The following is a 57,671-nucleotide window of genomic DNA, read 5'->3' as shown; positions in this document are numbered from 1 at the left end:
CTGTTTAAGTAGTGTTGATTTACCAGCGCCCATCTTACCAAAAATAAAACCACTAAATGATGTTCGAGTACCTGTAGAGAAAAACGGGTCTAAAATAAATGCGCCACCTGTTGAGGTTTGTCCTAAGTAAATTCCTCTTGGGTCTTTTAAATCTTGATGATGAAAAGGAATACCAAAACCAATATTTTTTGAAGGTAATGGACGTCCACTTTTCACTCCCAAGTATTCTATTTGATCGTCGTAGCTTGCAAACAATGTTTGCCACTCTTCTTTTTGTTTAAAAACATACACTTGCGCTTTATAGTTCTGCCCCGCAATTTCTTTCTTAATATCCCCAATTCTTTTCTCTAATTGTTCTAGTACTGGATCGTAGATATATATTCTTAGTTTCACCAGTTTTACAATTTCGCCTTGCTGCGTAATAGAACGGGCGAAGTCAGTTAAATTTTGCAATTCCCAATGAGCATCGTCACGATCCGTAGAGCGACGCTCTGATGTCATACGGTCTTTTAATTCCGTAATGGAACGGTTAATATCTTTTACTACTTCTTCTTTATTTGCAGTCGCTATATCTACACTTGAAATCGTATCTTTATTGTTCATGAGTGCCGTTAGCCATAGCGGAGGAATGTCTTCAGCTAAAGAGTACACATGTAAACATGCAACATAGCAATCGCCTTGCGCTATGTACTTCTCATTAAATTTAATGCCACCTTGTGGCTGCACCCTCGAAATAAAATCTAAATCATATCCTTCAGTACGATATTTTTGCTGTTCTTTTTTCCCTAACTTCACCATTATTCATTTCCTCCTTTTACATTTCTGAATTCATGTTTTGTAACTTAAAGATTAGCTTCTCAACTTCTTTTGCTTTCATATTCTGCAAGTTAAATTGACGTCCACCATAGCGCTTCATGTCCTTCACATTCTTCACTAACTCTGTTTCACTTTTTGCATACACAACAATAAAGAACGCCAATTCCTTTAAATTCTTTTCTACCCACAGTACCCGATTTAAATTTTCAATTGCTAAACTGTAGCGCTGATACCATAAGTGTTCTTCGTTTCTCTCTGACACATCTTGACTCATTTTCCCTTGATATCGTAGCGCCATGCGCTTCCAGTACACCTGTTGTTCTGTTGTTTCTGTAGAGTACGTAAGAGACAAAATCTTGAATGGCTCATGATACACTCGACATAAACTTGTTAACTGATTCATAAATCGTTTTAAATCATCTTGGTTCATAGAAAGTAAGTCCGTTGTCTTTACCTTTAAATACACCTGCAAATTGTCTCTATGATCCACTAAGACCCCTGTTTTTTGTTCCAGTCGTTTATAAGGGGCAATATCAACAATTGATGCATCCGTATTTTTAAAAGAAGCAAAGATTGTTGAAATAAAACTTTGTTTTCCATTACTATTTTCTGACTCAATTTTTCTCTTTCGGTTTACTTTTTTAGATTCAACTGTCGCAACTTTCATTTTCATCTTTCCTTTCGTGAGATATAAAAAAAGAGAATGCTATATTTGCACTCTCCTTTCATTCCTATTTCTTTTTTGTTTCGCTGCTTATGGTATTTACTTCAATTGGATGATAGTTTTTATTGTCCATCTTTAACATATCCAAAATCACAAATATATTTCTGTTTGTAGGACTGTTATGTGGTTTAATGCATAAGAACAATCCCAACGCTCCAAACAGCACATAAAACATAATCCTTCCAAATCCTCCGACTGGAACAATCTTCGGCATATAACTTGCTAGAACTAACATTAAAACTATGATTGCTCCATCCATGATATAAAAGAAGGCTAACTTAATTTCTTGCTTTGTATTTTTAGGATTACGCATCATTTCCATAATTAATCATGCTCCTTCTTATCTTTCTGTTCCTTGCTCTTACAAAAATCTCTGTCTAGATATTCAGCGTTTGTTACCGTTACCCACACAGGCTCTTTTTTCTTTCTTCTTTTAAAAATCTGTTTAAAAAAAGTTGCGATTATGCTTAACACAATCGCAACTCCTAACATCAAGATAGCAAATATCCAATTATTCATTTTAAAATCCCTTTTGCTTTCTCTCTATTTTTTGATGACTTGTTATTCGAGTGCAGATGGAGAGAAAAATAAGTTAGAAAGGAAAAAATAACAATGTAATGATATAAATGATCTAATTCAAAACTTATTTGAAAAACCCGTATAGCAACGGCAGCAAACAATCCCGCTATTATTATTAAAATACTAGCCTGTGATTCTCGTTGCTTCATTTCAAAGTAAATTCTTCTTTGATTCGCAATATCAATTACTTTCACATTTAACCCTCCTAATCTCATTTTCTACGTAATTGATCTGTCCGATTATGTTTACTTCCTCTTTGTCTTAATCCTGACTTTGTTCTTTCTACTACATTTTCTTGTACATTCACATCTCGTTGTACCGTGGTTGCTCCTGCTCTTACATCCGCAGTTACTTCACTACTACCTCGAACATTATTTTCTACATTAACATCTCGTTGTACTGTCGTTGCTCCTGCTCTTACAGTATGATTTACTGCTTCACTTCCTCTTACATTGTTCTGTACATTCACATCACGCTGCACTGTTGCTGAGCCTACTCTTACAGTATGATCTACTGCTTCGCTTCCTCTTACATTGTTTTGCACATTTACATCTCGTTGTACCGTGGTTGCTCCCACTTTCACATCGGATGTTGCTTCATTGCTTCCTCTTACGTTGTTTTGCACGTTTACATCCCTTTTGTACTGTCGTTGCTCCCACTTTTACATCGGATGTTGCTTCATTACTTCCTCGTACATTATTTTGTACATTTACATCTCGCTGTACTGTCGTTGCTCCTACTTTTACATCGGATGTTGCTTCATTGCTCCCTCGCACATTGTTTTGCACGTTTACATCTCGCTGTACTGTCGTTGCTCCTACTTTTACATCGGATGTTGCTTCATTACTTCCTCGTACATTATTTTGTACGTTTACATCCCTTTGTACTGTCGTTGCTCCCACTTTTACATCGGATGTTGCTTCATTACTTCCTCGTACATTATTTTGTATGTTCACATCACGCTGTACTGTTTGTGTACCTGACTTCATATTTCCTTGCGATGCTTCAGCACTTCCCGTATTTCTTAATTTGTTTTGTATTTCAATTTCTCTTTCTGCTGTTTGTCTTTCGCCTTTTACATTGCCTTGTTGCCCTTCAGCACTTCCTGTATTTCTTAGTTTGTTTTGTATTTCAATTTCTCTTTCTGCTGTTTGTCTTGCGCCTTTTACATTGCCTTGCTGCCCTTCAGCACTTCCTGTATTTCTTAGTTTGTTTTGTATTTCAATTTCTCTTTCTGCTGTTTGTCTTTCACTTTTCACATTGCCTTGCTGCCCTTCAGCACTTCCTGTATTTCTTAGTTTGTTTTGTAATTCGATTTCTCTTTCTGCTGTTTGTCTTTCACTTTTCACATTGCCTTGCTGCCCTTCAGCACTTCCGGTATTTCTTAATTTGTTTTGTAATTCAATTTCTCGCTCTGCTGTTTGTCTTTCGCTTTTCACATTACCTTGCTGCCCTTCAGCACTTCCGGTATTTCTTAATTTGTTTTGTAATTCGATTTCTCTTTCTGCTGTTTGTCTTTCGCTTTTCACATTACCTTGCTGCCCTTCATTTGAAATAGAAGCTACATTTGAACGATTAGCCATCTTAGGGCTAGCAGATGGCTCTATACCTGCATTTGCATTATTTTGAATGCCTTTACCTATTGTATTAAGTGTTTGACGATCAGCGTTTTCTTGTGCCTTTTCTTTACCTTGCGCTTGACCACTTTTAAATTCACTTACAGTACCTTTCACACCGTCCGATACGCCTTTTGCAACGCCTGATACCTTTTCCTTCCCTTTATCAACAGCGCCACCAACAGTTTCAGCCACTTTATTTCCTGCATCGTTCATCATACCGCCCACTCCACGATTTGCAACGTAACTCATGGCAGCACCCGTATTTCTAGCAAATTTCTTCGCTTGCATACCGCCGCCTTTAGCATTATTCTTTTGTTCTCCATGTGAATCAGCACTCTCTTGATTCGAGTCCATTTCAGAGCGTTTAGGCGTATCCTCTCTCGTTTGTCCACTTCCACCACTCATTAGGTTCTTCGCACCGCTAAACATACGACCAGCGCCCTTTATAGCTCCCTTCGCTGCCATAGCTCCGCCAACCATACCCATTAAGTGATTCTTTCCTTCTTTTAATCCAACATCAACACCAAAGTATTTTAAAATAGATTCTGATCCTTTAATTAATGCGACAGTTAAACAAACCATTGCTACTATATATAAAAATGCATTGATGTTTTTCTCTGCTAAATAGTTAACGATAATTGTATAGAATCGTAAATTTAAACCTGTAAAGGCAAATACTAAGAATCCTTTAAAGATATCCTGCATGACCATTTTTGTTTTTTCACCCGTTTCAATATCCGTAACGAACACAATTGGGGCAATAATTTTCTTCATGGCAATTTCAAATATCGTCATCACAAATACAAATACCGTAAATAAATAAGCAACTCCCAGAGCTAATAACCCCCCAAATATAGTCCCGAAGTTCATTGGATAACGTATATATCCACCTGGAAATTTATCTTTAAATGGATTAAACACACTATTCTTTATTTCTTCTATTACTTCTTTATCCCCATCATTTGTAATTTTGTAGGATAAAAATTTCGTTTCTTCAGGAATTCCATCCTGTTTTGATAAATCTTCTATAGACTCCGGTGTCACTATATCCCCCAAATTTGCTTGAAGGAAGACTTCCTTTCCCATTCCATTTTTCGGTTTATTATCTGTAGATGAAATTGCTGGTGCATTTTCCTTTTTCCCTTGTATTGGATCGAATCCTGTTTTACTTAAATAAATCAGATCAGCTGTATTCTGCTTGACTAAATCCCAAGCTAATCCATCTTTTGTTTTACTAGTGTTTGTCGTTTCTGAAAAAAAATCAGTGGATATCTTTTGCATATCCGCCATCAACTCATTTAATCCACCTAGTAAGCCAATCATTACAATAATGTTAACTCCTACTGATTTAAAACGTGGGGGCTTATGCTGAATGATTGTTCTAATCCCTAGCCATACGACAACTAATACGAATAAGGCATAGAATAAACCCTTTATAATAGATGATGCAAAGTCATTTAATCCTGCATCTTTTAGCACATCGAAAAAAGAAAAAGTGTCAGGAATTAGTCCTTCTAGCGCTGATACAATATAAAGTAATGTCTTTATTATTCCTCCTTGAATTGTTTGCCAAATAGAACCTAAAAAATCAGCATATTGTATCCACTCATTTTTTAAAAAGGCAATTGCTTTTTCTGTATCCACATCTTTCAGACCAAGAAATTTGTACCAATCAAAAGCATACACAATCGGTGTGAACACGAAACTTACAAATAGCATCGCGACTGCAAAAACCCCTGTAACTAATGATTTCTTACTTCGTAACATCCATTCTTTTATTTTCATAGTAGCCATTTCTTTTCTACCTTTCTGCTTGATTTCAAATCAATTACTCTACCAACATGTCCAATAATTTTTCTAAATATCTCTTCACTTCATGATTTGAAGAATGTTCTATTAAAAATTTCACTTCTTCTGGCTTAGGACTAATAGTATCCGTTGCGTAATCTAATAACATTTGTACAAGTCGTTTCTGAATATCTTCTGTATCGTTTCTATTTCTTTTCTCTTTCATAAGACCAATGAGTGATTTTATAGCTTCATTAATGTCCGTTTGCTCTTTTTTCACTACAGGATTTGCTTGTTGTTTCTTGATATATTCTTTTTTTGCAACTGGATTTATAATGAAATCCAAGAAATTCAAATATAAGTCTGTTAAATCTAACCCTGTATGCAGCGACGGTATATCAATCCCATTCAAATCTTTTGATGTATCAAAATCCTTACCTAAGAACTGCCAACGATACGGCATGCTTGTTTCTCTTGTATTTAAAATCGGATACGCTCTAACTTTCTTTCTATTTAAATCCTGTCTATGTAATGCACGAAGTAATAAAGTTTCTCCTTCAATGAATTGTGCCAAGCGTTCGGGAGAAATAATACGCTGCTGATCCGCATTTTTTGTTATCTTATTATCTGTTTCTAGGTGACTTTCGTTTGAAGATTTACCAATAACTGTTTTATGCCCTGCTCGATGTGATATTTCTTCAATCGTGTCTTTATTGGTAGACATAATATAAATATGGTTTTGGCAGTTATCTTTAATCTCTGTCGCTTCTTTGTCGTACAGTTTTTCAATTTGCGAATACGACTGAAGCACCAAATTAAACAGCATATTCCGTCCTGCACAAACCGTTAATACCCCGCCCATATCATCAATAGGTGGCATATTACCAAACTCATCTAGTAAGAAATGGACACGCCTATAACACTTTTTACCCTTCGTATCATTACAATTCATAGATAACTCTGTATACAGCTGCTTAACAAAAATACTTGCAAGTGCGTGGTTCGACTTATCGTAGTCGGGAACGATCATAAATACAGCTGTAGGTTTATTGGAATACGATAACTTCGCTTTTGGCTGTAAAGGAAAAGTATTAGCTTTTAAAATCAGTGTGACTTGTCGCTGATACTCAGGTTTATGTCCGCATCCCTCTTTTTTCTGATAAACAACTCGACCCTTTTCATCTAGCAGTTTTTCAAAATGTAAGCTATAAAATAATCTGTACTTCTTGTTTGGATTTTCTGCATCTTGATAGCGAATGAGTAATAAATCTCCATCTTCTAGAGATTCATCGAAGTTCATGTTGCACATACCTAAGGCTTTCACCTTAATTTCATAGCTTCCAATCTCCGTTTTTTCTTGGTTATTCTTATGAAACGATACCGTTACACGTTTATTCAAAAATCGTTCATCCAACTGAAAAAATAGGTTTTTAGGAAAACCTACTTGTTTTAAATCCAAGCTTGATTTCGAAGTCATTTTCGCAAACATTTTATCCGCAAAAGTTTGTAGTCCTTGATTGGCTGTTGCTAGAATAGACCCCTTTGCTTTTTCTCCTGCAAAGCTAGTTGATCCATATTGCATCTTTGCGACATTACCTTGCGGTAAGTTCTTAAAATATTCATCTAATGCGCTCTTTTCGGTAAAATCATCAGGATTCTCTTTATAATAAAAAGTACCTAATTCATTTAACATTTGAGAGACATTGTGCATCGTAATCTTTTCAATACAGTCATTCTTCACACAATAGTCCACGATAGCGAGAATAATACCGTTAATTGCATTTTGTGCTGAAGTATTAAAGAATGCATTATCACCAGCATTCGGGTTGTTATAAAGAGAGAATGTTAAAGTATTTGCTCGTTTAGCCGCTTCTTGGTCATCGCCATTCACCCATGCGTCAATCACTAACTGTAAAGGGTTATACGACATTCCTTGCAAGGGATCTAAGATATTTAAAACTTGAACATCATATCCACGTTTTTCTAACGTTTCTTTAGATGCACTATATAGCTCTCCTTTGGGATCATTTACAATCAAGCTTGATTGATTTTTTGCTCTACTCAAATTATCAATCATTGGTACGACAATCGTTTCCCCTTTACCTGAGCGAGAAACCCCTAATATTGCTGTATTGACTGTATCTGTATCGACATAATATTTATCCTTATAATGCGATACAGGAACACCTCCATACCCCTCAAACGTTTTCGTAGTTTCAGGAATTTCTCTATACTGTTCTTGAATTTCTTCAATTGTAGTAAAACGGCTATCCCCCTTTTGACCATAAGCTACATTTTCGTCACTTCGATAATTAATCTTTGAATACACCAAAAAACCCATCACCGTAGAAGCTAATAAACCAAACAAGTATACATTTGTAGGCAGAACAGGAAGAAAAACATTTTTAAATGAAATACTTTTCTCCCAATCCGTACCAAATACATCAAAAATAGTTGGCTTTTCAACCGTTTTTGATAATTCATTTACAATGGCGTAGTACGTACCTGCTACAAAATTTAATCCACCTAAAGGAAAAAGCACCGCAAGTGAAGAAATTGCGAGTGCTTTTTTGTTTACCCTATTCTTTTCTTGTGGCAGGTCTTCACCATCAATTTTGTAATTATGATGAAGGTACTTATTCCGCTTGAATTTTAATAGTGCCATTTTCGCATTCCCTCCTTACTGACCACCTACTCAGAGTCCATTAGTCTAGCTAAAAATGTTCTCCGCTTTTTTGTAGACGTTTTTGTTTGTTGTTGCATTGCAGGTTGTTGTTGCTGCATTGTAGGTTGTACTGGTTGTTGATACATAACTATCGGCTGCTGTACAGGTTGCGAATACATCATCACTGGTTGTTGTGGTGGCTGTTGTTCTGGGTTAGCATGAGCTTTTAATAATTTTTCTTTTAAATCTTCTATGATATTCAATAGCTTCTGTTCCCTATCGTTACTTCTTACCTCTTTTGCTTCCTCTTTTCTTTGTTGTAAGTTTAGTGCTTCTATTTCAATTCTGTTCTTTTCTTCTTCTATTTTTAATTGACGTTCTTTCATTTCTTTATCATGCTCTGCTTGAATTTCTTCTTTCCATTCAGGGATTAACTGCTTAATTTTATCCTCTAAAACCGCAAACCCCACTTCTTGTTGTTCATTGGCAGCGTTCATAATTTGTTCTGTCATTTCTATAGAATCAGATACATACTCGTTCTTTTTATCAATCAGCTCTTTTTTCCCTTCCACTTTCAACTCATACACTTTCTCTAAAGTTGCTTTTCTCTTTTCAATTTCATTCTCTTTCTTTAATTCTTCTTCACAAGCACTTACTAACGTATTCTTACGCTCTTCTAATTCCGTTTGATATGCTGTTAATTCTGCTTCTTGCTGCAATTTAAAAGACTCTAATGCTAGTCGTTGTTTTTCAGTAAATACAGATAATTTTTTTTGCATTTCTTGCACTTCTTTATTCTCAAACTCATTTAACTCTGCTAATCTCGTTTGAAAACCTTGTTCAAAAATGTCTTGCATCCTTTCTTCAGCTTCTTTTTGATAATCACGCATCATGACTTCTTTATAAGTATTTTCAAGAGCCAAACGGATTTCATCTCTCAAATTATTTATTTCTTGGTAATATTTATCTTGAATCAGCAAAAAATCTTTTCCACTTAACACGTTTTTTGCATATTGTAATTTTTTCTTTTCAAGCCCTGTAGTTGCTTCCTCACTCATACCAAACCGACTTAATAAGTGCTTGATAGTAAATCGTGAATCATATCTTTCTTGCTTTGTCTCAACTTCACTAAGGTTTAGATATTCTCCATAATCAGGGAATGATACATCTTGGTTTTGAGCTTCAATTACAGGCTCTTGATTTGTTTTCTGAACGTCTGAAGCGTTACTAAATAGTTCTTCTTCTATACTTTGAACTGAATCAACTTCATTTGTAGGAAATGGTAGTTCTTCAGCCCCTTTTTCCAAGTTCACTCCTGTAGGTAATTGAACTTGTTCTTCTTCAATTGCGAATGGATCATCGTCTTCTTTTTGATCTAAAGCAGCAGCATGTTCTTGTAGTCCCTGAATATCTTCATCCTCAAAATGATGTGTTCCCTTACTATTCAATTCATGCATAGGCATTTCTTCAAAAGGATTTTCCTCAACACCTGCAAACTCTTTTTTCACTTCATTATCAACATGTGGTACTTCTTCCTTTTTCCCAAACAATTTAGCGAATAATCCACCTTTTTTCTTTTTAGGCGCTTCTTCCTCATGTTCTATAGCCGCTCCACCTTCTTCAGCTCTGTAACTTTCGAATATGCCTTGTTTAATTTCCATTCCTAAGTCAAAATCAGTTCCCTTTTCAAGATCGTTTGAAATGGCAGTAAGTAAAGAAAATTTACTTCCCACTTGTACAGGTAATTCAAATTCATACGCTTTTTCATTCTCCACATCTTGCAATAACAGTAGCACTTGATCAGATTGTTGATTTTGTTCAATATATCTTTGAATTAACTCTTCCGCTGCCTTTAATCCTAATTGCTTTCCGTTCCCTGCTTTATTCTTCTTTAAAAACCTCTTAAAAGTTTTAGATTGTTCTTTTTGTAAAAACTCTACAATATACACTCTCTTAACCTCATTTCATGTATAGGATTTTTTTAAAACAAAAGAGAAGCCCACAATTAGTAAGCCTCTCTTTCAATGTGTTTCTTAGAAACCAGCTGTAACGCCTTGAATTGTACTTCCTAAAGTACCTGCTCCCCATAAAAGAATGCCACCTACAACAATGTACATTAACCATTTTTTTGCTGTTCGGCTTGGTCCTTCGCCGAACATGAACATGAAAGCAATAATACATACGCAGAATATAATAACCGCTAAACCAATTCCTTGTAACTTTCCAGTCCAACTTGTTAAAGCAGAACTCACAGAGTCAAAGAAATCATTGTAGCCTATTGTTTGCAAAGAACTCTTTGCTGATTCTAGTAAATTTAATTTTGGTAAATTCATTATTAAGTACCTCTTTCTTAATTATTAGAGTGGTTTTGTCTTTTTTCTTCTTGTTTAACAACTGAATCTGCAATAATCTCCATTGAAGCATCTTCTAGCATTTTGTTTCGCCACTTAGGATTTTCTCCTTGTAACAGGGACAGGCAGTTGTTATTCACAATCTCTTGTGACCAACTTTCATAGGTCTTTCCCTCTTTCTTTAAAATAACTGTTACAGCGTCCTGATATGGTGCTTTTTCTACCTTATTTCTTCTTGGTGAAGTTGCCATATTGCTTAACTCCTTTACTTAATACTTTGTATTTTTGTGAGAGATAAAATGCTGAAATACATCCTCAACTTCAGGGATTCCGTCTGCACAAAGCGTTATGATCGCTATGAGTGCAATTACGCCACCCATAAGAATCATTAAGCGAAACACATTGTTTTCAAGCATTTCTTTAACACCTTCTCTCTAGCGCACTTGTGAAATTGCTGAACCGTGAAACTCCATTTTTACGTCAGGTAAGTCAAAAAGGATAATCTTTAAATTGGCTACAACCTGATAATCAACTACGTCACCAAAGTTCACTTTTTTGTTTAATTGGTCACTTTTAACGCTTAAAGCCCCTTGATACTGCTTTTCGCTATAATCTTTTAGATTGGCTGCGGCTTCTTTTGTTAATCCACCATGTCTCTCAATTTGATAGTTAACTTGCTGTTTATACGAGTTCACATCGCTTAATTGAATAGAAAAAAGGGCTACTGCCACCATCATCATGATTAACATTAGCCCTACAAACCATTTCACTATTAACATAATGGAACTATCTAGCATGATTCACACCTACTCATTTTCATTCCTCCTCTCTTATCATTTATGAGAGATTAATAGCTGATAAGTGATGTACTAACACCGCAGCCGCAAATCCTACTACTAATATGAAAGAACTCATAACAATTTTTGTCGGAAAGAAGTTAAATCTTCTTAACTTAAAAGCTATGATTTCATCTATCGCTCTTTGTAATTCCGCACTTGCCATTTGCCCTAACTCATTAATTACATTGGTATCACTAGAGTTTTGTTGGAAATCATATATCGTTTGCATGATATTAATCGACATATCGCTTCCACTGGAACGCATAGCATAATCCGTAAAAGGCTGAATATCATTGGGTTTATCCGTCATTTCCGACATTAACTTAGCTAATGAATTCTTATCTACTGGATTATCCATTCGGTTCAGTATCTTTCGAAAAACTTGATACAAGCTTGTTGTTCCACCCGATTCTTTCAAATAAGGAATCAGCAGCCTTGTAAACTTAGAGAAGTTCAAATGTCTTTCAAACTTAAAAGCGTTATACGTTTTGATCACATGCGTATACTTAGAACGATAGAAGAAGAACGGTAGCCCAAACGCTAACAGATAGCACCAACTTGTGAAAAACAAGCCTAGTAACAACCCGAAAAATCCCAGTAGGATTGTTTGGGTTAAGCGTTTCTTTTGAAACTTATTAATCATTTGTTGGGTATTTCCCATCTCTTCTAACATGCTGTATAAGTCCTCTTCAGCAAACAGTCGATTATAGCGGTTCTGTTTAATACTTTTAGCTGCTACTACTCTCATGTTTTGACCTCCATTATTGAGTCATCAAAAAGATATGTAGTAAAGGATTTAAAGAAGAAAAACATTAATGTCATATAAATACCACTTGTGATCCAGCCAATCGGATGCCCTGCGAATGCCGTTAAATACGTCTTAAATCCAAAAGAAAAAGAAATCGCAAGTACAAACACCACGATTACCCCACAAAGCATTTTCATATCTTTTAGATGCCCTTCTTTTTTACGCTCATAATCATCCTTTTTTTCCTTCGTCTCATTGTGATGCGTTTTGATATCTTTCAATGTTTCCAGATTCGTTCTCCCCTCTAACACGCACGTTTCAAGCTGTTCTAAATACTGGTCGAATGTAATATCTTCACGATATTTATTGGACATTTGTTTAAAAGCCTGAAGTACTTGTTCTTGATCCGCCCCCATTACGCTTGCTAATAATATTTTTAAGTCTTCTCTTAATTCTCCTTGCGAACGATCACTCGCTCTTCCTAACGAAGTTAATAACGTTTGGCTATCATTCGCCAAGAGTGAAGTCATATTATTAACAAACTTATTTCTTTCCCGAAATGAATCACGCTCATATGCCCTTTTAATGATTTTAGGCATTAGCACTTTCAATCCATATAACGCTCCAATGCATCCTAAAATTAGCGATACCCACCATATATAGAGCAAAAGAAAAGAAAACACCCCTGTAACTAATCCCGGAATAATTGCATATCGAAGATAATCCTTTTTATTTAAAGGCTTTCCATATGCGACCTTGAAAGCATTGATTTCTTCTGCATTCACAAATTTCTTTTTCTTGGTTTTCGCATTAAATGTAGAGATTTTCATACCCCATACCCCCTTTCGAGTAAATTTTATGCTCTATCTACTTATGACTAAGCCCTTTTTGACAGCTACTTCATCCGTATGCTTAGGAAGTTCATAGCTCAAATCTATTTCCGCTAGTTTGTCATAAAATTCTTCTGATAGTTTTCCCGTAGAGAAAGTAAATTTGCCGTGTCGGTATTTTTGTTCAAATACCATTTCGCATCCCTCAACTGAATACTCCACTATTTTTGCTAAATAGCGAATGACACGTTTAATTTGATTCCCATTTGTATCAGTTGTTTTCACTACTACACGCTTAATATGGAAGCCAAAATTGAAATAACGCATAATATCTTCTTCTAGTGATTTTTCATCTACCTGATATCCAATTTTGGACATATTCACTAGTCTTTTCGGTGATGTTTCTGCATCTACCGAGTGCAGCGAAGTCACTACATGGTGTCCTGATAATACCGCTTGAATCATTTCATATGTTTCTTTTCCACGAAGCTCAGAAATCATAATCCAACGTGGATTATTTCGTAAGGCAGCCACTATTTCGTCCGTTACAGTAACCCCGTTGCCCGTTAACCAACTAAACACATCTTTGTCAGGAAACAGGGACTTAACATGTGTTTCAGGTACGTCTTCGATCATGATTGCTTTATGCTCAAATTGAACGAAAGAAAATAAAAGTTTAAGCAATTCGGTTTTCCCTGTTCCCGTTTCACCCGAAATTAAGACATTATTTCGACTCTTCATTACTACTTTAAAAAAGTCATATATGAATTGAGGGGCAAACATTCCGAAATTCTTCTCATTGAGTACCAAATTAGGGCGAACGATCCTCAATGACATGGTGGAATTACCATTTGTATTCTGACTATGCACCGCATTGATACGAATTGAACCATATACACCATCAAAGATAGGGTTTTTAGGAGTAAACTCTTTCCCTACCGCATGAGCAAACTTCTGAATCAGTCGTGTTATATACCGCTCAGTAATTTGGTGCTCAGTGTCTTTATAAATCTCTTTATAATCACTTGATTCCACAATTAAATGACTACCGTTATAGGATATATCGGTAATATCAGGACGATCTTTAATTAATCTTTCTATAACACCTGTCCCAACAAGTTCAGACACGACATATTCAATCACATCATCCACTTTGTCTTCATCATAATCCATAAAATATGCTGGATACTCACTTTTAATTTTCCGCTTAATTTCTTGCCTTGCTTCTTCTTTTAATAGTGCATCAATAACTAACTCAGCATATCTATTTTTCAAGTCATTTCTTATCGTTTCTAACTTTTTAGGATTAAAATCAGTGAAATCTGTTTTATGACCATTTGTCTTTTTTGCACCAAACATTTTTATATCACTTAACATACGTTTCCCCTTTCTTTTAAGATGCAGCAATACTTACTTTATAAGTTGCTTGATACGTTTGATCTCCATCTCGTATAATGGCTCGAATTGCCTTAGTAGAGCCATTCTTATTATCTAAGTACTTAAATTCATATTTTGCATCGTTACCAATTTTCACAAGCTTATTTGATTCAATACGTTTTTTAAAATCTTTTTCAAAATCACTCTTTACAATAAACAGCTCCCCACTTTGAACACGAGAGCTATTATCTGCATTTGAAATTACACTCGCTCGAACTGTCTCTGTAACTCCTTGTGTGACTGAATCAGAAGCGAAATTCTCTCTATAGTAATAGCCACCTATAGAAACTAAGAAAATCCCTAAAACGATTATTATTAGGATGAATGGATGTTCTTTCAGTTCCTTCACTCCTTCCCAAACAAATAAGGAGAGAAAATTCTCTCTCCCCTTGTTGGATGTGATCTCATGCCTACATACTATTTAACAGAGGAAAGTTTTGTTTTAAACAAACCAATTACTGACTGTGTTAAGTCAGGAAAAGCAACAGATACAACCCCTACTAAAGCAGCTCCAACTATAACCGCCCCAATCATCCACCAACTACGATCCGTATTTTGATCTAACATGTTACAACATCCTCTCAATTTTTGTTTTTTTATATAAAAAAGAGACGTAATAAAAATCACGTCTCTCTTTCTATCTAATACAGTTTAATTCCTAATTTGATGGCTCTTTCTACCGTTAGGTACTTACTCAACATCAACATATTAATTGCCCCTAATGTAGTTGGCATCAAATCATTTATAACGTTATGGATTTTCTCTTTTATAAAGACAATCCACATATTAAAGCTAAATCCATCAAATTGACTCATATCAAAACTAAAGTCAAAGTGGAACATATCTTTTATTGAAAAGTTCCCTGAAAGTAAATCTCCGATGCCTGCTTGTGAAAAAGCGGAAAGGCTGCCTTGTAACGAATATCCAATTAAACGAATAACAATCCCCGTAATTACGAAGTATAGCGCCATGAAGATAATTTGTTTTTTGGCTGAACTGTATGTTAGGACATTCACTCAACTCTCAACTCCTTTCCTATCACTTTAACCAAGCAATATCATCATCTGACCAATCAGAAGGTTTACCGTTTGGGAAAGGATTTCTTGGATCGACAGGCTCTAGAAGGACTTCATCATCTTTTAATGTTTCAGAGCCAATCGTTCCGTACATATATGCAAACAGATTTAAAGAGTTGGCAATTTCAAAATTGATTTGATTTACTCCAATTGCTTCAATAGATTTTAAATAAACACTGTAATCACCTAATTCAGCCCAAATTGGAGCATATAATCTACGTTTCCCATCTTTCAATGCATTCTTGATACGGGAATCTTTATCTTTAACCTGCTGATCCGTAAATAAAGTACCTGTTTTCTGTTCCACATTGATATGTGGTAATTCAAAGGTAAAATGAGTATTCTTTTTATCTGAACTAACGCTTTTTTTCGTTTCGTCCAGTGGAACGATGACATTACCATCTTTCTTCACATAATTTAGATGCGAATCAATTAATCTCTTATCCACCAAAGCATTTGCCTTGATATCGTAAACGGCTGCCAACTCATTGTTATAACTAGCTTCAGTTTTCAATTCAAAACCATAGCCTGTTTTTTGCTTAGACAGTTGTTTTAACGGAATTGTAAGTGTTTCATAGAAAACCTTCATTTCTTTTCCGACTTCACGCTCCGTCATAATAACACCTTTGTATTTCAATTCAGTAGATTCTTTGGCATTCGCCTTTACTGTTTCTTCAGAAGAAGTATATCCATCTGTATCAATTTCAGGATTGCTAGATGTAATTTCACCTTTAACCATCCCCGAAATCTTTACAATATAATTGTTATGCTTATCTTTTTCCAGTCCATCTTTTGGCACAGTCCAGTCACCCATATGATCGGGTATATCTTTCAATAGAAATTCTTTTGAAATCAACGGCTGCTTAGAATCTTTTTTAAACAATTCAATCTTCACTTTTTTAGAAGAAACCTCAGGAATATTCATGCCATAGGGAAAAGTTTTTGTTATATCTAATTTGACCGGTAACCCTTTTTGAGCATTTGCAGTGTAAATCTGAATATGTTTCATATTTACATCTAAAAAAGGTAGTTGATAGTAAAATTTCAATTCAACATTTCCGCCCGCAACCGTTCCTTTTTTTGTTTCAACTGGAACTGGCATATAGCTTAATTTCTCTTTTTTAAAGGTATCTTTGGTTGAATACGAATACTCTTCTCCATCAAATTTCTTATCCGTTGTATGCTCTAAGACTTCATTATTAATCTTATCTACATGCCATACATCAACATTCCTTTTATATAACTTAGTAGAAACAGCATTAGATGTATTAACAACTTTATCTACAGTAACAGATAATGTATTGATCCATTCAACAGCATCGTTCTTGACCAACTTATTTAAAGTTTCAATCTTAGAAGGTACAACATCAATTTTTACCTTGTAGGTTCTTCCATAAAATGAACTACTCTTTAAGGCACTTGACTTTGCTTTAAATAGGACTGTATTTCCACTACTGTTATTATTGAAGAATTCACTAACATCTTTACCTTCTTCATCTTGAATACGAATGGATTCAATGTTCAATCCCTCAGGGATTGTATCCTTAATCTCGTAATTCCTATAATAATGCTCCTTGTATTCGTCATGAACTTGATGCACTAAGTGATAGGAAAACTTCTGTTTATAAGAATTCAAAACATTCTCCGTAAGCAATTTATCATCAGACGACACACTAATATACTTTTCAGGTTTCAAAATTTCAGTTCTTGCTAATTTCTTACCTGTAGTGAAGAAAACTTGAACGTCATTTAGTTCGTTAAAGTCAGGATTTATAGTAGGACTATCCCACTTTCCAATAAAAGCCCTCGTCCAATCAAATGTAATCTTCGAAGTATTACTAAAAGTAATTGTTAGATTAGTAAATTTGTCATGATTATATGGAAATTGAGAATATAATGGATTGTTAGTTGGTAAACCATCGGGAAAAACATTATTATTCGTAGAATCAAAGATTGAATGCCAACCATTGGTAAACTCGTGTTTTAGCCATCTATCATTGGTTGCATACAGTCCATCTAAAGCCTTAATTTGACCGTCACTAAGACGTATTCCTTGTCTTACATCAATATCAGCAAATGTAAGGTATCCATCTAACGACACCACATTTCCAGTTTCATTGTCCATAAACTGCCATGTTTGCGTAACTGATTTATAGTTTTGTGTTGCATGCCTTATACCTCTAGGTGAATAAGAAATATTCCCCTTCTGATTTGAGTAACTGTCCCAATCATCAACTGTAATCTTTAAATCTATCCATTTTCCATTAAATTTACCAACTTTTCGATACATAACACCTACTTGTCCTTTTTGGTTATCGTTTGTGGGTATAAATGATAAAAAATCTTGCCCCTCTGAAGGACTCCATTTCAATTCCCAATTTGCATTTCCAAAAGTCTCAACTGTAGTAACGTCTTTTATAAATTCAGGATAGAATTTATACTTAGCGTTAATTGTCGTATCATCCCCAACAACTGTTGCAATGTTAGAATCGATTAATGCCCCTGTATTTGTTACGTCATTAGGATATGCCGCCTTTACTCCTGTCTCTTTACTAAACAAAGTAATGAAACAGAGTAGAAATACAGCTAAAGCAAATCCTCTTTTAAACCTCATTGGCGCTCAATTCCTTTCTAATATTGATGTTTCAATATTAGAATGTGGGACTTCTCGCTCTTTCTTTCATATAAATCTCCTTTCAATTTTTATTCAAAATAAAAAGCCCATCTAATGATAGGCTTTTGCTTAATTACTTGTTTGCTCGTTCAATTGCTCCAATCTCTGCTTCACACTCATCTTCTGTCCAATCCTTTATTAACTCCCATGGATAATTAGCTTTAACTAAAATTCGCTTAAATGTCTCTTCCTTCGTTTGGTTCATGGCAGCGGGATCAGGTTCATTTATTTTCCCTTCGTCACTTACATTCATTTCTTCTTTAATCACATAAGATTTAAGTTTATTTATTTCTTGCTCAATAAACATAATTGCTGTTCCTATTTCTAGTGAGACTGTCTTATTAACATCTGTATCAAGGGGAAATCCATCTAGGAATGTTTCCAAATGTGAAATTCTTAGTTCATTATCCTTGATCGCTTGTTGACGTAATTGTTCCTTTTCTTCTGTCGTCATAGTATCTTCTCCCTTTTTAATAAAGTTCAAATTTAATAAATTTTGCAAAGTTTGTTTGCACTAAAAAAGAAAATTAACTCAAAAGAATGTGTATAACAAGATTCTCAATTCCTATCCAAACTAAAGTGACAAAAGATATAAAAACAAACCACAAAAGAAAATCTTTTACAGTTAATTTATAATCTTTCATTGCTACACCAATTTTTCTGTAAAACTAATAATAAAAGAAAGTATTAAATCAAAAACTACTAATAATACCATCATGACTGTTAGCATTGCAGGGAATATCAAGCGATTTTGACCAAGCATTTCACTTTCCTCCTAATAGTTTAGAATTATTGGCAATAAAAAAGAGCAGAACCATTAATATGATTCTGCTCTTACAGTTATTTGTATTTCTTAATTTGTCTTTTCGAATTTCTTTAGAGTCTTCTTGTTATTCTCATACTCTTTTTTCAAAAGATCTTCTTTATCACTAGAGCTTTCTAATTCTTTCTTGATTTCTTTCCATTTAGTATCATTTGGATGCGAAGAACCAATATACACAGAATTAAAGCCTTTTTCTGTAGTTGCAAGTATGTAATATTCATAATCATTTACAACCTGTAAAGGATCTCTACCATTTATTTTTTCTTTTACAGAAATTGATACAACTGAATACGAATCAACTTTATATTCCGTTGGCTCCACCTTATAAATAGCTTCACGATTTTGATACCCTTTAACTCTCCATTCGTTGTCAGCTGTAATAGTAACGAAATTGTCTTTACTATTTTTATAAGTATCACCCTTTTTATAGGGGACTGAAGAACTTCCACACCCTGCAAGCAGTACTGTTATAGATATAAATAAAGCCGATACAGCTGATAAAAACTTAAACCTTTTAAACATGGTCTCTACACTCCATTCCATTTATATTCATTACATTAATATATTAACATATGAACATTTGAGACCCCACTACTTTTATAGCGCTATACCACAACCTTACTGCAAATGAACGAGCCAATGATTACCTCTTAGCAAAGTAATGTTAAAAACTTTAAAGGTATGAATCACATTCATTTTCTTGCAGCAGACATCTATCTTTTGTCCGAGATCGTATTTTTCATCAAGCTCAAACAAATCTACATGCATGCTCTTTGTTCTCAATATCTTCTCGATCTTATGATTCATTTGCTTCCCCCCATGATACATTTTCATTTTTCAGGGAAGCTAGTACCTTTTGAGTGCTATAGCGATACAGCTCAGAAAAAACTACATCTGATTTGTTCATTGTAACTAAGTATTCTGTTAAACCTATTAAATGAACAAATCTCTTATTCGCACTAACTATTAAATTTATGCCTAGTGAACGGCTTCCAATTAATATCTTTACTGCATCCATTGTTCTTTTCTCTACACGTTCAAAGGAAGAAAGAACAAGAAATAGTGTCTTTCCATCTTCCTTATTTGAACTAAGTTGTTTACGTGCCTTTTTCAACGCTGCAAGACAGTCCGTTTCGCTTGTATAATCGTTGAAATCTAAATGATAAACAAGTCTATGATTATCTTGTAATGCGCTTATCAGCTCTATTTGAAATTCTAAACATACATCGCTTTCGCCTTCAATTAGGCAGCCTGTCGTATGCTTCGTTTTACTTGTAAGGATATTTGCTACCTTTCTGATATACCTTTCTTGGTATTCCATACTCATAATTTTTGACTCCTATTTGATCTGTTTAATTCTACAAGAAATATTTTATATTCTTGATTTTTCTAATTTAAACGGTCTATATTCGGTCGGATACAAATGCAAGAAAAGGAGTATCTCCATTTGTAACAGAAGCGTTTAGTCTCGTTACGCTTACTCGTTAAAGGCTTGCGTGTACAAGTGCATCGCTCTGGAATCCCTCCGTCATGGCGATATACCCAATCACTTTTAAGTGTATTGTACAGCCCTTTAAGTAGTCTGTAGTCCTTGCTACAGATAGACCAACATCGATTGCTATTTTCAAGCGGACTTATTGTCCCTAAGGGTTTCTCCGTGTCTTGCATCTCCTAGATTCACGAAATGGACTGGCATGCGATGATTTGCCCTTCCCCCAGCAACTATATGAAGTTTTCAAAGAACAGGATGGGGAACATACACAAGATTCATTACTTTGAGCTATGAACCCCAAGTGTGCTATGTTTCTTGCACAATTAAATCGATCAAATGTATTACTATTTCATTTTTTGCTTTGCTTTTCTCTCAAAAATAACCTGCATTAATTTGCTACACGGTTTATTCTTCTTTGCGATAACAATTCCATCGCTATTTCTTACACTTTTGATATACCTAAACATATTTGTTACAGGAACTTCTCTTCTACCTGCTTGATCGTACAGATTGCCATTATCGAGAACGATTAAATTCTTTCCATCAAAGGTACTAACTTTGTGCGCTCTGTTTAATAGAGTGCCAATATCCATTTCTTTGGTTACTTTCAGCCTGTGTGTACTTTTGCTAAACTCTTTTTCTCTCATGGTTCTTCTCTCCAATCTTATAAATTTAAATTTGTATCTAGACTTTCTCACGATCTAAATACCTGCTAACAAGTTTCTAACTCAATCCTATTCACATAAACAATCACAAATATTAAGGCGAGCATTATAAAATTTTCATATAGCCAATGGGTTTCTTACAGAATACAAAAAAGGCGTAAACTAATGTTTTAGTCTACGCCTTTTTCTTCTCATCCGAAGAACCACTTTTAAGAAGGATAACCGCACAAAACCAATAATATTAATAAAAATAACGCGTAAGTATACCCTTGCATACCTTGTATAAATACACGAAACAGTATAATATTATTGATGTTGCATCTCGTTATGCTTCATCAAGTGGGCAGCCTTTCTAAAACAGTCTCAGTGTTTTAAAAGGTCGAAAATATCTAGAGTTGGTAGCTCTTTTTATTTTCAGCCCATGTAACTATGTAATTGTTAGTAGTTCACAATTTAGATGTTAATAAACATCTTTCAAAACTAAGATTACAACGATTGTGTTTTATCGTCAATCCATAATTTCTCAAAAACTGCTATATCTAACCAAACTACATATCAAAAGTCTTCGGAAAACCCAGTGTTATCAACGGATTAGATAACTGGGGGTTTTTTTTTGATTTTTTAAAATCACAAATTTTGGAAACTGATAGAACATTAGTTCTAATTTTAGTGCTTATTTTTTGTTTTGTAAACATAAAAACGTAATAAACAATAATAAAAATATAATTCCGCATTCAGAATGATAGTTTGTGAATTTTTCACATATGTTTCTCTTGTATCGAATTTGATATTTGGGAAATTTCCCGTAAAACAACGAATGCGATTACCTCTATTGAGACAATCGCATTCTTAATATTTAAGAGTTAACCCATTCCGCCACCAGGGTCTCCCATTCTAGCATATAATTGTTCTGAATCTTTTTTGACTATATTGTTTGATTGTTCTTTATCACTAGTAGTAGCAAAAACAATTCCCACTACTAAAGCAATAGTTGTTATTGCAAATAGAATTTTTTTCATATCGCACCACCCTCACACATTGTACCATTTTTAGTGAATTTAACCAATATCTTTTTCGGGAACTTGCTATAGAACCTGTTACCCTCGCACTCAAATTGCACAATGGAATTTTCAATTAAAGTAACATCATTCTGCGCTATTCCTAAATAACAATATTGCATCGGAGTTAAAAATCCTTTGTTTTTTTCTAGTTCAATCAGAATTTCAATTGCTCTTTGACTGTTTCCCTTAACAATTTCACAAAAAGCTTCCTCAGCAGGATGATAGATTTTAATATTGTCTATCTCCTGTTGATTAACTAGCTTAATAAATGCATAGGTAGTCAAGACTGATTCTTTTCTTTTATTTGCTCTCTCTGATTGACATAAATCAAGCATATCTAAAGACTTTTTTATATACCAAGTTGCTCTTTCATAACTTTCAAACGTATATGATTCTGCAAGATACACCAAGGCTGAAGCTCTTAGAAGTGCAAAACAATCTTTATCATCTTCTAAATTCAAAATTTCATGACACAATTCTCTTGCCTTATCTACTTTATCTTGCATTAAATACGCATAAGCTAGCCCCTCTTTAATTCTTCCGCTATAAGCTGAACGAATAAATTCATCCGTAATCAGTTCAATATTAGGTTGCATTACTTCCGCATAATCAAAAAGAGAATTAAATTTTTCTAAATCATACATCGTATAGAAAGTTAATATCCCATATAAGACCTTAATTTCTTCCGTCTTAATAATTTTACGCTTTTTACGTTCCTCAAGTTCGTCTAATAACACTTTTCCTTGAAGAATACCACTACTACGCATCCATACTAGTTCATATGCAAAAGCCCATTCCCTATTCATTGCTAACGATGACTTTTTCTCACTATCAACGACTAATTTTAATAGTCTCAGATCACCTTTAGCATTGGCGTATTCCATCGCAATTCTTAAATTTATCTTGCTTGTGGTAACAGAACAAAAAGTATATAACATTTCTTGTCTTTTATTTATATCATCATACAAAATGTTGAGTAACTTAACTAAAGTCCAAAAACCAAATTGAGTTTTTCCTGTTAAATTTTTAGAAAGTGTACCGCCAGCAACCCCCATTTCCTTTGCAAGAGCACCCTGACTTCTTCTTTGGAAATCAATTGTATCTATAAGGCTGCCTAGAAATTTACTTAGTGTTTTTTCAGATTCCACATTTTCATTCTGCTTTAAATTCATACAAATTTCCCCTTAATTTAAGGATTCCCCCCCCACTAACATTCAATTAACTGAATGTTAGCATATAGTATCTTAGCATAATGATACTATAAATCTTGTCGTAAAATGTCGATAAATCGGACTTCTCAAATATGAAATAATGCATATCCAATACTTAAAGGAACATCCGTCAATTAACAACAAAAAGTCGATTCCCCTAATGTATAGGAAATCGACTTTTTCTACTTTTTTATTGAGTTTTTTTATCAAAGAATAAGTTTAAATCTGTTTTGTCAGTATCTTCAGCTAAAGCTGTATGTATATATTGATTTAATTCTTTTATTTTTTCTTTTTCAAAAAATGGAACACTTATATAATATGGTGTTCCTGATTTTTCTATGTTTAATATTGTTTGAATTCCACTACCAGCAATTCCAAAACCAATAATTAGCCAAATTAAACCAGCAAAAATACTGTCACCTATAGATGAAAATCCAAATAAAATGAAAAACAATCCAATTATTATTGCTTTAAGATTATATTTTGAAGATAATGTTGATCCAGAAATGTTTTTTAGAGGTATACTTTGTTCATCTTTCCCTGCTGGAATAAATCCTAGAATTGTGTTTGATAATTTGGTTTTCACGAATCTGTTATCAACTTCTACGGTTCCTTTTATCCAAAAAAACAATAGACTAGTTGAAAAAATTTTTTGCATGTTAAAACTCCTTTTTACTATAAATGTTATTTTAAGAAAAAAATCCTGTTGTTTTTAACAGAACCTTTTCTAAAATGGCAAAGAGTGACTCTTGCCTTATTATTCCTGTATATAATACCAAAAAAATGAAATAATGTATATGTATTAGTTTATTATTCAAATATACAAATTTATTTTTCATAAATCTATTCATCTTTTTATGCATTCCTATTATGACGCGGTTTTAGGTTTCCCGTTTGTTACTGGATTAACTGAAAAACTGTATAAAATCTCGTATGCTCTTAGCGTGGGGGGCCAAAATGCTGGCGGTACCCCTTTTATAAAGAAAAAAGCCCGATACGGGGCTATATGATTTTATTCATACCACAATTACGACATTCTCTTAAGAAGATGAAATCTTTAACGGAACTCTTGAACGCGGTATTGCCGCAATTATCACATCTACCACTGATTTTACCAGGATGCTCTTTGTATGTGTATATCTTACTTAGATCGTACTCTTGTTTAGGTTCCTTACTTTCCATTGGTTTCACCTGCATATCAATATAAATTAAAACAGCTTAACCATAATAACATGAAGTATTCACCTAGTGGATGCTTTTTATTTTGCAAAAAGAACCCGCTGAAGTTCGGGTTCTTTCAGAAGTGATGATGTATTCTCGGCTCGGGAACTGAGAAAATACAAAAATATAATATATCGAGTTTTAAAGAATTTCAATACTTATAGGGGTAGCGTCCTAAAAATGCGGATTTACAACGTTAAGTTGTTTACTGCTGCGAAAGAGAAGGAAAAGCCGTGGTGGAAGTTCTGGTAAGAATATGTAACAAACTACGCATAGGTAAAAGAGGAGTGAGATTTCACTCCTCTTTTTTTAATTGTGGATTTCAATAAGCATTAGATCGCTACTATGATTTTGCTTCTCTAAACTTATATCTATTTTAAGATTATTTTTATTTATATGATATGTATCTGTGCTTGTATTAGAAGCTATTATTTTATCAATCTCTGTACTCAAATCTAAGTTTGAATTTATCATGGTGATCCACTTTTTGCCTAACTCTATTAATGCCTTATTATCTTCAGATCTATCAATTACAAAATTAACAGTAAAGTTATTTTCATCATCGCCATTTACATAAAAATTCCCATCAAATTCAGGAATCCCCTCTAATGCAGGAGAGAATAAAACTATCTCTGAATGTGGAGCCCCTACCTGTATATACTTTAAATCCGCGTTATATTTTGCATTGATTTCAGTAACAAGATTTTGTGCTTCCTTAGATATAGATTTTTTTAGTACAGATGAACTATCCATCCAACCCTCGTGATAAGTAATATATTCATCGGCTAAATCTTGCGGTATAACAGTAGGCTTAGATTCAGGCTCTTTTTCTGTTTTTTCTGACTTAATAATTGCATTGTATAAGAATTGTGCATACTGCTCACGAGTTACAATATTTTTAGGTTCAAACATATTATCGCCCGTGCCAATAGTGATTTTATTTTCTTGCAATGCACTGATAGCATTTGTTGCCCAGTAATTTTTATCTACATCTTTGAAAGTAGTAGTAGATGTCGCTTTGAAGTTAAAAGCCTTTGTTAATACAGAAGCCAATTGTTCACGTGTTAAAAAATCATCTGGACCAAATTTCCCATCACCAAATCCGTTTATAATACCTGCCTTACTAAGACTTAAAATTTCTTTTTCAAACATATGTCCTTGGATATCGCTGAAGGGATTTGATGCATTAGGTTCATCTGCTGGCTTCAAGTAGTTATATATCAGTCTAGCTACTTGTCCTCGTGTAATATTATCACCAAAACCAAATATTCCATTTCCATAACCAGCTACAATATTTTTCTCTTTTAGATCCATAATTGCTTTATAAGACCAGTGATCTACAGGAACATCTTTAAATCCTACTGTTTCTGCTGCTTGCACATTTGTTAGAGGGGTTAGTGTTGTTGATGCGATAACTGTCCCTGCTAAGATTAGTTGTTTAAAGTTCATAATTAAATCCCCTTATCCGTAAAATAATGTGTTCACACAGAACACTATACACATTCCGTTTAATATTAACATATAGATATTTAAATTTAAATGTTTATTATAGAAATTTTTCCCAAGTAATTCATTTCAATTATTTGTTTTTTTGTCCAGCTCTTTGAAAAGGAGAATAAGTAAAAAAATATTGTGAAAAATCCTTATATCCTATTTGTTCAAATTTGTCCTAGCTGATGGTACAATCAAAATCACGGAGGGATATTATGGTAAATTTTTATGTAACACTGTTTCTTATATTCGGCACTGCAATATTCTTATTTTTCTTATCTGGTTCATCAAAAATTAAGGCTAAAAACCTATCATTGATAATGGTCTGTTTAGGGATAAATCTACTCACAAGTCCAATAGCTTTATTTATAGGTGTGATGGCAACAGACTCTCCATATAGTACTACGCTTGATTTTTTTGGAGGATTTCTCTTTATTCAGGGAATACCGCTCCTCCTCCTACTTGCAGCTTTTTTGAAGTTTGCACTAGCAAAGAAAACAAAACAAGTATAGAAGTACATAATGAATGAGTGGAAAAATGATTGGAATTTCGTGCTGAGGTTGCTGCAGCGAAAGAGAAGAAGAAGCCTTGGTGGAGGTTCTGGTAACAAAAAATAAAAATGTCTAATTATATAATGGAACGCCTAGAATCATAGAACAGAGAAAAGCCCGATTAAATTAACCGGGCTTTTTTGGATGACTTATTTCGTTATATCAATAGCCTTCATTAGTGGTACGGATATATTCCAGCCTGCTTGTGATGTATAAGAATAACTTCCTTCAATATTTCCTGTTACTGTAACTATATCTTTTTCAACAAACTCTGTTGGTTTATCGAAAGTTACATAAACGATATCATTGGTATTATATCCATATGACCTTTTTGTAACAGCTAATCTAATATCAGTTGAACCGCCGCCTTCTATGATCTGAACAATTTCACCAGTATATTTCACTAATTCGTCCTTGTGTCCGTTCGGATTTTTCTTTAATTCAGGATAAGAAAGATCTTTCGCTAGTTTCTTTTTTTCTTCAATTTTTGCTTTTTCGGCTTCTTCTGCTGATAGAGCATTTTCAATATTTACTTTTCCAGCATTAATTCCGCTAACTCTAAATCCATGTTCTATCTTTTTTAGTTCCCCATTAGATTTATAGTTTTTTTCGAAATTATCATAGTCTTTGAATGTATCTAATGCGGCTTTGTTTTCGTCATTAACAGTAACGGTTAGTTTAAAATCATAGTTTCCATTTTTAAGAACTTCACGACCTGACGTTTCGGATATATTGTCACCAAATTCAAAGTGAAAATTCCCATCATGAACAGTGCCTTCTTTTGGCGTTAATTCTGCATAGTCTTTTTCTGGCTCTTTGATAAGACCGTATGCTTTTGATCCTTCCGGCATATTTGTTTTTACATTTACCGTTAACATTTTAGTTTCCGGATTATAAGAGTATTCGCCTACTTCAAAATTAATTGCTTCTTTCTGTGCTTCTTTTTCGGCTTGTTCTTTTTCTAATCTTTGCTCATGTTCTGTCCAGGATTCCCTTTTTTTCTCTTCTGATTTTTCCCCGTTTCCACAGCCGCTAGCGAAGAGTGATGCAGCAAGAATAATTCCGCCGATTTTATAATGTCTTTTCAATGCACGATCCTCCAAGATGTTTTCTAATAAGTTTTTTGTCGTATTATATTATAGCATAAATGTAATATTGTTCAATTTTATTACTGAGATTGCAGTTTTTAGGCGATTAACTTTTCTTTTATGAGTAGTCTCGCAAAATGTCTTCTATCTTACCGCTAGAAAAATAAACCATAATTGTATCCTCCACAGAAAACACATATTCAGTAGGCTTTTTATAATCTGCTAGTTTCATTTCTTCCGTATAAAAATCGTTCGTTAAAAGTAATGGATCATGCTTTACACATAAACTGTACAACAAGAAAAAGCCAAAAGGCGTGTTGTTTGTAGGAAATGTAAATCTGATCAAATAGTCGGTAATAAGCGAGGTTATAATTTTATTCCTTGTGGTTGTTGCTCTTGTATCTTTATTTTTCTTTGCTGCTTCTCTTGATCATTCTCCAAATTCTCCGTTTCTTATATTGAGTGGCCCAGCTATACTTGTTGGCCATTTTATTATAGCTTTAGGATTATCTATAACGGCATTCAGTGGGTTTATTGGTAGAAAGAACACTGTCAATGGTTGCGTGAATTGCGGACATACATGGATGCCTAAAAAATAAAGCATTAAAAGCCAAAGAAACAGTCAATAAAAAACTGTCCCTTTGGCTTTCTTGTATTATCAAATCATTCCTAAGAATGTAGTAATCAACTAATAGCATTTTTCTTTTTTATATTAGTTATGATACTCCATCACCATCAATCTAAAATTTTAAAAAGGCCATTTTTTATTTTCCGGGTTCCAATTGATTCCCTCATCAATTTTTTCGAAAGGATTGTTCCCAACTATATTCATATATTCAATAGAGGCCAAATTAAATTTTTGAATAGCTTCTAATCTAGCTTTCTCATCTCTTTGATTTACCGCTTTATCAATTAACATACCTATATCTCTAAAATAATTACCCCATCTGATTAATCTTTTTCCATAATCATTGTCTTCTTTTGGGTTAATATATTTATCTAGTTTGATTTTCTGTAAGTTCTTAACATCTTTTGGTTCTCTCAAATCCAAATGCGGATATGGGGTTTTAACATTTAAGTTATGATATGAATACTCCATTAAGCCTACAGCTGCATTTAAAGCTATATTATCTCTAACAATATTATCTGCCCTATTCACGGCTCCTATAGCAGCTGTATGACTCCAAATTATTTTTCCATCTTTAGCAAAATCTTTAGCAATTTCCTCTAATGTTTCTCTTCTCATGTCTTTATAAATTTCGATTAATTTATCACTTTCTTTTTTTGCTTTTTCGTAATCTTCCTCACTTGGATTTTCGGTCGTTTCTAATACTGTATTAAATAAACTATCTAGCGTTGTTTGAAAATCTTGTACTTTCTTCCACTTACTATGTTTCAATGTACTTATTTTTTCATTGTATTTTTGATTTAATCTTTTTACTCGATTGGAACTAACCTTTTGTAAAGATGTGCTTCCAGCATATTCAGAACTTTGAGCAGACTCCAATAAAGGAATCAAACCATCACCATTTATATGGTTTAGCACAATCTTATCTATAATATCTTCAATAACTTTATATTCTGAGTTTCGATCATGAGATATTGAATTATCAAAATCATTTTGTTTTCCCTCTATTTGCTTAGCGATAATCTCATCATCATTTTCTGGATACCAAGAATCTTCTACTGATTCTTCCTCGTTTGCTTCTGGCTTCTCTGCATTCTTATCCCATTTTGTTTGTTTACTGTCCTCTTTCGTTAATTTTACAGGAATTTTACTTTCAATTTCTGCAATTATTTTCTCCTTATCGCCACTAAAAAAAATTACAGCTCCTATAATTACTACACTAAAAAATATAAATAAAAAAAACTTTTTCATATAGCACCTACCTTCACTTAATTATAATATATAAATTATAAGAAAAATATGCATTTTTAACCCATATAATATCCTAAACTGGTTAAATTGTAGTACCCATTAATTACTAGAAAATAGATTTTATAAACAGTTTCAAGAATCTAATTTTTTTTTAGTTTAAAGACATATAAAAAAGTGGCACCCTTATCTTTTAAGGATTGCCACTTTTTAAGTTAAGATAATTAGAAAATATTGATGGTAGAACTAGCTATATGTAATCAACTCTATTTAAAAATAAGGTTATTTATCTATCTTTACACATATTTCAGCTCTCTCTCCCTTAACCTTCTGTCCTCCATAAAGTTAAAAAAATTGCCATTATCCAATATAACCCCTCCTTTTTACTATATTGGTAAAAAATAACCAAAACGATAGATTAATATGTTATAATAAAAGAAATCTAAATCATTACCCCAAACAAAAGAGGATCTAAAACAGATCCTCTTTTTATTTGTATTAAATTGTTTCCCCGTGTGCGCCGTCATAATCACTATTCACTAACATTGATGGTGATGGATAATCTCCGTAAGCAAACGCTTTATCACTTGAATTCAATCCAACTGATAAAAAGCCAATTAATCCTAAACCTAATACAATTGCTACTATTTTCTTCATTACTTCAACGCCCCTTTTTCAATTTTCTTTTCTCTTGCTTGGTGATGTAAATAAAAATACTCGCTTGCTTTTACATGATTTTCTTGTTTATAAAAGCAAACTCCCAGCTTCTCTGTATATTCTTTTGTATACTCATAGAGTTCTTCTTTGTCGAAATATGAAATCCCTTCTAAAATCGTTTTTTCGATTCTTTCTGTAGAAATATTTAAGTTCATTTCATTAAGAATATTAAAATGATGTTTGTATAATTCATCATTATTTTGATTACAGATTTCCATTCCTTTTGTAACAAGTTCAGAAACCTTCTCTTCTTCTCCTAATTTATGATATTCACGCGCCAATAACAAAATCGCTTTGTAATGATTTGGCATGTTTTCTACAACTTCAGAAAGATGACGAATCGCTAACGAAGAAAGATTTTGGCTTGCATACAACCAACCAATGTTATTTCGAACCCGTAAAATCAATTCTGATGCTTCTTGTTTTTGAAGGATATCAATTGCAGATGTAAAATATTCTTCCGATTCTTCGTACTGCTCTAAATGTATACAAATGCCACCTAATAAATTTTTACACAGTCCCACATTAATTTCGCATCCTATTTGCTTTTTAAATAATTCTAATGCTTGGTTTCCGCGTTTAATAACTTCAAGTGGCTTATACGTATAATTATAAAATGCTGCTGTTCTATAATAAAATTCAGCAAGCTCAATTTCACTTGGAATAGACTCTATTAGCCTTTCTGCCTTTTCATAGTGTTCTCGAGCCTCCACGAAGCTTGAAATAGATGTGAGATGAATTCCTTTAAAAAAATGATAATAAAACATTAGAAAATTGTCCCTAGGCGTAAAAAGAGACTCTACCTCTTCGAAACCGTTTCTTGTAACCTCTAATCCATTTGTTAATACCTTGTACCGAAAGTCCAATAGAGAATAATACATTAATAGATTTTGATCATCTTTTATTTCATCTTTTCGTTCATTAATTTCTTTTTTCAAAGCTGCTGCTTCGTTAACTTTTTGGGAAATCATTAGATGATACCAGTCATTCAATAATTTAAACGTATTTTGGTTCGTAAAGATACTCGTGCTCAATTGATTCTCCTCCTTCTTCTTGACTCTCTATTGGTCTAAATATTACCATATTTCTGCAAACTAAATATTATTTCGCAGATTAAAGATTAAGTGAAAAATAAAAGTCAGAATATTCAGTCTTTCAAAATGATAAAAATAGGTAATAACATTTAATGCTAAGATAGAACTAATTTCTTAATTAACTTTTCATATTATTTCATAAAAAGAGGCATCCTAAGATGCCTCCCCCCGACTTAAACCACGCTCATGTAACATAAATTTATCCGTATTATCCCCTTGTAATACACGTAAATACATCCTATAAAACAGAGTCCTCTATATACACCAGATTGTTAGTTTACAAAATACAAGAGATTTGCGATCCGTATTAGATTGACGCCACATCTCCTCTAACCGTTGATATGTTACGTCTTTTAATAGAATCTGCTTTATAGAACGTATCCACTCTTTATATTTTACTACATGTAATATTTATTTGGTGTATTTTTCATAAATATGTATAATTACATACAGTTTATGCGAAAAAGAAAGTATACTTTAGTATTGTGTAATAAAGATAAAGCCCACCTACGGAAATAGGTGGGTTTTTAACACACATACAAAAAGGCACTCTTTCGAGTACCTTTTTTCTATTCTACTTTTAAATTAATTTCTTTACCTGTCATACCGCCACTAGCTTTTAAGAAAAGTCCTTCCGCATCTTTTGGTATATCAAAAACAATTTTACCTGTCTGTGTTAGACCAGGATTCAATTGTTTTAAGAAGAAGTCAGTTTTTCCACCGTTAGTTAAGTCAAAAGATGTTTGACCTTGTGTTGAATATGTAAATTCACGACCTTTATTATCTACCAATTTAAAGCTGTTAGCATCCACAGTAATAGCGTCTTTTTGATTATTAGTAAGTGTAACTTCTAAAATTTTAAAGACACCTTGCGCTTGTTCTTTTGTATATTCATTACCTACAGAATCTACTGTTTCCATAGACCCTACAGCGATTTTAACATCAGAAGATACACCTTCTTTTGATACTGCTTTCGTGTCTGTAGAAGTTTTTTCTGTTGAATCTCCGCCACCAGCAACCATAGCAATTATTCCGATTACAAATAAAACTATAATGCCTAAACATCCAAACTTAAATATTTTTCCCACGTTTGTTCCTCCAATTATGTAAAATGTAATATTGAGATATTAATAATAACAAATTGTACATCTATTTATTGTCATATTATGTCGAAAGGAAATAAAAATATAGTTTAGAAATTTCAGACTTAACTCCTGTCCTATGACCTATTTTTTCACATATCTCAGCAATACCTCTTATTATTCATTTTCATCAGAACTACAATAAGAAGAATTATCATAACTTGATGAGTTTTCATTTTTATAACTAAAAGAATTGCTATAACAGGAACTATTATGTGAACTATCAGAACTTGAACTATAAGAGGAGTAACTATAGCTAGTTGAGCTATCAGAGCTACAATTACTGTCATAGTCCATTACATCATCATCCAAGTCAGAATCTAAAACAGTACCTGTTTTCGCTTTTTTCCCCACGGCCTTAAATCTATAGGAGGATCTTCTTTTTCGTGATGTTATTTTTTCTCCCTTAGATAATTTCATTAGAGAATGTGAGTGGTTATTATCAGTCACTGCTATAACTCTAAATGCTCCTCCAAAAATTAAACGCATAATACATACTAAAAACCACATGCAAATTATAAATACTAAAACATATAGAGCAACGTTATAGATAATATTGTTTATTAAGTCTATTATTGTATCCTTGGAATTATTAAGCATAAAATTAATTACCACCTTTTCTATTTAGGTTTATATAAATCTAAATGGAATTACAAAATATCTTTCCAATTAAGCGAAAATATAAGTTAGACAAAAATTAACCGGTTCCCTATATGTTAAGGAACCGGTTATTAATATTACTTATTAATGAGAAAGACATCGCTCTTTAAATGTTTGCCATGAATGTATGAGACTGCTACATATCTACCTGGCTCGTAAGCGTCTGTAATTTGAGTATCAAATACTACTTTACCCGCAATAGCAATTTCTTTATGGAAATTAATTGTTTTATAACGAGATAGATCTCCATTATCTGATACACGGAAAATTTTAACTTGGTCTTCACCAGCTACTAATCCAGCATCATCTACAAGGATTGTGAAATAGTCTTTTGTTTTGTAAGAGAAACTTAAAAGTTTTTTGTACTCAGCAGGCATTTTTTCAATATATTCATTTAAGATATATGTATTATTAATACCCCAGCTGTCATATGGTGCTACTGCATGTTTTACTGTGTCTGCTGATGCAGTAGGTGTATTGATTGTATCAACTGCTGTTAATCCCCCTAAAGCTAATACTCCAACTAGAGCTAATTTGCCTAATTTCATTATTGTTCCCCCTGCATTACATATAATTATAAAACCATATATAATAATACATATAGTTGTAATATTTTTCAAATATTTTCTAAAAAAGTTATAATTTTAAAATAAAAGGCATTCAAATGAATGCCTTTTATTTTAAAATTATAAGATTGCTCGCACATTTACGACAAACAATCTTCTCTTCCTCAAAAATGAATAGATTTTCAGCATCACATTCTGGGCATACAACTGCAAATGGTGTTTGTATATTTTTATAGCAGAGAAAAGAAATGACTGCCAGGATTATAGCAGGAATAAAAAGCATCATAATTAAGAATAGACTCGCACAAACACCTGTAATTATGGAAAGTGGCTTCATTAGTTTTCTTCCTAATGAGTTTACTTGACTATCCTTTTTACGAAAAGCAGTTACAGTGTAAGTTTCTTTTTCTCTTACCGGATCAAATACTTTTACCGTATTATAATCTGATTCATTCATAGTGAAATAGGAAGTGTTTTGTCTAGGAAACTCTCGTTGTTTATAATAGTTGTTTGATTCTTCTATCCGTGGTTTATATGAAATTCCAGTGCCAGGCACATAAGTTGTAAATCTTAATTCATTTGGAACGGCTCTTACGTCCATGCCATTGTATGAAACATTTAGTCTTGTTCCAGGCGAAAATTGGATAATTCTACGAAACTTATAACCCATAATAATATATCCTCTCTGTATAATTAATAAACTTCTTTACTAATTATAACAAACATTTAATCAAAATATTAGTATATACGGTTGTAATAATTATCAAAAAGAGTGATAATGACTTTTTCCAAACTAAAATTTTATCCTGCTAATGCGTACTTCAAAATATACATTTGAAGTACGCATTAAACAATAACTTCGTTATAAGTAAGTAGTAATAAAAATCTAAAAGAAAAGCCCCTTATATACTATCTATTCATCGTTTCTTAATTGTTTTCTTAACTTTTTATTCCCCACATATAAATAAGCTTTTGTATCATACATCTCATGTTTAAAATATGAATAACTACCCTTAAAAACCGTTAGCTGACGTTTTTCAGTCTGTAACAGCACCCAATATTTACTTTCATCCAAAACAATACCCGATACATTTTTACCGCTAGGAAAATAAACCATAATTGTATCCCCTACAGAAAATACATATTCAGTAGGCTTTTTATAATCAGCTAATTTCATTTCCTCCGTATAGAAATCATTGGTTTCAAGTAACGGATCATGCTTCATATGTACAATATAAGATAGAGCACTCTTCATGATTGTATAATATTTCTCTTTTTCAGTTTTAACGTACAGATAATAGGCACCTTCAGATAATACAATCCCTTTTATCCCCTTACCATCTTTAAATACACAACCAATCTTTTCACCAATTTTAAATACAAATGAGGTTTTCTTGTCTCTTTCGCTAAACTTAGGAGATCTTTCTTCAACAGTTTGAAACTCTTCATGTCTTATATATTTTACTTCAGAAAAATTAACTGTCACTTGATAGGAACCGCTTGGGCCCTCCATATCAAGAACACAATAATACTCTTCTATTGATGTAATTTTCCCTTTTAATAAATCTTCATGATTAAGTAGCTTAATCTCAACATTAACTCCTCTCATAAATACATACGAGTGTCTATAACGTCCTCTACTATCACGATCTATAGAATAATTTTTACTCAAATAACACACCACCAATATTACAATTTTCTAGAAAACCAGTAACAATTTCACATACCATAATAAGAATAGAAACCTGTTAGTCTAAAAGTAAAAAATCACAAAGAAGAGGAATCTAAACTAGTGACATATAACGCTATAGCACAGTAACAAAAACATGTATCATAGATATAATATGTATTGGCAGAGTGGACAATTAAACTTAACCAGCTGGTAGCCCTTCTAATATGCTGTATAGTGTTTCTTCTTCCACCATAGCGCTACTAGTTTTTGCATGTTCTATTATGTTACTTATTTGAGGGAATATCCCCTGTAAGTAGTTTAAATAACTTTCTTTTCTTCTACCATTTTCTTTTAAAGCAAACGCAATTAAAATTCCAATTGTAGACAGTCCTGTTTTTGCACTTTTTCCTTTTCCCTTAACCACTTTATAGATTTTTGTACTCTTTCTTAGTACCGTATTTAAGGTGCTTCGTGGGATATGAAGTGCTTCACACAGTTCTGACTGTGTAAAGTATAACACAGGTTTATTATTTGAATTCATAGATAAAAAAGAAATGATATCGGCTTCCCATTCGTGCCAGTGGCTCCGAACTCGATCCTTACGTTGTTTTTTATGTTTCTTCCAAAATGCTGAAGGCGCACGAAATACTGAATCTCGGCCATCTAATTCATATATTCGCACCAAACGATTTATGTAATCTTTATGTGCTGCTCGATATTTTCCAGAGTACGCAGACATTACAATTCCTCTGACTTCACTATGTTCCAATGGCTGCTCTAGATTACTATTAAACTGATCCATCAGGTCAATTGTGTCTTTAATAGCGTACTGACTTTGAAAACATGCTAAAGAAAGGGTGAAAACCGCATTGTTTCGCCCTGCTTTCGTTTGTTTTGGAGATACATTTGTACAACTTATCACTCGTTTGAACCATAATTCATCCATTTGCTTCGGTTGCTCTACAGGAGCATTTTTAGCAAACGGACTTTCTATTATATTCTGGAATAGTTTATTTCCCTTGTTATCGTCTTGACGCTTGCTCCACTCTTGTAATTCCTTGAATGTATACACATTTTCCTCAAAGAACATTACAATATTTTGAACTGAAGGCATTCTGAAGAAACCAAAGTGATTGCATGTTAAATCCACGTTTGGTAAGCTCTCAGCGAACATTTCTCTTAAATTTTGAGAGACTCGTTTTGCTGATTTAATAGCTATATAATTATTATTATTTGTTACATATACAGCTTGATCTAACACATAATATACTTGATAACCTTTAGTTGTTTCAAGAATCATAGTAGGTACACCAAAACCTGCGTTTAGTGCCACATCATTAATTGCAGTCATAGGGAATGACTTTGAATCAATATCAATAACAAAACAGTTAATTTGCTGTAAATTCTTTTCTGTATGACCCACAACTGTACGAAGCCCCTTTTTGCTATACGTACCAAAATTATATACATTAGGTGTCCAGTGAGAAGCCTGTCCAATATGATCCAGTATAGCTTCTTCAGATGATAATACTATGCCACGAGTTCCAAACTTAGCGCTTAAATCTTCTTTCTTACGCGTAATAAAAATTGATCCTTTTTTATTCTTCTTCCCATTTAACACTTTACTTTCAAATTCCTCTTGATTTGCAATAGATACTAATCCAGCTTTCGAGTTTTTAGATTTATATTTTCGTAACCCTTTATGTAGTATTAATTCGATAGCTCTTTGCACTGTATTCATATTGAACCTCCTTTCCACTTATTTTTTACAACAAAAAAGGTGAGCAGTTGTATCACTGCTCACCTAGATAAACACACTTCCCTAAATTTCATATAAAGGCAGAAAAATCCATACTTACATATGCTTAAAAATGCACTTAAATAAGGGTTTCTATCTTTACAAATCCACTCTAATTAACTATACTAAAAAGAGATATTTTATATCTTAATAGCATAGTTAACTAGAACGGTTTGGGAAGTTTACTCACTGGTGATGTGCAGTGACGTAAATGGAATACAAGATGTAGTCAGCAAATTGTATTCACCAAGAAGTAGAAATGTAGTCAGCAGATCTACTTCCTCTATCTAGTTTGAGACCTGAGAAATCTCAAACTAGACAGCCGTTCTTTTTTTATTTGTGTTTTTATGTTTTATGTGTCGTATATATCCTACAAATTCTTACGAATTTTTTATGTATATTATCAAACTAAATCGTATTGTGTTGAGAAACTTGTTGTCTATAACGTTACAATAAGTTTTTTTGTTTGTAAACAGCAATTACTAAGCTTTTTATAATAATATCCCTATTTCCCTATTTCTATTTTTAAACAAAGGGAAATAGGGATATTTCTATTTTTATACTTTTCTATATTTCCCTATTTTTTTATTTTTTCTTGCCTGTATTTAATCGTTTGATTTCATTAGATTTTCTTATCTTTCCTTATTTATTAAATACAAAATATCCTTTAATGCCAACACTTAGGATGTTCTATAATAATTCTATTATTCTATTGCAACAACAAAATATCATTGATATAATTTAGTTAGACATATAGAAATATCCCTATTTCTAAAAATAACTATTTCTATATTTCCCTATTTTTGTTATTGATTTTATAGAAATAGGGAAATATAGAAATTTAAAAATTAAATGGAGTGGTATAAATGACAACTACAATTACTGTCGGTAATTACAAAGGTGGCGTTGGTAAAACAACGAATGCCGTACTAAATGCTTATGAGTTTGCAAAAAAAGGAAAGCGAACATTACTTGTTGACCTTGATCCACAAAGTAACGCAACAAAATCACTCATGTTAACAAAATCCATCTTAAATCCCGATGAAGTGGTAACAATTGAAAAAACTTTAATGAAAGGTATTCAAGAGGGCACTTTAGAAGGATTAGAAGTTGAAATCATGAAAAATTTATACTTAATTCCATCCTATGTAGATTTTCAGGACTTTGCAAAGTTTCTATATAAATATTGTTCTTCAGAAATAGAAGAGGATTATTACTTTAAAAACTTGCTTGAAAAAATTAAACATAAATATGATTACATATTTATTGATGTTCCACCAATGTCAATTGAAGTTACTAAGAATGCCGTAGTTGCTTCTGATTATGTACTTATAGCACTACAGACACAAGAACGTTCTCTTACAGGCGCTGAAAACTATGTTAATGAACTTGTAAAATTAAAAGAACAATATAATCTTGATATTGAAGTCGTAGGCATTCTTCCCGTATTGTTGAAAAATAACGGGAAAGTAGACCAATATATTATGGAAAATGCTCGTGAAGTTTTTGGCGAGGAGAATCTATTTAAAAATATAGTCCCACAAATGGAACGTATTAAAAGATTTGATGTTAACGGTATTACTGAGAGGGATCGTCATGATTTAAATGTAATTGAACTATATGAAAAAATTAGTGATGAATTACTGGAACGTATTGAATTATTTGAGAAATTAAAGGTTGGTGTATAACATGGCAGAACCAAAAAAAATAGGATTATTAAGTAGAAAGAATTTTACTCCTGAACAATCTTATCAATCACCAGAGGAAACACAAGAAATAGAAAAAACAAAGGTGAAAATACAAGAGCAAGAACAAAAAAAGACAAAAGAAAAAAAAGCTTTTAAGAACCAACAAGGAAGTATTAAAATTTCAAATCAATCCAAAGAAGAACTTGAAGCACTAATGAAAATTACTAATACTAAATATAATTATGAAATAATTGACCTACTTATTGATTGGTACGTTGAAAAAGAATTAACCCCTGCACAAAGAAAGAAATTTAAACTATTAACAGAAATTTAATTGTCGATATCCCTATTTAGAAATATCCACTTTTCTAAATAGGGATATTTTTTATTTCTTTCATCCTTTATTATCTTGCTAATGTTCAGTGACAATAAAGTTGTTTAATTTTAGTCTAAGAAATGTAATAACCACCTACTAAATTAAATTGTAGGTGGTTTTAAAGTTATTTAAAATTAAATTTAATTGTTGTAGCCTGTAATTTATAAAAATAATAAAGTTGGTTAATTCTTCTTCAACTAATGCCTCTTATTGAAAAAAGTAGCTTGCTCCATTTACTAAATTTTCATCCTATTTTACATAGCTTAATCTGCCTCAACATCTTTTTCACCTAAATTTTGAACAAATCTTAATAGATAACCATCAGGGTCCATAATTAAAAATTCTTTTTGTCCCTTTAATTTAGTATCAGCTCTATACCAATTCTCTTGAATATCAAATTTAATTGGATACTCGTTCTTTTTCAAACTATTATATAGTGGATCAATATCATTTATGATAATTTGAAAATTAATTCCTCTTCCGTAGGGATAAGATAACTCCCCAGTACTCCAATGACCATTTACTTCTTCAATCATAATCTGGCAGTCATTTAAAGACAGTAAAGCAAACTTATCCTCTGGTCTTTGATATTCAATTTTAAACAGGAGAATTTCCGAATAGAAATTTAAACTTTGCTCTATATCTGAAACTGATAGCTCTGGTATTAATGCATTGAGTTTGTGCAAAAATGCTTCCCCCTTTGTTTAAGTTATTGATTATTATAACACTTACTATAAATTCTTCTTCCATTAAACTACTTCGTTAATCCTAAAAGAAGTAAACAACTTAATTATTTTTTAAAGGACTTTATTATAAATTAAACAACTTTATTATCTCTACACAGCTAAAACACATTCTTCTACTTCACTTTCCTCTAGGATCTCTATTTCTAAGTAGGTGTACAATTCCATGCCTATCAGGCTAATATTTTGAAGTGCCCCCAAAGTGAAAATTTTAGTATGTAATAAAATTTCAAGTCAATGGATGTAGGCTGTACGCCTAAAATAATTAATGATATTGATAATAAACCAATTTCAAATATGCGAGAAGATGGAAGTCCTTTAGGATCTACCCATTATGGTGGCAAATGGGACATTGTTAATTTTTTTAAGAGTCCCAATGTGTTTATAAAAAAACCAATGAATCCTATTTAAATAGGATTCATTGGTTTTTTTGATATAAAGAAAAGACACCCGAGGGTGCCTTTTCCAATAGTTTTTTAGCAGAAGCAGCTACATCCAATAATGATTAATAGGATAAAAAGTACAACTAATAAAGCAAATCCTCCAGCAAACCCGCAGCCTTCGCCGCAACTACCATATCCCATAATAGTTCCTCCTTTTGATAAGAGGGGAAAACACAGGGTCACTCATATATTTTAATGGATTCAATTTACTGTATGTTTTTACGTAGTAATGGAGCAAGTCCTTTTAAAAATAAAGAAAAGACTCTTTAAGATACCTCTTCTTTTAAAAGTTTTTTGTATCATTAGCCTTTTTTACTGCATAATTTGTATTGATGTGTGTCTTATAGTTACGATTACTCCTGTAAGTGAGGTAGAATGCGGATTTAGTTCAAGTATAGCAACTAATCTTAATGCTCAATTGCTATCACATTACCATTAGTAGCTTGTTTCTCAATTACATTAAATGACGACTTAAGTGTTAGAACAACCTTAACACGTTTTTCCTTTAAAACCTCTTAAATGTGCCATTATTTTTATGATGTTAGAGAATAATGAAATTATATCGAAAACTCTCCTGAAAGGCTTTTCTTATTTTTTATAAATGTCTATTCTAATTGTATACATCAAAACGGATATAAACTTCATCTGATAATAAGTAGGCATTATATATTCGTTGTTTATATATTGATAGTTCAAATTGTTTTCTATTTAATTCACATGCCAGAATAATTATATCCTTAGAACCTCCATAGGATTTTAAACTGATAGCGATATGGTACTGTCACTAATTACACGTACTTATTACATCTCTTTCTTTTTAAAAAGGGGATATTTCCACTTTTCTAAATAGGGATATTTCTATTTTCCTTTCCCTCTATTCTTTTTTAAAATATACATGGCTACTTTACTTTCTTCTAGGACCTCCATTTCTTATTACATCTTGTTCATTTTAGAAAAAGGGATATTTCCACTTTTCTAAATAGGGATATTTCTATTTTCGTTTTCCCTCTATTCTTTTCTAAAATATCCATGACTACTTTGCTTTCTTCTAGGATCTCCATTTCTTATTACACCTGATTATTACATCTTGTTCATTTGTAAAAAAGGGATATTTCTATTTTTCTAAATAGGGATATTTCTATTTTTTCTTTCCCTGTATTCTTTTCTAAAATATCCATGACTACTTTGCTTTCTTCTAGGATCTCCATTTCTTATTACACCTGATTATTACATCTTGTTCATTTTAGAAAAAAGGGATATTTCTATTTTTCTAAATAGGGATATTTCTATTTTTTCTTTCCCTGTATTCTTTTCTAAAATATCCATGACTACTTTGCTTTCTTCTAGGATCTCCATTTCTTATTACACCTGACTATTACATCTTGTTCATTTTAGAAAAAGGGATATTTCTATTCAAATCTTTAAAAAGGGTTCAATTTTTTTTTGATTTTCTTCGACATGGTATTACAACAAATGGACATGTAGTTTGTTATTAGCGTCCTACTATTATTTGGTTTAACAGCTTATTATAGTATTAAATCCGTGATAAGTGATGCTACTGTTGGTAAAGTAATTGAGGAATTTAAAGGGGCAGGATTAGAAGCAGAAGGTCTACTGATTTACCGTAAAAAGAATTTGAAAATACTAGAAAAGATGCAAAACGTATTCTAGTACCTTCTTGAGGAAAAGATAGTGACAGCAGCTTATTCACATTTAAAAACAAAGAAGATCTTGAGCAAACTAAAAAGTACTATGATGATTTAGGAAATGGAAATCAAATGCTATTCTCTCCTACATACGCAAAAGGTAATTTCTTTTTACAAATAAATGGGGATATGGAAGATGCCGAATTTAATAAATATAAAGAAGTTATGGATAAAACTATTAAGTAGATTAATGAATGCGTTTTCAATTTAAGGAAAGTGTGATAAAATTATGATTGGATGGGAGTCCAATACATATTAATATTATTAAAATTAAGATGGTTCAAGTCGGAGGAAGGCACATTAAGGTGTCTTTTCTTTTTATTATAAGAACTTTCTCAAGAATGAAGTCATATAATTTAAGAATTTCCCTGAATTAAGAACAAATTGTTATTACTCCTGAGCCAATTAATAGAGCTGCTGCAGTGGCTGGCATTGTAACAGGAATCTAAATACCCTCTACAAATAGTAAGTATTGACCATCTTATTACTTTAAAAAATATAAGTTACGTTCTTAAAGTTATCAAAAACTGTTTCTATCTTAAGGAAACTCAGCATTCACTTTCTTAAAGATTATAACTCTATTCAAAACTTATTATTATACTTGCAAATATCTTTCCCCATTCCTAGGTTTACAAGTTCCCTTAATATTAGAGAATATCGATAACAAAACAACAGTATCACTGAAATATTGATACTTATAAGATATTTAACCAATAACCTACAATCATTTTTAGAAATAGGGAATTTTCCCTATTTCTAAAAATGGATATTTCCCTATTCATTTAAAAATACTTTTCTAAATTTAAAATATAGAACCTATAATTGTGAAACACTACATTCCACTAATTATGTAACAATTAAATTTTTGTTCTACATACAAAAAAATCAAAAAGAATACGTAGAGTAAACTAAAAAAATTACTATTCTAACGTTTACCACTACTACTGAAGATTAAGAAAAAGAATTGAAATTCTTTTTGATACCACAATTCACTATATATTTTTAACCATGAAAATACATTTCATATCTGTTTATCATAGCTTTCTTTATTTTTTACTATACATCGTTTTTGGAACTTCAATAAAGAACAGAAATCTTATCTAAATTATAAAAAAATCAAGCATATTAAACTTCGTTTATCTAAATAAAGTCTTTATTGCAATAAATAAAACAAGCCAAAAACTTAACGATATTGCACTACCGTAATACAAACCTTTAGCAAAGTTCAATTTTCCCATCATGTTAATTACCTCTTATAATATATTTGTTTATAGAATATATGAACTTTGTTAATTCTTAATGGATTTCTTGTGAACTTGATAAGAATACAAAAGGGGATACTAAAATCTCAACTAATTAAGAACTAAATCTTGCAGGGTTTTTGAGCCTCTCTTTATATGTCCAATCGTCACGTGAAATGTTTTTACAGCTAACAGCAACTTGATCATCACACCATATTAAATCTCCAAATTGGAACCTGGCTTGCAATTGTACATTGTTCTGATACAAAAATACATCTCCATCCTTATATTTACCGTTTACGTATCCCATCAAAACCTCGTAGAGCTTCATTGTTATCCCCCCTTACTTTAAATTTAATTCGTAGATAATTTATTGTTCTTTCTACGGATATTCTCTACACTCATCATGATTACCTTCCATAATAAAATTTACAAGTTTGTATAATAACTTTGTTTTTAGAAATAGGGAAATATCTATTTATAGAAAAATGGATATTTCCCTATTTCTAAAACTTAATTCGTACATATTCCCTTCTATATAGTCGCTAACTATTAGGTTTTTATAAACATATAATTAATTAAAAGTTTTTATCTATTAAAACGTAACTCCAAACTCAGAACTAATTCTAAAAATATAAAATTCAGATATACGAAATCACCTAAAAAAGTATTATCCTACATCAATTTTGAATAAAAATTTATTACCTTGATTGAAAAAACGACCTTTATTTTTAATTCTAACGGCATATATAAACCCATTTAATAGAATGACATTAAAGATATGGGTATCGCTAAATATAGACTGCTAGGCACCTTATATTTAATCCTTTGAAATATTGACATTTACTTATTTAAAAACCATCAAAATAAAAAAATTCTACTCTGAATAAAACTTAATATTTTGTCAATAATATAGACAACCCATTTCTTAACCATATTCCACAACTGGAGTAGTTAGCTTTTGCTATCTACTCTTTTATTTGTGAACTTTTTAAATTAGCCTTTATATACTGTACTTATTTGATTGGTATAGATGTAGCAGATCGATTGAATAATAAAAAGATATTACCTAATAACTTTCGGTATCATCTATACCTTACATTGGAAAAATCGCCCTACCTTAATAAAATGTAAGTACGAGAATAATTATTTTTCACTAAAAGAATGAAATCTTTATTTCTCAACATCCAACACATAGAACTTAACTTCTAAAAATGATAACATGAAGGTAACTTTCAGTTGTAATTCTCAATATGTCATTCTTTTTACGTTTAAAAGGTCCTGAACCCCAATCCAGGACCTTTTAAACTATTTTCTGCTATATACGTCTCGATATCTTATTACTAATTTAGAGGTGTTTATTCAAAATCATCTTCTAAGGTATATCTCATCCTGTAAACCATAACTGCTATATAAGAGCCCTAACTCCAATACCCATATGTAGATATCTCTGGATTATTTATTTAAAAAATGAACTAAATCAATTTCATACCCTTAAAAAGTGACCGTTAAATAATAACAGTACCTACTACATCTTCTCTCTTAAGCCCTAATACTAAGTTTAGAAAATATAAATACTTGTAGATTTCTAAATAAATTAAGAAAAACATGGTAAATACAAAATGAACAAACAATTCATTTGAATAGTACCACAGTCTCACATATAGTTCCTATATTATTAGAAACAGAGCTATCTTTACGGCTTAACTAATAAAATGACAGGTGCAAAGAACATGACAAGCCATTACAATAAAACAAAAATATTTAATGTGTCTATTAAGAATACAGAATACTCGTGACAAAAAATACAAATAAGTTATATAAAATATGCGATAATATTGGTACTTTTAAATCTCTAGTCTTTTCATAACTCCATGCATATAGACACCCATTTATAAAGTAAGGGAAGAAAAACCAATCAAAATGAACAGCTGCAAAAATAGCATTGGCAATAATAATTGCTACTGTCCGATTAATTCGTTCGAATAATACCCCTAATCCTATAGGTAGAACCTTTCTGAAGATCCATTCTTCAATAATAGGAGCTATCAAAATTGGTACAACTAAATAGAAAAAATTCAGTTCAATTTTTATATTTACTTGCTCTGTACTACTTGTATCACCTCCCAAATAACCTTTTAGGAAAGAAAAAAAGAAACTGGATACAATTGCGAATCCAGTCGCCATTAACACCCATTTTCCTTTTTCTAATAATCCCTTTATGTTCAATTCTCTCCCTCCTTAGTCACTACTGTCCTTCTTTATTGTTTGTCTTTATATAAAGCAAATTCCTAATTTAAGGGTGTAAGGTACCCTACCTATCATATTAACCATAAAATAAAATGTACGAACAAAAGACTCAGAAAAACGCATAATTGCACTCGAGCATGATGTATTTTTTCCCATGATAAAATACGACATAACAAGAACACATAGGTATTGGCGTATAGGCACATGATTCCTAGAGCAACTAGAGATTCTAAGTAAGTGGGTTTAGGTGTCATAAAGCCTTTTAGAAAAACTATAAAAAAAAACAAGAAAATACAAAACTGACTCTATTTTTAACAATTATTAAAAATATTCTAAGTGAACGTCTTTCATATTTCGGTATTCTAATACTGTACCTCTTTGATTCTATAGTCTAAACATCTTGTAAACTTTACAATAGTAGCTTTCCATCTTTAAATTTAAGATTTTATTCTGTAAAGAATTATTTTAACTTGTTTTAGTAAATTCAAATACAATCTTCCCACTGGAATCTAACTTCAGATATGCATCAAATTCTTTCCCTGATTTACCCTTCATTCCTTTAATCAATCCTGTTTTCTTACCTGCTAGTAATTTCTTAACGTTTGCTTCGCTTATTTTCTTTGTTAAAAATTCGCTTGGAAGAGAGAATTTGCAACCTTCCTTATAACCCGTACAACCGTAAAACGTCTTGCGATTCGCTATGTCTTTACCACATTTCGGACATTTCCCTACGGAATCCTTTGTTTTCATTTCTTGCACTTTACTATCTATCTGAAGCTCACTAATTGAATTCGTGGCGTTAACAATCAGCTTCCTGGTAAATTCCCCTGTCTTCGCTACAAACACCTCTTTAGAACCTTGTTTCTTCCCGATTTTACGCAAATATCCTTCCCATTGCGCTGTCATTTCGGGCTTCGCTAATAACGTGCCGCCCACGGCTTCGCAAAGAATTTCACCTTTCGGTGTAACAGTCACTTTATTCTTTTTCACTTCTATATATTCTTGTTTTTTGAGCGTTTCAATGATACCAGCTCGTGTTGCTTCCGTACCAAGTCCCTCTACTTCTTTTAGGATACTTTTACTTTCTTCATCTTCTACTGAAGCACCGCATGTTTTCATTAATGTAATGAGTTGCCCCTCTGTATAGGGATTAGGTGGTGTTGTGATCCCCTCTTTCGTTTGTATCTTCCCTTGTACAAGTTCGCCTTTTTGTACAACAGGAAGGAGGTATTCCCTGTCTTCGCTCTCTTCTTCGCTTGGTTGATCTGCTTTGTAAAGTTCTTTCCATCCTAACGCTTTTTCCGCTTTTCCTTTTGTCGTAAGCTCTAATCCATTCATATCTGTTGTAATAATCGTTTCTTCATATTCGTAAGGTGCATAGAACATGCCTAACACACTTTTTAACACTTCCATATACAAGTTGCGCTGCTTGTCCGTTAATTGATCCACCTTTTGTTTCGAAGGAACATTTTTAGTCGCTATAACGGCATAGTGCTCCTGTACTTTTTGATTATCAACGTAGCGTTTATTTGGTTCTAGCGTTGGAGCTTGAAAAGATACTCCTACAAGAGATTGATATCCCTCTAGGTTTTGGACTAAATAAGCAAATTCGTTTTCTGTAATGTAATTACAATCTGTTCGTGGATATGTTACGAGTTTTGCTTCGTATAACTCTTGAACAATTTTCAGCGTATCAGCAGGTGAATACTTATACTTTTTATTCGCTAAAGCCTGTAGGGAAGAAAGAGAGAACAACTTTGGCGCTTCTTGTTTCTTCGGTTTTACTTCCACGGATTTTACTGCGCCTTGCTGATTGCCTCCTTCAGACAGCTGATGTTTCTTCAGTAGCAATGCCACTTCATTTTTCGTTTGGAATCGCTCTTTGTATCTTCCTTTATATGTTCCATTCATCCCTTTAAATTGACCTTCCAGTTCAAAGAAAGGGGATGGTTTAAAGTGTTTGATGTCCTGCTGCCGTTGATTAATAAGACATAAAACAGGTGTCTGAACACGACCTACACTATAAACGCCTTGTACACCTTTTTGACGTAATAAAAGCGTATATAATCGGCTTGCATTCATACCAATTGCCCAATCACTAATTTGACGAGCCTGTGCTTCAGCAAACATGCTCTCAAACTCAGAACCTTCCTTCAGGTTCTGGAATCCCTTTTTAATTTCATCTACTTCTAAGCTGTTGATCCATAAGCGCTTTATCTTTTTACTTGTGCATCCTGCTTCCTGAATGATTAAACGTGCGATTGCTTCTCCCTCTCTATCAATATCTGTTGCGATTGTAATACAATCTGCTTCCTTCATTAATTTTTTTACAACGTTGAACTGCTTTCTTTTATCCGCTGACACTTTATATCCGTAGCGCTCCGGTAAAATTGGCAATTGTGACATATCCCATTTTTCCCACTCTGTTTTATAATCTTGTGGTGATTTTAATTCCACTAAATGCCCGTATCCCCATGTAATATTCGCTCCATTTGGCATTAAGGAACAAGGCGCAATGGAAAAGTATCCATCTTTCTTCTCTACTTTCGGGAACGCTTCCGTGTATGCTTTTGCTTGCGATGGTTTCTCTGCAATAATTAATGTATTCACGTGTATTACTTCCTCTCATTTACAAATTTTACAATATTAAAAGGAGTAACACAGCGCTATACTCCCTACTATCATATAAAAGAAAAGCAACATATCGCTATGTCGCCCTTTTTAATAATTCTCATTCCAATTATTTCTAAAAAAAAGTAGCCTCCGTGCAGAAAGAATAAGGATTAATTAAAATTAATAATTTTAATATAAAAATAACTTATTTTAAATTTCTCATTTAAAATAAATAAAAATGACATATCACTTTATGTCATTACTTCTTATCTCTCGCGTCCCATTTGGCGCATATAGGCTAGTCTTCTTGCTCGTTTCTTCTGTTCATCTCGACTTTCTTCCTGATCCCGACCCTCTGTTTTCTTTTGAATCTTTATCTCATCTTGTTTTCCTATTGTTTCTTGAACCCCTGCACTATCTTTTATTGCTACTTTCTCTCGAATCTTTACATGATTTTGTTCCACTTTTGTTTCTTTAATCTCTACTTTATCTTGTACTTTTATTTTCTCTTGGATTTCTTTTTTATCTTTTTCTTTTGATTTTTCTAGTTCTTTCACTAATCCAAGTTCTTTATTAAAGTTCAACAGAGTAGAATTTTTAAATTTCCCTACCTTATGAGCGATTCCTTTCTTTTCTTTACGGATATAATCCTTTAAATATGAAACAAATTCACTTTTAATCGTGTCATAATTATCTTTGATATAATCATATTGTTCTCTATCTAAATCTGTCCGATTCTTTATGTAAGAACTCTCAGGAAGTATCAACGCATGAGAATAATCAATCCCCGCATTAGCGGATTTACTAGAGGGCGCATGAAATCCATTAGGATGATTCAAATTTGATCTCAATGGTAATAAAAAGTTATTGTCTTTTACCTTAATTGACACATATACATAAGGTCTTTTCACTTGTTTTGGAACGTTATTTTCGTCCAACATATTTTTGAAATGACTATTTTCTTCAAAATATTTTCTATTTAAATGAATAACATCTATTTTTTTAGTCATTTTGTTTTCCCCTCCAATAAAAAAAAGACAACCATATTGGTTGTCTTTTAAATTTAATGCATTAAATTTGATCATCGTTCTTTTAATTTATATCGTTGCGGAGGTGAACGAGTAAAAACTCCGCTGAATATGTCCCTGTTCTTTTCATTTATGTTATTGCGGAGATGAATCAGAAAAGAACTCCGCTCAATTACAATACCTATTATATACTAAAATTTCTTGGTTATCAATATTTTTTTTGGTAACTTTTTCTTTTTATACATATCATTTTTGTCTTCTTATCTACAACACATACGTAGCTTTTCTCTCTATTTAGCCCTTGAATAGAGTTTGAAAAATTCCCCATACACTATCGATTTGTATAGAAATATGATTTTTCCTATACATCAAACTCTTTTACTTTTATATTTATTCCTACAAAATTAATAACAGTTTTATGAATAAATCCTTTAGGTTTTTCAAAAAATAAACTCATATATCATATAGAATTAAAAAGCTAAAAGCTTATTATTCCATATGAGGCAAGCTCATAAACAATTACAAGCGTACTAATTATTAAAATTAGCTTTTCTGCTAGTCCACCGTAACTATAGTAAATAATATAAAACCCACTCTGAAATTTTTTATTCGAAATTGGTAATAACCACTTGATTCCCTTTTTAGAAAAACTATCTTCTACTAAATGTAGAAAATAACCAGCTAATATGCACATACCATTAGTAAATGATAACGGTGTCATCCCTACTGCAAATAAAATAGGAATCAGCACAAGCACTAAACCCAGTAGTGAATGAGTGATTCCCCTATGTCCAAATACTGTATTCATTAGGTCTGATACCCCTCGTGTTCTTCGACCAATCCATGAGTGCTGTTCATCTATATCTGGCAATAAAGCTCCAAAACTAATTGCTATAACATTTCCGACGGTGAGATTTCCTGACGATGCTAAAACAGGCAAAGCAACCGCTAGGCTCGTTGTAAGGTGCGTTTTATACTTCATGTACTATGTCCCCCAATATAATTTTCTAATCATCTATTCACCCGATCCATAAAACCATTAATCAACGGGTATAATTTTTTCTATCCATGAAGACACAACATTAACAATTTCTAATAAAGATAAATCCCAAAAACTAGGGAGACCATATAAATAAAATTTAAATAGCATTATAAACCAACTTATAAGTACGATTATTTTCCGTTATATCGTTTCAGCTATAATAAATAACATTAAATCTACTTTGTTTTGATAACTTATATTTGTATATATCAGTTTGCGCTTGGGGGAATTCCCAAACACTCAATCCCATTATTTGTTATATAGTTTTTTTCTTTTCATTAAGTAGTTTGATTTTTTCATGCTTCATTTTTATGTCATTTTTTATTAGCTCGATTTCCTTATTATTATTATTTACTGTTGCTGTATTTGAGTTAATCATATTTTGTGTTTTAGCTTTTTCTGCTTCTGTTTGATACTCCATCTCTTTTTTCAATTTATCATTTTTAATTTCTAGCTGCTTATTAGCACTATTTTTATCTCTAATTTTTTGTTCTAAATCTTTAATTTCTTTTTCACTATCTTTTTGTAAAAGTGTAAGATACTCTTTCTCATAAAAATCTTTTGACTCTTCTTTTAATGAATTATTTTTCAATTTATCTTTTTCCACAATGTACGTTTTAAAACTGCTATCCTTAATGTCCTCAGCATCTGTTTGTAATTCTGGATGGATATATTCAGGTTTAACCATTGAAGATACAACACCAAAATCTTCCGGTATGTTCTTACTAATGACAATAATATAGTCATCACTTGCACGATAAACTTTTGTTTTCACATCATCTTGTTTCTGCTTAATGTACTTATTTTCTATTTTATATTTCATGTTACTTAAAATTTGTGTATCATTTTCTGACTTTAATTGATAATCAATTCGTAGGGTTTGATTTGCTGGATTGTATTCTTTCTTGGCAACAGAAATTTTAACTGTAGGTGATAACGTTTGATAATCGCCTAATTTTAACTCTGGAAATTTATATGTAGCACCACTAAATACCGGTGAAATACAAAGTATAAAAAACATCGTTATAAAACTTCCAAGCGTTAGCAGGTAAGCCTTTCTTTTAGCATTTGCAGCCTTTCTTTGTCCCTTTTTTTTGTTAAATTTCAAATGCATAATGCTTCTCCCTTCATATTCACTATACTCACCTGTTCATGAATATTTTCAAGTTTGTAATTTGTATACTTCACTTTCCCATTAACATTGGGTTCATATTCACGTACAATTAACCAATCCACCTTATCTCCAGAATTATAATCAAACCACCGACAGGGAATTTCAACATACTTATCTTTCCTTATCCCTTTCTTTTTTCGTAATCTCAAAATTAAATATACACCTTCATTTACATAATCATGATTTGCTTTTAACTCACTCAAGCGCATGATAAATAATCCCTTTCTATTTGATGATAAAATCAACAAATCTACACTTTTTATAAAATTCATAAATAAGCCCCTGATAACAATTTGTTTACAGGGGCTTATTTTTCTATTTACCTTTTTGTTGGATATGTAATATAGTCTACAACCTTAATTTCATTCCCTTGCTTCTCTAGGGTTATTTTTATTAAATTTTTAATCGTGGTTTGTTTATTTTCTAATCCTTCAATCGTATACTCAACATCAATTAAAACACTACATTTCTTAGAAATATCTTCACTTGAGCCAATAAAAAATTCAGCATTATTTACAGTTGATTTAAAATTTGGATCTCCTATATCTTCCGTATCCGGTGCTACCATGTCCACTACCTTTTTATCTGTGATTTTCAATAAATTGTTTCTTCTCTCACCTTTATTCTTCACCGAATAATTTAAATAAGCATGAACAAATTGATTTGATATATCTTTATATTGATTTTGTAAATCTATTACTGGATTAACCCCAGATTTATCTTGCACATTAGTATCTTCATTATTAGACTTCGTACTAGCTTGATCTAGTTTTGATTTTAGTTCGCTAATAGTTTTATCTTTTTTATCAAATGTAATTTTATTCTCTCTATCTTTCTTATCAAATTCTTTCTTTGTGTTATATGTAAGTACACCACTATATATAATAGATACACTTAATGCACCAATTAAAATTTTCGTTAAATTATTCACAATCATTCCTCCATCTTTATTCTTTTATTTCACTCTTCGAATTCCTGCATAGTGTTGCTGCCAATACGATGACGTAAATTGATGATAGCCAATGCCGCTACCGTTTGAATCATACATTGTATTAGCATCAATATATATTCCTACGTGACTCACATGATTCGGTCCACCATATGTCCCTCTAAAGAAAACTAAATCGCCTGGTTGTGCATCTTTTGGATCAATCTCTACAGTGAACTCATATTGTTCTGCTGCTGAACCAGGTATTTTAATTCCTGCTGCCCTATATGCCCAAAAAGTTAACCCACTACAATCAAATCCTTGAGAAGCACTCTTCCCTCCCCATACGTAAGGATTACCATTGTACTTTAACACTTCATTCATCATTGTTTTAAAGGTATCAGAACCACCTGGAATTTGACCCGGGATCCCACCAGTCCCACCAGTTCCATCAAAACTTAAATATTGTTTAACTTTTTCTGCATAAAAAAAGTTACCACCATTTACATAGCGATAACCACCATTGTAAGCAACTGCAACAGGATCACTATATCCAATTGTTTGACCATTTTTATTACCACCAGCAGGTGCAACCACCGTTTTAGAATAATAGTCCGCGGTTTCTAAGGAATGTGTTTTATGATTTGCAGCTAACCATTTTATATAATAACGCCCAAAGTTATATCCTTGAACAATTGCTGATAAATCAGTAATCCCTAATTCTTTCGCATCAGTAAATACACCCTTCAAATGCATGACGCCATAATAAATAGAATCTTTAGGATTAGAAATGGTATTCATATTCCAACCTTGTGATTCAGAAGATTGCATAATATCAGGTAGTTTTTCTGAAATACCATTGCTCTCTACCATGATAATTCCTAATACATATGGCACAAATTCTGGGACACCTTGCGCTGCACATTCCTTTTCAACCATATCTTTCCATCTCATTACTTCTGGTGGTAAATTTTTTATTTGTCCAATACCAACCATTCCACCACCTGAACCACTCTTTGAATCGCCATCGGCTAACATTCCAGTAAGAATAACTAAAAAAAAGATGGCTACTACAAGAATTAGAATTCCTGTAGAACCACTTAATAGAGCAGTAAACTTCTTTATTTTTTTATATTTTTCTAAAACCGCTTGCTGAGTATTTGCCATCTTACTGTCCACCTTTAAAACGTTCTAATTGTTTTTCATCAGGATCAAACATGACATTATACGCTTCTGTAGAACTAACTTGTACAATTGCTTCACCACGCTTTAATTCAGGTAATATACGAAATTCCGATTCTGTTAAACTTTCTCCTAAAACACTTTTCAATGTATCCAAGACCGAGTTATCCATATTCAAAAATATTTTATATTGTGTTAATTCAAAAATGGCTTTCATCGTAGATACGTCAACTGTACTTCCTGGTGGTGGTAACATTTCTTGCGGTGATTGTGTCGCAAAAAATATACCTGCAAAGAATTTTCGCATCTCACGTTCAAACTCTAGGACATAACGGTTAGCAAATTCATTTTGCGAATTGATAACGTTATGACACTCATCAAGAAAGACCATAAAATATTTAACATCTTCAATTGAAAGATTTTTTTCTTCTCGTAAATACTTCATTTTACGACCATTTTTAAGTGCATGACTCCAAATCAAGGTTAATGCAGTGAATAATTGACAGTTGAAAACTGATTTATCGTACTTTGAAATCCCATCAATATCAAAGAAAACAATTTGTTCATCTTCAAAGTTTTTAAGAGTTGTATGACCATTAAACATATCACCATATACTGTTATCATATCTTCTACTTGTAATTTTATTGCTTCTAAATCACGGTGACGTTGTGGTGTTGCCCCTGTTTCCAATTTTAAATCGTTTAAGTACCTATAGAAATCTTCTAAAATTGGATAATTTTCAGGTGGAAAACCTGTTACTTTATACACTTGATTACTTCCCTTTTGAGGAACTAATCCCCACTCAATATAAAAAGCATACAAATGTTTACGAAACTCTTGAATCACAGTATCATCAAATTCTGAATTCAAGAATCGAATCATATTTGTAACTTTAGAGATATGCTGAATAAAAGAACCCTTTTCGTCTACCGCACCTGTATTTGTAATTTTAGTTGCAAATACTTCTAACGGGTTAATCATCCCTGTTTCTACTTCTTCTGAATCTTGTACCCCACTTAAATCTATAATCTTACCACCTTGCTGCTGCACAATTGTGTAATAATCCCTTGCTTTATCAAAGCCACGGATGAAACAATCTTTTGCAACTAATCCTTCCTCTATCTGTTTCAGCAATGTTGATTTACCAGCACCCATCTTACCAAAAATAAAACCACTAAATGATGTCCGAGTACCTGTAGATAAAAATGGATCTAAAATAAATGCGCCACCTGTTGAAGTTTGTCCTAGATAAATCCCTCTTGGGTCTTTTAAATCTTGATGATGAAACGGTATACCGTAACCAATATTCCTAGATGGCAGTGGTCGTCCGCTTTTTACTCCTAAGTATTCTACTTGATCATCATAGCTTGCAAACAAAGATTGCCATTCTTCTTTTTGTTTAAAAATAAATACCTGAGCTTTATAATCTTGTCCCGCAATTTCTTTCTTAATATCGCCAATTCTTTTCTCTAGTTGTTCTAACACTGGATCATATATGAATATACGCAAATGTATGAGCTTAACAATTTCCCCTTGCTGCGTAATTGAACGTGCAAAATCAGTTAGATTTTGGAGCTCCCAATGTGCATCATCGCGGTCAGTAGACCGACGTTCTGATGTCATACGATCTTTCAACTCACCAATGGATCGATTTATATCTTTAACAACCTCTTCTTTATTAGCAGTTGCTATATCTATACTTGAAATGGTATCTTTGTTATTCATAAGAGTTGTCAACCATAATGGAGGCACTTCTTCCGCAAGGGAATACACATGTAGACAAGCAACATAGCAATCTCCCTTAGCAATATATCGTTCATTAAATTTAATTCCACCCTGCGGTTGCACTCTTTGAGTAAATTCCAAATCATAACCTTCAGTAAGATATTTTTGTTGCTCTTTCCTTCCTAATTTAACCATCCTCATTCACTTCCTACTACATTTCTGAATTCATGTTTTGTAATTTAAAGATTAACTTTTCAACTTCTTTTGCCTTCATATTCTGCAAATCAAATTGACGCCCACCATAGCGCTTCATATCTTTCACATTCTTCACTAACTCTTTTTCATTTTTTGCATACACAACAATAAAAAATGCTAATTCTTTTAAATTTTTTTCTACCCATAGCACACGATTAAGGTTTTCAACAGCTAAACTATAGCGTTGGTACCATAAAGCTTCTTCCTCTTTACCTACTCCTTCACGATTCATTCTGTTTTGGAACCGTATAGCCATTCGTTTCCAAAAAACTTGTTGTACTGATGTTTCTGTAGAGTACGTTAAAGATAAAATTTTAAATGGCTCATGATACACACGACATAAACTTGTTAACTGGTTCATAAAACGCTTTAAATCATCTTGGTTCATAGAAAGTAAATCTGTTGTTTTTACCTTTAAATAAACCTGTAAATTATCTCTACGATCAACCAGAGTCCCTGTTTTTTTATCAATGCTTTTATACGGCGCTATGTCTACCATTAGGGCATCAGTTTTTTTAAATGATGCAAAAATAGTTGAAATAAATCCTTGTTTCTCAGATGCCTGCTCTTTGTTATTTTTCTTTATTTTTTTCACATCAGCTGTTGCAACCCTCATGTTCATCATCCCTTTCACTAAAATTAAAAAAGAGAGTGCTCTTTAAGCACTCTCTTTCAACTTCCTATTTTTCATAGATTCACTGTTGATTGTATTTACTTCAATCGGATGATAATTTTTATTATCCATTTTCAACATGTCCAAAATAACTTTTAAATTTCGATTAGTCGGACTATTATAGGGTTTAATACATAAAAACAAACCAAATAATCCAAATAACACATAGAACATTAATCTACCAAATCCACCGATTGGAACAACATTTGGCATATATCCTGCTAAAATTAGCATTACGGCTATAATGCCCCCATCAATTATATAGAAAAATGCTAGTTTTATTTCTTGTTTAATATTTTTGGGATTCCGGATCATTTCCACTACTATCATTCTCCTTTCTATTATCTAATCATAGGTTTAATTACCTTTTATAAACCTATGAACACCTATGTGTATAAAATTCAATTACAATTTTTCTTTTCCTTGCGTATTTCTCTCTCTAAAAAATCCTTATCTATATACTCAGCACTTGTTACTGTTACCCAAATAGGTTTCTTTTTTCTTCTTTTTAACAATTTAAAAATATGTTTTACAAAAGTTGTAATCATGCTTAACACAATCGCGACTCCTAACATGCAGATAGCAAATAGCCAATTATTCATTTCAGTATTCCTTCTGCTTTCTTTTAACTTCAGAACACTCTCTTGAGAGTTCATTATTTGAATACATACTTAAAGAAATATAAATTAGAAAAACAAAAGTAACAATGTAATGATATAAATGATTTAATTCAAAACTTATTTGAAAAGTTAAGATTCCCATTGAAATAACAAATCCCATTAACATCATAAGAAAGCTACATCTCAATTCTCGATTTTTCATTTCAAGGTATATTCTTTTTCTATCCGCAACATCAATTATTCTCACTTTAGAAGCCTCCTCATTTTACCTTCCTCGTAAGCCATTTGTACGATTATCGGTACTACCACGTTTTTTAAATCTTGATACACTTCCTTCCCTAACGTTATCTTGAACATTTACATCTCTTTGTACTGTGGTTGCTCCTGCTCTAACATCCGCTGTTACTTCACTACTACCTCGAACATTATTTTGAACATTTACATCTCTTTGTACTGTGGTTGCTCCCGCTCTAACATCCGCTGTTACTTCACTACTACCTCGAACATTATTTTGAATATTTACATCTCTTTGTACTGTGGTTGCTCCCGCTCTAACATCCGCTGTTACTTCACTACTACCTCGGACATTATTTTGAACATTTACATCTCTTTGTACTGTGGTTGCTCCCGCTCTAACATCCGCTGTTACTTCTCCACTACCTCGGACGTTATTTTGAACATTTACATCTCTTTGTACTGTGGTTGCTCC

Annotated in this window: 61 protein-coding genes and 4 pseudogenes (1 of these 65 running past the window's edge); 6 read left to right on the top strand and 59 right to left on the bottom strand. The window is 32.5% G+C overall.

Features of this window, described 5'->3' with window-relative positions:
* The 31 genes from OXT04_RS24360 to OXT04_RS24215 form a co-directional block, all read right to left on the bottom strand.
* Positions 1-798 carry the start of a VirB4 family type IV secretion system protein gene (locus OXT04_RS24360; protein WP_267418177.1) on the bottom strand. It extends 1,137 nt beyond the left edge of the window, so 798 of the gene's 1,935 nt are visible here — the first part of the coding sequence; it begins with the start codon at positions 796-798; the stop codon falls past the left edge of the window.
* Between the two features lie 16 nt (positions 799-814).
* Positions 815-1,483 carry a hypothetical protein gene (locus tag OXT04_RS24355; RefSeq protein WP_085782960.1) on the bottom strand — a complete coding sequence of 223 codons (669 nt, stop codon included), beginning with the start codon at positions 1,481-1,483 and terminating at the stop codon, positions 815-817.
* 64 nt (positions 1,484-1,547) lie between these two features.
* Positions 1,548-1,862, bottom strand: a complete 315-nt coding sequence (locus OXT04_RS24350) for a DUF5592 family protein (protein WP_085782959.1) — start codon at positions 1,860-1,862, stop codon at positions 1,548-1,550.
* A 2-nt stretch (positions 1,863-1,864) separates the two neighbouring features.
* Entirely contained in the window at positions 1,865-2,059 is a 195-nt protein-coding gene (locus OXT04_RS24345) for a hypothetical protein (RefSeq protein WP_267418176.1), read from the bottom strand.
* Positions 2,056-2,334, bottom strand: coding sequence for a hypothetical protein (locus tag OXT04_RS24340; protein WP_085782958.1), 279 nt, complete (start codon positions 2,332-2,334; stop codon positions 2,056-2,058). The genes OXT04_RS24345 and OXT04_RS24340 overlap by 4 nt, the downstream gene beginning before the upstream one ends.
* Complete coding sequence (locus tag OXT04_RS29975) at positions 2,331-2,744, bottom strand: hypothetical protein (RefSeq protein ID WP_374693288.1); 414 nt, start codon at positions 2,742-2,744, stop codon at positions 2,331-2,333. The genes OXT04_RS24340 and OXT04_RS29975 overlap by 4 nt, the downstream gene beginning before the upstream one ends.
* Positions 2,716-5,532, bottom strand: a complete 2,817-nt coding sequence (locus tag OXT04_RS24335) for a pLS20_p028 family conjugation system transmembrane protein (protein ID WP_374693287.1) — start codon at positions 5,530-5,532, stop codon at positions 2,716-2,718. The genes OXT04_RS29975 and OXT04_RS24335 overlap by 29 nt, the downstream gene beginning before the upstream one ends.
* 34 nt (positions 5,533-5,566) lie before the next feature.
* Positions 5,567-8,191 (bottom strand): VirD4-like conjugal transfer protein, CD1115 family, encoded by a 2,625-nt coding sequence (locus OXT04_RS24330; RefSeq protein ID WP_267418175.1) that lies wholly within the window; start codon positions 8,189-8,191, stop codon positions 5,567-5,569.
* Between the two features lie 26 nt (positions 8,192-8,217).
* Positions 8,218-10,140, bottom strand: coding sequence for a coiled-coil domain-containing protein (locus tag OXT04_RS24325; RefSeq protein ID WP_267418174.1), 1,923 nt, complete (start codon positions 10,138-10,140; stop codon positions 8,218-8,220).
* Positions 10,141-10,224: 84 nt separating this feature from the next.
* Complete coding sequence (locus tag OXT04_RS24320; RefSeq protein WP_085782954.1) at positions 10,225-10,524, bottom strand: TrbC/VirB2 family protein; 300 nt, start codon at positions 10,522-10,524, stop codon at positions 10,225-10,227.
* Positions 10,525-10,541: 17 nt separating this feature from the next.
* On the bottom strand, positions 10,542-10,793 hold the full coding sequence (locus OXT04_RS24315; RefSeq protein WP_085782953.1) for a hypothetical protein: 252 nt from the start codon (positions 10,791-10,793) through the stop codon (positions 10,542-10,544).
* Positions 10,794-10,811: 18 nt separating this feature from the next.
* Positions 10,812-10,958, bottom strand: a complete 147-nt coding sequence (locus OXT04_RS24310) for a hypothetical protein (RefSeq protein WP_000892403.1) — start codon at positions 10,956-10,958, stop codon at positions 10,812-10,814.
* 18 nt (positions 10,959-10,976) lie between these two features.
* On the bottom strand, positions 10,977-11,339 hold the full coding sequence (locus OXT04_RS24305) for a hypothetical protein (RefSeq protein ID WP_000887444.1): 363 nt from the start codon (positions 11,337-11,339) through the stop codon (positions 10,977-10,979).
* A 40-nt stretch (positions 11,340-11,379) separates the two neighbouring features.
* Positions 11,380-12,129 carry a hypothetical protein gene (locus OXT04_RS24300; protein ID WP_098943643.1) on the bottom strand — a complete coding sequence of 250 codons (750 nt, stop codon included), beginning with the start codon at positions 12,127-12,129 and terminating at the stop codon, positions 11,380-11,382.
* Entirely contained in the window at positions 12,126-12,959 is an 834-nt protein-coding gene (locus OXT04_RS24295) for a hypothetical protein (protein ID WP_098292685.1), read from the bottom strand. The genes OXT04_RS24300 and OXT04_RS24295 overlap by 4 nt, the downstream gene beginning before the upstream one ends.
* Positions 12,960-12,992: 33 nt before the next feature.
* Positions 12,993-14,318 (bottom strand): ATPase, T2SS/T4P/T4SS family, encoded by a 1,326-nt coding sequence (locus OXT04_RS24290; RefSeq protein WP_098943711.1) that lies wholly within the window; start codon positions 14,316-14,318, stop codon positions 12,993-12,995.
* Between the two features lie 34 nt (positions 14,319-14,352).
* Entirely contained in the window at positions 14,353-14,736 is a 384-nt protein-coding gene (locus OXT04_RS24285; RefSeq protein WP_267418224.1) for a hypothetical protein, read from the bottom strand.
* A gap of 77 nt (positions 14,737-14,813) precedes the next feature.
* Entirely contained in the window at positions 14,814-14,963 is a 150-nt protein-coding gene (locus tag OXT04_RS24280; RefSeq protein WP_000886822.1) for a hypothetical protein, read from the bottom strand.
* A 74-nt stretch (positions 14,964-15,037) separates the two neighbouring features.
* The gene (locus OXT04_RS24275) at positions 15,038-15,412 is read right to left on the bottom strand and encodes a hypothetical protein (RefSeq protein WP_267418173.1); all 375 of its coding nucleotides are present in this window, start codon (positions 15,410-15,412) and stop codon (positions 15,038-15,040) included.
* 22 nt (positions 15,413-15,434) lie between these two features.
* Entirely contained in the window at positions 15,435-18,086 is a 2,652-nt protein-coding gene (locus OXT04_RS24270; RefSeq protein WP_267418172.1) for a hypothetical protein, read from the bottom strand.
* A gap of 133 nt (positions 18,087-18,219) precedes the next feature.
* Positions 18,220-18,600, bottom strand: coding sequence for a hypothetical protein (locus OXT04_RS24265; RefSeq protein ID WP_098943635.1), 381 nt, complete (start codon positions 18,598-18,600; stop codon positions 18,220-18,222).
* 192 nt (positions 18,601-18,792) lie between these two features.
* A complete protein-coding gene (locus tag OXT04_RS24260; protein WP_098317672.1) occupies positions 18,793-18,909 on the bottom strand; it encodes a histidine kinase in 117 nt (38 codons plus the stop codon).
* A 90-nt stretch (positions 18,910-18,999) separates the two neighbouring features.
* A complete protein-coding gene (locus OXT04_RS24255; RefSeq protein ID WP_016085065.1) occupies positions 19,000-19,491 on the bottom strand; it encodes a DUF5512 family protein in 492 nt (163 codons plus the stop codon).
* Positions 19,492-19,587: 96 nt separating this feature from the next.
* Complete coding sequence (locus OXT04_RS24250) at positions 19,588-19,776, bottom strand: hypothetical protein (protein ID WP_080024632.1); 189 nt, start codon at positions 19,774-19,776, stop codon at positions 19,588-19,590.
* Positions 19,766-20,296, bottom strand: coding sequence for a hypothetical protein (locus tag OXT04_RS24245; protein WP_098943633.1), 531 nt, complete (start codon positions 20,294-20,296; stop codon positions 19,766-19,768). Before OXT04_RS24245 ends, OXT04_RS24250 begins: the two co-directional genes overlap by 11 nt.
* Before the next feature lie 509 nt (positions 20,297-20,805).
* Complete coding sequence (locus OXT04_RS24240) at positions 20,806-21,108, bottom strand: hypothetical protein (protein ID WP_098943631.1); 303 nt, start codon at positions 21,106-21,108, stop codon at positions 20,806-20,808.
* Positions 21,109-21,989: 881 nt separating this feature from the next.
* The gene (locus OXT04_RS24235) at positions 21,990-22,145 is read right to left on the bottom strand and encodes a hypothetical protein (RefSeq protein ID WP_267418155.1); all 156 of its coding nucleotides are present in this window, start codon (positions 22,143-22,145) and stop codon (positions 21,990-21,992) included.
* The gene (locus OXT04_RS24230; RefSeq protein ID WP_267418153.1) at positions 22,142-23,359 is read right to left on the bottom strand and encodes an AimR family lysis-lysogeny pheromone receptor; all 1,218 of its coding nucleotides are present in this window, start codon (positions 23,357-23,359) and stop codon (positions 22,142-22,144) included. Before OXT04_RS24230 ends, OXT04_RS24235 begins: the two co-directional genes overlap by 4 nt.
* Positions 23,360-23,588: 229 nt before the next feature.
* The gene (locus tag OXT04_RS24225) at positions 23,589-24,056 is read right to left on the bottom strand and encodes a hypothetical protein (RefSeq protein ID WP_048565354.1); all 468 of its coding nucleotides are present in this window, start codon (positions 24,054-24,056) and stop codon (positions 23,589-23,591) included.
* A 344-nt stretch (positions 24,057-24,400) separates the two neighbouring features.
* On the bottom strand, positions 24,401-24,580 hold the full coding sequence (locus OXT04_RS24220; RefSeq protein ID WP_096001550.1) for a DUF8096 family protein: 180 nt from the start codon (positions 24,578-24,580) through the stop codon (positions 24,401-24,403).
* Between the two features lie 348 nt (positions 24,581-24,928).
* Positions 24,929-26,068, bottom strand: coding sequence for an S-layer homology domain-containing protein (locus OXT04_RS24215; RefSeq protein WP_267418149.1), 1,140 nt, complete (start codon positions 26,066-26,068; stop codon positions 24,929-24,931).
* A 257-nt stretch (positions 26,069-26,325) separates the two neighbouring features.
* On the opposite strand from OXT04_RS24215, the gene OXT04_RS24210 reads away from it, so the two are divergent.
* A complete protein-coding gene (locus OXT04_RS24210; protein WP_000247078.1) occupies positions 26,326-26,622 on the top strand; it encodes a hypothetical protein in 297 nt (98 codons plus the stop codon).
* 188 nt (positions 26,623-26,810) lie between these two features.
* Here OXT04_RS24210 and OXT04_RS24205 read toward each other — a convergent pair whose 3' ends face one another.
* Positions 26,811-27,749, bottom strand: coding sequence for a hypothetical protein (locus tag OXT04_RS24205; RefSeq protein WP_098648330.1), 939 nt, complete (start codon positions 27,747-27,749; stop codon positions 26,811-26,813).
* Between the two features lie 346 nt (positions 27,750-28,095).
* Here OXT04_RS24205 and OXT04_RS29970 point away from each other — a divergent pair.
* Positions 28,096-28,348, top strand: a pseudogene (locus OXT04_RS29970) (hypothetical protein).
* A gap of 149 nt (positions 28,349-28,497) precedes the next feature.
* On the opposite strand, the gene OXT04_RS24200 reads toward OXT04_RS29970, so the two are convergent.
* The 9 genes from OXT04_RS24200 to repS all read right to left on the bottom strand — a co-directional run bounded on the left by OXT04_RS24200 (position 28,498) and on the right by repS (position 37,217).
* Entirely contained in the window at positions 28,498-29,628 is a 1,131-nt protein-coding gene (locus tag OXT04_RS24200) for a hypothetical protein (RefSeq protein WP_000713108.1), read from the bottom strand.
* Positions 29,629-30,123: 495 nt separating this feature from the next.
* Positions 30,124-30,282: a Phr family secreted Rap phosphatase inhibitor gene (locus OXT04_RS24195; protein ID WP_000724587.1), complete on the bottom strand. Its 159-nt coding sequence runs from the start codon at positions 30,280-30,282 to the stop codon at positions 30,124-30,126.
* Entirely contained in the window at positions 30,282-31,376 is a 1,095-nt protein-coding gene (locus tag OXT04_RS24190; protein ID WP_000107769.1) for a response regulator aspartate phosphatase, read from the bottom strand. The genes OXT04_RS24195 and OXT04_RS24190 overlap by 1 nt, the downstream gene beginning before the upstream one ends.
* A gap of 629 nt (positions 31,377-32,005) precedes the next feature.
* Positions 32,006-32,524 (bottom strand): DUF4352 domain-containing protein, encoded by a 519-nt coding sequence (locus OXT04_RS24185; protein ID WP_000516010.1) that lies wholly within the window; start codon positions 32,522-32,524, stop codon positions 32,006-32,008.
* A gap of 171 nt (positions 32,525-32,695) precedes the next feature.
* On the bottom strand, positions 32,696-33,178 hold the full coding sequence (locus OXT04_RS24180; RefSeq protein WP_096001552.1) for a hypothetical protein: 483 nt from the start codon (positions 33,176-33,178) through the stop codon (positions 32,696-32,698).
* Between the two features lie 137 nt (positions 33,179-33,315).
* Positions 33,316-33,786, bottom strand: a complete 471-nt coding sequence (locus OXT04_RS24175) for a DUF5065 family protein (protein WP_048565359.1) — start codon at positions 33,784-33,786, stop codon at positions 33,316-33,318.
* A gap of 127 nt (positions 33,787-33,913) precedes the next feature.
* Positions 33,914-34,474: a hypothetical protein gene (locus OXT04_RS24170; protein WP_267418131.1), complete on the bottom strand. Its 561-nt coding sequence runs from the start codon at positions 34,472-34,474 to the stop codon at positions 33,914-33,916.
* Between the two features lie 243 nt (positions 34,475-34,717).
* Complete coding sequence (locus tag OXT04_RS24165; protein WP_000042403.1) at positions 34,718-35,476, bottom strand: hypothetical protein; 759 nt, start codon at positions 35,474-35,476, stop codon at positions 34,718-34,720.
* A gap of 199 nt (positions 35,477-35,675) precedes the next feature.
* On the bottom strand, positions 35,676-37,217 hold the full coding sequence (repS, locus tag OXT04_RS24160; protein WP_267418127.1) for a replication initiation protein RepS: 1,542 nt from the start codon (positions 37,215-37,217) through the stop codon (positions 35,676-35,678).
* A 923-nt stretch (positions 37,218-38,140) separates the two neighbouring features.
* On the opposite strand from repS, the gene OXT04_RS24155 reads away from it, so the two are divergent.
* Positions 38,141-38,962 (top strand): ParA family protein, encoded by an 822-nt coding sequence (locus tag OXT04_RS24155; RefSeq protein ID WP_000213995.1) that lies wholly within the window; start codon positions 38,141-38,143, stop codon positions 38,960-38,962.
* A gap of 1 nt (position 38,963) precedes the next feature.
* Positions 38,964-39,296 carry a hypothetical protein gene (locus OXT04_RS24150; protein ID WP_000830096.1) on the top strand — a complete coding sequence of 111 codons (333 nt, stop codon included), beginning with the start codon at positions 38,964-38,966 and terminating at the stop codon, positions 39,294-39,296.
* Between the two features lie 305 nt (positions 39,297-39,601).
* Here OXT04_RS24150 and OXT04_RS24145 read toward each other — a convergent pair whose 3' ends face one another.
* Together OXT04_RS24145 and OXT04_RS24140 are read right to left on the bottom strand one after the other, a co-directional pair.
* Positions 39,602-40,024 carry a bleomycin resistance protein gene (locus OXT04_RS24145; RefSeq protein WP_063259545.1) on the bottom strand — a complete coding sequence of 141 codons (423 nt, stop codon included), beginning with the start codon at positions 40,022-40,024 and terminating at the stop codon, positions 39,602-39,604.
* Positions 40,025-40,557: 533 nt separating this feature from the next.
* Positions 40,558-40,665 carry a YjcZ family sporulation protein gene (locus OXT04_RS24140; RefSeq protein ID WP_267418117.1) on the bottom strand — a complete coding sequence of 36 codons (108 nt, stop codon included), beginning with the start codon at positions 40,663-40,665 and terminating at the stop codon, positions 40,558-40,560.
* A gap of 160 nt (positions 40,666-40,825) precedes the next feature.
* Between OXT04_RS24140 and OXT04_RS24135 the strand changes: the two are divergent.
* Positions 40,826-41,043 (top strand): annotated as a pseudogene (locus tag OXT04_RS24135) (hypothetical protein).
* A gap of 708 nt (positions 41,044-41,751) precedes the next feature.
* Here the strand turns inward: OXT04_RS24135 and OXT04_RS24125 are convergent.
* The gene (locus OXT04_RS24125) at positions 41,752-41,880 is read right to left on the bottom strand and encodes a hypothetical protein (protein ID WP_267418116.1); all 129 of its coding nucleotides are present in this window, start codon (positions 41,878-41,880) and stop codon (positions 41,752-41,754) included.
* A gap of 135 nt (positions 41,881-42,015) precedes the next feature.
* Between OXT04_RS24125 and OXT04_RS24120 the strand changes: the two are divergent.
* Positions 42,016-42,416, top strand: a pseudogene (locus OXT04_RS24120) (stress protein).
* A gap of 1,170 nt (positions 42,417-43,586) precedes the next feature.
* On the opposite strand, the gene OXT04_RS24115 reads toward OXT04_RS24120, so the two are convergent.
* The 15 genes and pseudogenes from OXT04_RS24115 to OXT04_RS24045 form a co-directional block, all read right to left on the bottom strand.
* On the bottom strand, positions 43,587-43,802 hold the full coding sequence (locus OXT04_RS24115) for a hypothetical protein (protein ID WP_000780738.1): 216 nt from the start codon (positions 43,800-43,802) through the stop codon (positions 43,587-43,589).
* Between the two features lie 1,445 nt (positions 43,803-45,247).
* Positions 45,248-45,700, bottom strand: a complete 453-nt coding sequence (locus OXT04_RS24110) for a CPBP family intramembrane glutamic endopeptidase (RefSeq protein ID WP_001022017.1) — start codon at positions 45,698-45,700, stop codon at positions 45,248-45,250.
* A 486-nt stretch (positions 45,701-46,186) separates the two neighbouring features.
* Complete coding sequence (locus tag OXT04_RS24105) at positions 46,187-48,331, bottom strand: type IA DNA topoisomerase (RefSeq protein WP_267418115.1); 2,145 nt, start codon at positions 48,329-48,331, stop codon at positions 46,187-46,189.
* A 269-nt stretch (positions 48,332-48,600) separates the two neighbouring features.
* A complete protein-coding gene (gene tenpIN / locus OXT04_RS24100) occupies positions 48,601-49,344 on the bottom strand; it encodes a type III toxin-antitoxin system TenpIN family toxin (protein ID WP_000162210.1) in 744 nt (247 codons plus the stop codon).
* 496 nt (positions 49,345-49,840) lie between these two features.
* Positions 49,841-50,344 carry a metal-dependent hydrolase gene (locus tag OXT04_RS24095; protein ID WP_000875859.1) on the bottom strand — a complete coding sequence of 168 codons (504 nt, stop codon included), beginning with the start codon at positions 50,342-50,344 and terminating at the stop codon, positions 49,841-49,843.
* A gap of 316 nt (positions 50,345-50,660) precedes the next feature.
* Entirely contained in the window at positions 50,661-51,518 is an 858-nt protein-coding gene (locus OXT04_RS24090; RefSeq protein ID WP_000550230.1) for a hypothetical protein, read from the bottom strand.
* Complete coding sequence (locus OXT04_RS24085; protein ID WP_033666662.1) at positions 51,509-51,787, bottom strand: DUF5513 family protein; 279 nt, start codon at positions 51,785-51,787, stop codon at positions 51,509-51,511. Before OXT04_RS24085 ends, OXT04_RS24090 begins: the two co-directional genes overlap by 10 nt.
* 110 nt (positions 51,788-51,897) lie before the next feature.
* Positions 51,898-52,509 (bottom strand): hypothetical protein, encoded by a 612-nt coding sequence (locus OXT04_RS24080; protein WP_001061785.1) that lies wholly within the window; start codon positions 52,507-52,509, stop codon positions 51,898-51,900.
* Between the two features lie 24 nt (positions 52,510-52,533).
* Entirely contained in the window at positions 52,534-53,673 is a 1,140-nt protein-coding gene (locus OXT04_RS24075) for a bifunctional lytic transglycosylase/C40 family peptidase (protein WP_098570435.1), read from the bottom strand.
* Position 53,674: 1 nt separating this feature from the next.
* The gene (locus OXT04_RS24070; protein ID WP_048563895.1) at positions 53,675-55,609 is read right to left on the bottom strand and encodes a VirB4 family type IV secretion system protein; all 1,935 of its coding nucleotides are present in this window, start codon (positions 55,607-55,609) and stop codon (positions 53,675-53,677) included.
* Positions 55,610-55,625: 16 nt separating this feature from the next.
* Positions 55,626-56,285: a hypothetical protein gene (locus OXT04_RS24065; RefSeq protein WP_001261733.1), complete on the bottom strand. Its 660-nt coding sequence runs from the start codon at positions 56,283-56,285 to the stop codon at positions 55,626-55,628.
* Positions 56,286-56,327: 42 nt separating this feature from the next.
* The gene (locus tag OXT04_RS24060; RefSeq protein WP_000425242.1) at positions 56,328-56,663 is read right to left on the bottom strand and encodes a DUF5592 family protein; all 336 of its coding nucleotides are present in this window, start codon (positions 56,661-56,663) and stop codon (positions 56,328-56,330) included.
* A gap of 80 nt (positions 56,664-56,743) precedes the next feature.
* Positions 56,744-56,944 carry a hypothetical protein gene (locus OXT04_RS24055; RefSeq protein WP_098570434.1) on the bottom strand — a complete coding sequence of 67 codons (201 nt, stop codon included), beginning with the start codon at positions 56,942-56,944 and terminating at the stop codon, positions 56,744-56,746.
* A 1-nt stretch (position 56,945) separates the two neighbouring features.
* Positions 56,946-57,209 (bottom strand): hypothetical protein, encoded by a 264-nt coding sequence (locus OXT04_RS24050; protein ID WP_001219968.1) that lies wholly within the window; start codon positions 57,207-57,209, stop codon positions 56,946-56,948.
* 18 nt (positions 57,210-57,227) lie between these two features.
* A pseudogene (locus OXT04_RS24045) lies at positions 57,228-57,671 on the bottom strand (pLS20_p028 family conjugation system transmembrane protein); the annotation flags it as partial.

The sequence above is a fragment of the Bacillus sp. GC_Bacil_1 genome (genome assembly GCF_026540675.1).
Lineage (GTDB): Bacteria > Bacillota > Bacilli > Bacillales > Bacillaceae_G > Bacillus_A > Bacillus_A cereus.
Note: the sequence above shows the minus strand (reverse complement) of the source record. Positions and strands in the feature narration are given on the sequence as shown.

Bases quoted from the DNA above. Each gene is read 5' to 3' on its own strand.
- OXT04_RS24355 (WP_085782960.1), bottom strand. From the start codon at position 1,483: ATGAAAGTTGCGACAGTTGAATCTAAAAAAGTAAACCGAAAGAGAAAA.
- OXT04_RS24350 (WP_085782959.1), bottom strand. From the start codon at position 1,862: ATGGAAATGATGCGTAATCCTAAAAATACAAAGCAAGAAATTAAGTTA.
- OXT04_RS24345 (WP_267418176.1), bottom strand. From the start codon at position 2,059: ATGAATAATTGGATATTTGCTATCTTGATGTTAGGAGTTGCGATTGTG.
- OXT04_RS24340 (WP_085782958.1), bottom strand. From the start codon at position 2,334: ATGAGATTAGGAGGGTTAAATGTGAAAGTAATTGATATTGCGAATCAA.
- OXT04_RS24335 (WP_374693287.1), bottom strand. From the start codon at position 5,532: ATGGCTACTATGAAAATAAAAGAATGGATGTTACGAAGTAAGAAATCA.
- OXT04_RS24330 (WP_267418175.1), bottom strand. From the start codon at position 8,191: ATGGCACTATTAAAATTCAAGCGGAATAAGTACCTTCATCATAATTAC.
- OXT04_RS24320 (WP_085782954.1), bottom strand. From the start codon at position 10,524: ATGAATTTACCAAAATTAAATTTACTAGAATCAGCAAAGAGTTCTTTG.
- OXT04_RS24315 (WP_085782953.1), bottom strand. From the start codon at position 10,793: ATGGCAACTTCACCAAGAAGAAATAAGGTAGAAAAAGCACCATATCAG.
- OXT04_RS24310 (WP_000892403.1), bottom strand. From the start codon at position 10,958: ATGCTTGAAAACAATGTGTTTCGCTTAATGATTCTTATGGGTGGCGTA.
- OXT04_RS24305 (WP_000887444.1), bottom strand. From the start codon at position 11,339: ATGCTAGATAGTTCCATTATGTTAATAGTGAAATGGTTTGTAGGGCTA.
- OXT04_RS24300 (WP_098943643.1), bottom strand. From the start codon at position 12,129: ATGAGAGTAGTAGCAGCTAAAAGTATTAAACAGAACCGCTATAATCGA.
- OXT04_RS24295 (WP_098292685.1), bottom strand. From the start codon at position 12,959: ATGAAAATCTCTACATTTAATGCGAAAACCAAGAAAAAGAAATTTGTG.
- OXT04_RS24290 (WP_098943711.1), bottom strand. From the start codon at position 14,318: ATGTTTGGTGCAAAAAAGACAAATGGTCATAAAACAGATTTCACTGAT.
- OXT04_RS24280 (WP_000886822.1), bottom strand. From the start codon at position 14,963: ATGTTAGATCAAAATACGGATCGTAGTTGGTGGATGATTGGGGCGGTT.
- OXT04_RS24270 (WP_267418172.1), bottom strand. From the start codon at position 18,086: ATGAGGTTTAAAAGAGGATTTGCTTTAGCTGTATTTCTACTCTGTTTC.
- OXT04_RS24265 (WP_098943635.1), bottom strand. From the start codon at position 18,600: ATGACGACAGAAGAAAAGGAACAATTACGTCAACAAGCGATCAAGGAT.
- OXT04_RS24260 (WP_098317672.1), bottom strand. From the start codon at position 18,909: ATGCTTGGTCAAAATCGCTTGATATTCCCTGCAATGCTAACAGTCATG.
- OXT04_RS24255 (WP_016085065.1), bottom strand. From the start codon at position 19,491: ATGTTTAAAAGGTTTAAGTTTTTATCAGCTGTATCGGCTTTATTTATA.
- OXT04_RS24250 (WP_080024632.1), bottom strand. From the start codon at position 19,776: ATGAATCATAAGATCGAGAAGATATTGAGAACAAAGAGCATGCATGTA.
- OXT04_RS24245 (WP_098943633.1), bottom strand. From the start codon at position 20,296: ATGAGTATGGAATACCAAGAAAGGTATATCAGAAAGGTAGCAAATATC.
- OXT04_RS24240 (WP_098943631.1), bottom strand. From the start codon at position 21,108: ATGAGAGAAAAAGAGTTTAGCAAAAGTACACACAGGCTGAAAGTAACC.
- OXT04_RS24235 (WP_267418155.1), bottom strand. From the start codon at position 22,145: ATGAAAAAAATTCTATTTGCAATAACAACTATTGCTTTAGTAGTGGGA.
- OXT04_RS24230 (WP_267418153.1), bottom strand. From the start codon at position 23,359: ATGAATTTAAAGCAGAATGAAAATGTGGAATCTGAAAAAACACTAAGT.
- OXT04_RS24225 (WP_048565354.1), bottom strand. From the start codon at position 24,056: ATGCAAAAAATTTTTTCAACTAGTCTATTGTTTTTTTGGATAAAAGGA.
- OXT04_RS24220 (WP_096001550.1), bottom strand. From the start codon at position 24,580: ATGGAAAGTAAGGAACCTAAACAAGAGTACGATCTAAGTAAGATATAC.
- OXT04_RS24215 (WP_267418149.1), bottom strand. From the start codon at position 26,068: ATGAACTTTAAACAACTAATCTTAGCAGGGACAGTTATCGCATCAACA.
- OXT04_RS24210 (WP_000247078.1), top strand. From the start codon at position 26,326: ATGGTAAATTTTTATGTAACACTGTTTCTTATATTCGGCACTGCAATA.
- OXT04_RS24200 (WP_000713108.1), bottom strand. From the start codon at position 29,628: ATGAAAAAGTTTTTTTTATTTATATTTTTTAGTGTAGTAATTATAGGA.
- OXT04_RS24195 (WP_000724587.1), bottom strand. From the start codon at position 30,282: ATGAAGAAAATAGTAGCAATTGTATTAGGTTTAGGATTAATTGGCTTT.
- OXT04_RS24180 (WP_096001552.1), bottom strand. From the start codon at position 33,178: ATGCTTAATAATTCCAAGGATACAATAATAGACTTAATAAACAATATT.
- OXT04_RS24175 (WP_048565359.1), bottom strand. From the start codon at position 33,786: ATGAAATTAGGCAAATTAGCTCTAGTTGGAGTATTAGCTTTAGGGGGA.
- OXT04_RS24170 (WP_267418131.1), bottom strand. From the start codon at position 34,474: ATGGGTTATAAGTTTCGTAGAATTATCCAATTTTCGCCTGGAACAAGA.
- repS (WP_267418127.1), bottom strand. From the start codon at position 37,217: ATGAATACAGTGCAAAGAGCTATCGAATTAATACTACATAAAGGGTTA.
- OXT04_RS24155 (WP_000213995.1), top strand. From the start codon at position 38,141: ATGACAACTACAATTACTGTCGGTAATTACAAAGGTGGCGTTGGTAAA.
- OXT04_RS24150 (WP_000830096.1), top strand. From the start codon at position 38,964: ATGGCAGAACCAAAAAAAATAGGATTATTAAGTAGAAAGAATTTTACT.
- OXT04_RS24140 (WP_267418117.1), bottom strand. From the start codon at position 40,665: ATGGGATATGGTAGTTGCGGCGAAGGCTGCGGGTTTGCTGGAGGATTT.
- OXT04_RS24125 (WP_267418116.1), bottom strand. From the start codon at position 41,880: ATGGAGATCCTAGAAGAAAGCAAAGTAGTCATGGATATTTTAGAAAAG.
- OXT04_RS24115 (WP_000780738.1), bottom strand. From the start codon at position 43,802: ATGAAGCTCTACGAGGTTTTGATGGGATACGTAAACGGTAAATATAAG.
- tenpIN (WP_000162210.1), bottom strand. From the start codon at position 49,344: ATGACTAAAAAAATAGATGTTATTCATTTAAATAGAAAATATTTTGAA.
- OXT04_RS24095 (WP_000875859.1), bottom strand. From the start codon at position 50,344: ATGAAGTATAAAACGCACCTTACAACGAGCCTAGCGGTTGCTTTGCCT.
- OXT04_RS24090 (WP_000550230.1), bottom strand. From the start codon at position 51,518: ATGCATTTGAAATTTAACAAAAAAAAGGGACAAAGAAAGGCTGCAAAT.
- OXT04_RS24085 (WP_033666662.1), bottom strand. From the start codon at position 51,787: ATGCGCTTGAGTGAGTTAAAAGCAAATCATGATTATGTAAATGAAGGT.
- OXT04_RS24075 (WP_098570435.1), bottom strand. From the start codon at position 53,673: ATGGCAAATACTCAGCAAGCGGTTTTAGAAAAATATAAAAAAATAAAG.
- OXT04_RS24070 (WP_048563895.1), bottom strand. From the start codon at position 55,609: ATGGTTAAATTAGGAAGGAAAGAGCAACAAAAATATCTTACTGAAGGT.
- OXT04_RS24065 (WP_001261733.1), bottom strand. From the start codon at position 56,285: ATGAGGGTTGCAACAGCTGATGTGAAAAAAATAAAGAAAAATAACAAA.
- OXT04_RS24055 (WP_098570434.1), bottom strand. From the start codon at position 56,944: ATGAATAATTGGCTATTTGCTATCTGCATGTTAGGAGTCGCGATTGTG.